Below are 56,668 nucleotides of genomic sequence, written 5' to 3' on the forward strand. Positions count from 1 at the left end.
CCATGACCTTCTCGTTCTCCTCCTCGAACACCCACTTCTCGACCTGCTCGTCGACGAGGAAGCTGGTGTCGCCCACGTCGGTGACGCGCACGCGGCGGAGCATCTGCCGGACGATCACCTCGATGTGCTTGTCGTTGATCTTCACGCCCTGCAGCCGGTAGACCTCCTGCACCTCATCCACCAGGTAGCCCGCGAGCGCCTTCTCGCCGAGCACCTTGAGGATGTCGTGCGGGTTGGCCGAGCCATCCATCAGCGCCTCGCCGGCCTTGACGCGGTCGCCGGCGTGCACGCTGATGTTCTTGCCCTTGGAGATCAGGTACTCCTTGGCCAGGTCGGTGCGCAGCTCGCCGCCCACCTCGGGGGTGAGGATGAGCTTGCGCTTGCCCTTGGTGTCCTTGCCGAAGGAGACCACGCCGTCGATCTCGGCGATGGCCGCGGCGTCCTTGGGCTTGCGCGCCTCGAAGAGCTCGGCCACGCGGGGCAGACCGCCCGTGATGTCCTTGGTCTTCGTGGTCTCGCGAGGCACCTTGGCGATGACCTCACCCGCGTGGATCTCATCGCCGTCGTTGACGGTGATGATGGAGCCCTGCGGGAGGAAGTAGCTCGCCTGGGCCTTGGAGGACACCAGGTCCTTGATGTTGCCCTCCTCGTCGCGGATGGTGATGCGCGGACGGGCCTCGGGGTCCTTGGACTCGACGACCGTCTTGCGGCTGAGGCCGGTCACCTCGTCCAGCGACTCGTTCATCGTGACGCCTTCGATGATGTCCTCGAAGCGCACGACACCGCCCACCTCGGTGAGCAGCGGGATGGCGAACGGATCCCACTCGGCCAGCAGGGTGCCGGCCTCGAGCTTCTGGCCCTCCTTCACGAGGATGCGGGCGCCGTAGATGACCTGGTAGCGCTCGCGCTCACGGCCGCTCTCGTCGACGATGACGATCTCGCCGTTGCGGTTCATGGCCACGAGGCTGCCGTCCTTCTTCTGAACCGTGTTCAGGCCGGCGAACTTCACCACGCCCGCGTTGCGGTTCTCGAGGCTGGACTGCTCGGCGCGCCGCGTCGCCGCACCACCGATGTGGAAGGTGCGCATCGTGAGCTGGGTACCCGGCTCGCCGATGGACTGCGCCGCGATGACGCCGACGGCCTCGCCCACGGACACCTTGCGGCCACGGGCCAGATCACGGCCGTAGCACTCCACGCAGATGCCGCGCTTGGCCTGGCAGGTGAGCACCGAGCGGATCTTCACCTTGTCCAGACCGCTGTTCTCGATGCGCTTGACGCGATCCTCGTCGATCTCCTCGTTGGCGCGCACCAGCACGTCGTTGGTGACCGGATCGAGGATGTCATCCAGGGCCACGCGGCCGAGGATGCGCTCGCCGAGCGCCTCGATGATCTCACCGCCCTCGACCAGGGCGCCGATGAACAGACCGTCCATGGTGCCGCAGTCGTACTCGTTGATGATGGCGTCCTGGGCCACGTCGACGAGACGGCGGGTGAGGTAACCGGAGTTGGCCGTCTTGAGGGCCGTGTCCGCCAGACCCTTACGAGCGCCGTGGGTGGAGATGAAGTACTGGAGCACGGAGAGGCCTTCACGGAAGTTGGCCGTGATGGGCGTCTCGATGATTTCGCCGGAGGGCTTGGCCATCAGGCCGCGCATACCCGCCAGCTGGCGGATCTGCTGGGCGCTGCCGCGGGCTCCGGAGTCGGCCATGATGTAGATGGGGTTGAACGACGGCTGCTTGCGCACCTCGCGCTTGCCGTCCTTCTCGCCCACGGCCTCGTCCTGGGAGATCTGCTGCATCATCTCGGCGGCCACCTTCTCGGTGATCTCCGCCCAGATATCGATGACCTTGTTGTAGCGCTCGCCGTCGGTGATGAGACCCTCGAGGTACTGGTTCTCGATCTCCGCGACCTCCTTGCGCGCGAAGTCCAGGAACTCCTGCTTCTTGGCAGGAATGATCATGTCCTTCAGGGCGATGGAGATACCGGCCTTGGTGGCGTTGGTGTAGCCGAGCGACCGGATGCGATCGGCCAGCAGCACCGTCTCCTTCTCGCCGGTGAGGCGGTAGCAGAGGTCGATGAGGCCACCGAGCGACTTCTTGTCGAGCACCTTGTTGATGGCGTCGAAGCCCACCTTGCGCGGCACGATGTCCCAGAGGAGGACGCGGCCGACAGTGGTCTCCTTGCGCTTGCCGTCGATGCGGCAGACGACCTTGGCCTGCAGGTGCACCTCGCCATGGTCGTAGGCGGCGCGCACCTCGTCCGGGGACGAGAACACGCGACCCTCGCCGTGGGCGAACTCACGGGCGCGCGTCATGTAGTAGATGCCGAGCACCATGTCCTGGGTGGGGACGATGATGGGCTTGCCGTGCGCGGGGCTGAGGATGTTGTTGGTGGACATCATCAGCACGCGGGCCTCCATCTGAGCCTCGATGGAGAGCGGCACGTGGACGGCCATCTGGTCGCCGTCGAAGTCGGCGTTGAAGGCGGCGCACACCAGCGGGTGGAGCTGGATGGCCTTGCCCTCGATGAGCACGGGCTCGAAGGCCTGCATGCCGAGGCGGTGCAGGGTGGGCGCGCGGTTCAGGAGGACCGGGTGCTCACGGATGACGTCCTCGAGGATGTCCCAGACCTCGGGACGCTCCTTCTCCACCATCTTCTTGGCGCTCTTGATGGTGGTGACGTACCCCTTCTCCTCGAGCTTGTTGTAGATGAACGGCTTGAAGAGCTCGAGCGCCATGATCTTCGGCAGGCCGCACTGGTGCAGGCGCAGCTCGGGACCGACCACGATCACGGAACGGCCGGAGTAGTCCACGCGCTTGCCGAGCAGGTTCTGACGGAACCGGCCCTGCTTGCCCTTGAGCATGTCGGACAGGGACTTCAGCGGCCGCTTGTTGGGGCCGGTGATCGTCTTGCCGCGGCGGCCGTTGTCGAACAGCGCGTCGACGGCCTCCTGGAGCATCCGCTTCTCGTTGCGGATGATGATGTCCGGAGCGTTGAGCTCCTGCAGCCGCTTGAGACGGTTGTTGCGGTTGATGACGCGGCGGTACAGGTCGTTGAGGTCGGACGTCGCGAAGCGGCCACCGTCCAGGGGGACGAGCGGACGCAGGTCGGGCGGGATGACCGGGATGACGTCGAGCATCATCCAGTCCGGCTTGTTGCCGGACATGCGGAAGGCCTCGGCGACCTTGAGACGCTTGGCGTACTTCTTCTTCTTGGCCTCCGAGTTGGTCTCGCGCATGTCGCGGCGGAGATCCTCGGACAGCCTCACGACGTCGATGGAGCGCAGCAGCTCGCGGACGGCCTCGCCGCCCATGCCGGCGGAGAAGGAGTCCTCACCGTGCTCCTCGTAGAGCCGGTGGAGCTTCTCCTCGCTGACGAGCTCGCCCTTCTGCAGGGGCGTCGCCTTGGGGTCGATGATGATGTAGCTCTCGCAGTACAGGACCTTCTCGAGCTCCTTGAGCGTGATGTCGAGCAGGTTGCCGATGCGCGAGGGCAGCGACTTGAGGAACCAGATGTGCGCCACGGGCGTGGCGAGCGTGATGTGGCCCAGGCGCTCACGACGCACCTTGGACTGGATGACCTCCACGCCGCACTTCTCGCACACGACGCCACGGTGCTTCATGCGCTTGTACTTGCCGCAGTTGCACTCGTAGTCCTTCACCGGGCCGAAGATGCGGGCGCAGAACAACCCGTCCCGCTCCGGCTTGAAGGTGCGGTAGTTGATCGTCTCGGGCTTCTTCACCTCGCCATGGGACCACTGGCGGATCTTGTCCGGCGACGCCAACGCGATGCGGATGGCGTTGAACGAGAGCGGATCCTTCGGCTTCTCGAAGAAGTTGAAAATGTCCTTCACGTTGCCTCCGAATTTCTTCTGAGCGCCTGAGCGCGAATTCGTTTCGCCTGACCGCCAGCGCCCGCCCGCTCAGGGAGCGGGCGCCGGGGGACAGGCACGCTGGACTAGGCCTCGGTACCGGTCTTCACGCGGTCCTCGCCGTCGCCGCCACCACCGAAGTCACCACCGAACGAGCGCTGGCGCTCGGGCGGGGCGCTCTCCAGCAGCTCGACGTCGAGCGCGAGCGACTGGAGCTCCTTGAGGAGCACGTTGAAGGACTCGGGCAGGCCGGACTCGAGGACGTTGTCGCCCTTGACGATGGCCTCGTACATGCGCGTACGGCCCACCACGTCGTCGGACTTGACGGTGAGGAACTCCTGGAGCGTGTACGCCGCGCCGTAGGCCTCCATCGCCCACACTTCCATCTCTCCCAGACGCTGGCCGCCGAACTGGGCCTTGCCGCCCAGGGGCTGCTGCGTGACGAGCGAGTAGGGTCCGATGGAACGAGCGTGGATCTTCTCGTCCACCAGGTGGTGGAGCTTGAGCATGTACATGACGCCCACGGTGACGTTCTGGTCGAACGGCTCACCGGTGCGGCCGTCGAAGAGCACCATCTGGCCGGTGCGCGGCAGCCGCGCCTCGTCGAAGAGGGTGTGGATCTCCGTCTCGCGCGCGCCGTCGAACACCGGCGTGGCGACATGGATGCCCTTCTTCAGGCGGTAGCAGAGGCTCTTGACCTCGTCGTCGGACAGGCCGTCCACGAAGTCGCCGAAGGCCTTGTCGTCGTAGACGGTCTTCAGCTGCTTCTTGAGGTTCTCGCCGCTGTAGTTCTCGTCGATGTAGCGCTGCAGCTGCTCGCCCACGCCCTTGGCGGCCCAGCCCAGGTGCGTCTCGAGGATCTGCCCGATGTTCATGCGCGAGGGCACGCCCAGCGGGTTGAGCACGATGTCCACGGGACGACCGTCCTCGAGGAACGGCAGGTCCTCCTCGGGGAGGACGCGGGACACGACACCCTTGTTACCGTGGCGGCCGGCCATCTTGTCGCCCACGGCCAGCTTGCGCTTGATGGCGACGTACACCTTCACCATCTTGATGACGCCCGGCGGGAGCTCGTCGCCCTTCTTGATGCGGGCGATCTTCTCGCCGAAGGCCAGCTTCACGGCCTCGGTGGTCTCCTCCAGGTTGCGGAGGATGTCGCGCAGCTTGCCGTCGAGCGGATCGCCAACGGAGATCTCCGTCCAGTACTTGTACGGGACGGTGGCCAGCAGCTCGTCGGAGACGATGTCCCCCTTCTTCAGGAGGATGCGGCCCTTGTCGTCCACGAGCTTGCCCTGGATCTCCTTGCCACGGAGCATGATGCGCAGGCGGCTGTAGGCGCTGTCGCGCAGGACCTTGATCTCGTCGTTCTGGTCCTTGAGGAGCTTGGCCTCCTCCATGGACTCGATCTGCTTGGCGCGCTCGTCCTTCTCGACGCCCTTGCGGCTGAACACCTTGGCGTTGATGACGGTGCCCACCACGCCGGGGGGCACGCGCAGCGAGCTGTCGCGCACGTCGCCGGCCTTCTCACCGAAGATGGCGCGCAGCAGCTTCTCCTCGGGGGAGAGCTGGGTCTCGCCCTTCGGAGTAATCTTGCCCACCAGCACGTCGCCGGGCTTCACCTCGGCGCCGATGCGGATGATGCCGCTCTCGTCGAGGTCCTTGAGGGCCTCCTCACCCACGTTCGGGATGTCGCGGGTGATCTCCTCCTTGCCGAGCTTGGTGTCGCGCGCGATGCACTCGAACTCCTCGATGTGGATGGACGTGAAGACGTCCTCCTTGAGGATGCGCTCGGAGATGAGGATGGAGTCCTCGAAGTTGTAGCCCTGCCACGGCATGAACGCGACGACGACGTTCTGACCCAGCGCGAGCTCGCCGGTCTCGGTCGCGGGACCGTCGGCGATCACGTCACCCTTCCGCACCCGGTCGCCCTTGCGGACGATGGGCTTCTGGTTGAGGCACGTGTTCTGGTTGGAGCGCTGGTACTTCAGGAGGTTGTAGATGTCGACCTCGCTGGAGATGTCGAACGCGCCCGTGGCGGAGTCGGCCTTCACCACGATGCGGCTGGCGTCCACGCTCTCGACGATGCCGTCGCGCCGGGCCACGCAGGTGACGCCGGAGTCGCGGGCGACGATCGCCTCGATACCGGTGCCCACGAGCGGGGCGGCGGTGCGCAGCAGCGGCACGGCCTGGCGCTGCATGTTGGAGCCCATGAGCGCGCGGTTCGCGTCGTCGTTCTCGAGGAACGGGATGAGCGAGGCGGCCACGGACACCAGCTGGTTCGGGGACACGTCCATCAGGTCGATGTCCTCGGCCTTGGCCTGGACGAACTCGCCGCCGCGGCGGGCGGACACGAGCGCGTTGACGAACTTGCCCTTCTTGTCCGTCTCGGCGTTGGCCTGGGCGATCGTGTGCTTCTCCTCCTCGAGGGCGGAGTAGAAGGCCACGTCACCGGTCACCGCGCCGGCCTCCACCTTCTTGTACGGCGTCTCGACGAAGCCGAACTCGTTGACGCGGGCGTAGGTGGACAGCGACGCGATGAGGCCGATGTTCGGACCTTCCGGCGTCTCGATGGGGCAGATGCGGCCGTAGTGCGTCGGGTGCACGTCGCGCACCTCGAAGCCCGCGCGCTCGCGGGTGAGGCCGCCGGGCCCGAGGGCGGACAGACGACGCTTGTGCGTCACCTCGGACAGGGGGTTCGTCTGGTCCATGAACTGCGACAGCTGGCTGGACCCGAAGAACTCCTTGATGACGGCCGTCACGGGCTTGGCGTTGATCAGATCGTGCGGCATGAGCGTCTCGATCTCCTGGAGGCTCATGCGCTCCTTGATCGCCCGCTCCATGCGCACCAGACCGATGCGGTACTGGTTCTCCAGCAGCTCGCCCACCGCGCGCACACGACGGTTGCCGAGGTGATCGATGTCGTCGATCACACCCTTGCCGTTCTTGAGGTCCACCAGGTAGCGGATGACCTCGAGGATGTCGCGCTTGGTGAGGATCTGCCCGTCGAGCGGCTCCTCGAGGCCGAACTTGAAGTTCAGCTTGAGGCGGCCGACCTTGGACAGGTCGTAGCGCTCGGGGTTGAAGAACAGGTTGCTGAAGAGGTTGGTGGCCGTCTCCGGCGTGGGCGGATCACCCGGGCGCAGGCGGCGGTAGATCTCCATGATCGCCTGCTCGGGGGACTCGATCTTGTCCATCATCAACGTCTCACGCAGGTAGGGACCCACGTTGAGGTTGTCGATGAAGAGGACCTTGAACTCCTTGATGTCGCGCTTGAGGAGCTCGTCGACCTTGTCCTGGGAGACCTCCTCGTTGCACTCGAGGATGACCTCGCCGGTGTTCTCGTCCACCACGTCGTAGGCGGACACCTTGGTGAAGAGCTCGTCCGCGTCGATGGGGAGCGTCTTCATCTTGGCCGCCTCGAGCTTCTTGATGGCGGCGCGGGTGAACTTGCGGTTCTTCTTGACGATGACGTCGCCCGTCTTGGTCTTGATGTCGCGCGTGGCGCGCTGACCGGGCAACAGCTCCAGCTCCACCGACTTCTCGAAGTCGGTGTTGCTCTGGAGGTAGATGGTCTCCGTCGCGTAGTAGTAGTTGAGGATCTCCTCGGTGGAGCCGCGGAACTCCAGCGGGTTCTTCTTGGCGGTGTCGGCCACCGCACCCAGGGCGCGGATGAGCACCGTGGCCGGCAGCTTGCGGCGCCGGTCGATGCGCACGTACAGCAGGTCCTTGTGGTCGAACTCGAAGTCGATCCACGAGCCGCGGTACGGGATGATGCGGGCGTTGTAGAGCAGCTTGCCAGACGAGTGGCTCTTGCCCTTGTCGTGGTCGAAGAAGGCACCCGGGCTGCGGTGCAGCTGGCTGACCACCACGCGCTCGGTACCGTTGATGATGAAGGTGCCGTTCTGGGTCATCAACGGGATTTCCCCGAAGTAGACCTCCTGCTCCTTCACGTCGCGGATGGACTGGGCGCCCGTCTCCTCGTCCTTGTCCCACACGACCAGGCGCACGACGACCTTGATGGGAGCCGAGTAGGTCATCCCACGCTGGTGGCACTCGTCGACGTCGTACTTGGGCTTCTCGAGGTGATAGCTGACGAACTCCAGCGAGGACGTCTCGTTGAAGTCACGGATCGGGAATACCGACTTGAAGACCCCCTGAAGCCCAATGTCCTCACGCTTCTCCGGCGGGATGTCGGCCTGGAGGAACTTCTCGTAGGACTGCTTCTGGATGTTGATGAGGTTGGGAATGTCGATGGTCTTCGCGATCTTCGCGAAGGTCTTCCGCACTCGGAAGTTGTTCTGGATCTGCGTCGGCATTCGAACTCCGGGGCGAGCAATCTCGTGGCGGGGCGAGATTGGGTAACGCGCAGCGGCAGCGGGAAATTTAGAGATACGGAAAGGGCAAAGCCGGCGCACCCCTTCCGGGCACGCCGGCCTGCTCATCCGGTCAGGAAGCGTCGGGAATTTCCCGAAACCCGGCGCCTACCTGAAAACAACAAATTACTTGACGTCGACCTTGGCGCCAGCCGCGGTGAGCTGGTCCTTGATCTTCTTGGCGTCGTCCTTGTTGACGCCCTCCTTGACGGTCTTGGGAGCGCCCTCGACCAGGTCCTTGGCCTCCTTCAGGCCCAGGCCGGTGATCGCGCGGATCTCCTTGATGACGTTGATCTTGTTGGCGCCGGCGTCGGCCAGAACCACGGTGAACTCCGTCTTCTCCTCGACCGGGGCGGCGGCGGCGCCACCAGCGGCGGGGCCAGCGGCCACGGCAACGGCGGCGGCGGACACGCCCCACTTGTTCTCGAGCTGCTTCACGAGCTCGGCGGCCTCCATCACCGTCAGGGTGGAGAGCTGGTCAACAATCGCGTTCAGATCAGCAGGCATTTCGATGTCCTTCGTTTTCTAACGGCCCACTTCCATGAAGGAAGCAAGGGGCCAGAGGTTTGCGGTGGGAATGCTTCTCGGTTCGGTTACTTGGGCTGCTTGTCCACGTTCGCCTGGAGCACGCGGGCCAGCTGGGAGCCGGGGGCCGCGATGGTGCGAACGAGCTTGCCGGCAGGCTGGTTGAGCATGCCCAGCAGCTGGGCGCGGAGCTCGGGCAGACCGGGCATCTTCGCCAGGGCCTTGACACCCTCGACGTCGACGCGACGGCCCTGCACGGACGCGCTGCGGACCTTGATGGACTCGAGATCCTTGATGAAGTCCGTGAGGATCTTCGCCGGGGCCACGACATCGTCGTAGCTGATGGCGATGGCCACGGGACCCACGAAGTCCTCGGCGATGACCTCCACCGGGGTACCCTTCGCGGCGCGCTTGGCCAGCGTGTTCTTCAGGACCTTGTAGTCCACCTTGCCGTCGCGGAACTTCTTGCGCAGCTTGGTGACCGTCTCCACGTTCAGCTTGGAGAACTCAGCGACGATCGCGGTCTGAGCCCGCGAAAACTTCTCGTTGAGTTCCTTGATCAGTTCTTCCTTCTCGCTCTTGATCACTTGGTTTCACCTCCCTTACGACACCCACCCGAAGGCGGGCTGGATTACCTGGGCCACGCAAGTGGCAGAGCGAGTAAGGAGCCCCGAGAGGCACCACACCGCACCTCCAGTCTCGGCAGGGCGACCTTTCGAGTCGTTTGAACCCTGGGGAGTGCCCGTGTCTCCGACCGGTTGTCCGGTTGCCAACGGAGGGCACGAGTCCTACCCGGGGTCCCTGCTGTCTGGGACCAGGGATGTTGAAGCGCCCGGTCTCATCGACATGGCGCCTCAATTGCAAAAGCCGGGGCGCTATACCCGCGGCTTCGCGAAAGGTCCAGCGAATTTCGACAACCGGCGTCAAAAAAACGACGGGGCGGGCCTCGTACCGTGAGGCTGCCCGCCCCGTCATGAACCGACGACTCCCCTGCCCTACTCCTGACTACCGGTGGCGGGCGAGGATTTCGGTGGTGTCGATCTTGATGCCCGGGCTCATGGTGGCGGAGATGGCCACGCCCTTGAGGTAGACGCCCTTGGCGGTGGCCGGCTTGAGCTTCATCACCAGGTCCACCAGGGTGTTGAAGTTCTCCTGGAGCTTCTCCGGGGTGAAGGAGGCCTTGCCGAGCTTGGCGTGGATGATGCCGGCCTTCTCGGCGCGGAACTCGACCTTACCGCCCTTGGCATCGCGGACGGCCTTGGCGACGTCCATGGTCACCGTGCCGACCTTCGGGTTGGGCATGAGGCCGCGGGGACCGAGCACCTTACCGAGCCGGCCGACCACGCCCATCATGTCCGGGGTGGCGATGACGGTGTCGAACTCGAGGAAGCCGCCCTCGATGCGCTTGGCCAGCTCGTCGCCGCCGACCACGTCGGCACCGGCGGTCTCGGCCTCGGTGGCGCGCTCGCCCTTGGCGAACACGGCCACGCGCACCGTGGCACCCGTACCGTGGGGAAGAACCACGGCGCCACGGACCATCTGGTCCGCGTGCTTCGGGTCCACGCCCAGGTTGAGCGCGACCTCGACGGTCTGATCGAACTTCGTGGCGCGCAGGCCCGTGGTCTCCTTCAGGAGCTGGAAGCCATCGGCGACGCTGTAACGCTTGTTGCGGTCCACCTTGGCAACGGCGGCGCGGAACTTCTTACCGGTCTGAGGCATGTTGAAAATCCTCTTTTAGAAGGGGTGGGGAGGTGGAGGAATCAGACGACGTCGATGCCCATGGAGCGCGCGGTGCCAGCGATGGTGCGCTTGCAGGCGTCCAGCGATCCGGCCGTCGTGTCCTCGAGCTTCTTCTTGGCGATCTCCTCGAGCTGCTTCTGAGTGATCTGCCCCACCTTCTCCTTGCCCGGCTTCTTGGCGCCCGAGCCCTTCTTCTTCTCGGTGTGCAGGCCCGCCGCCTTCTTGATGAGGACGGCCGCGGGGGGCGTCTTCAGGATGAAGGTGAAGGAGCGATCCTGATACACGGTGATGATCACCGGGATGATCAGACCCTCCTTGGCCTCCGCCTGGGTCTTGGCGTTGAACTGCTTGCAGAACTCCATGATGTTCACGCCCTGCTGACCGAGCGCGGGGCCGATCGGAGGAGCGGGGTTCGCCTTACCGGCGGGAATCTGCAGCTTGACCTGTCCAGTGACCTTCTTCATCGGCTGACGACTGCCTTTCGAGACGGTGGTTCCTACGGGCCACTTGACGGGCGGCCCTCCCACCCTGGGACTCCCCGATCCTCACGGACCGGGGAAGACTGCTAGCCGGTGGTCTTCTCCACCTGCATGAAATCGAGCTCCACCGGAGTGGCGCGGCCGAAGATGCTCACGAGCACCTTCACGCGACCCTTCTCCGCGTTGACCTCCTCGACCGTGCCATTGAAGTTGGCGAACGGCCCGTCGATCACACGGACGGTATCTCCGTCGGAGAACTGCACCTTGGGCTTGGGCTTGAGCGTGCCCTCGGAGATCTGCGAGGTGAGCCGGGCCACCTCCTTGTCCGAGATAGGCGTGGGCTGCTCGTTCTGGGCCGCACCGGGGAAACCGGTGATCTTCGGCGTGTTCTTCACCAGGTGCCAGGAGCGGTCATTGAGCTCCATCTGCACGAAGATGTAGCCCGGAAAGAACTTGCGCCGGGACGTCTTCTTCTCGCCCTTCACCATCTCGACGACCTGTTCCATGGGAATCAGGATTTCGCCGAACAGGTCCTGCAACCCCTCGAGACGGATCCGCTCCTCCAGGCTCTTCTTCGCCTGGTTCTCGAAGTTCGAGTAGGTGTGGACCACGTACCATTTCATCGCCATTACAGCTTCCCCCAGATGGCGGGTATCCACTCAACCATAAGGTTGTAGGCGAGGGTGTCGATGAAGAAGAGGAGAACGGCCGCCACGACCGACGCGACGATGACCGCCATGGTCGACGCCTTGGTCTCCGCCCAGGAGGGCCAGGTGACCTTCATCAGCTCCGAGGCAACCTCGAGCGAGAGGCCATGGGTCTTGGGGTGCAGGTAGGCGCCCACGGCGAGGCCCGCGGCGAGCAGGAAGCCCACCAGCGTGGAGACCTGCCAGTCGACGCCCTCGATGACGGTGGGGTCGCTCCAGCCGGCACGCCCCCAGATGAGGCCACAGACGTGCTCGAGGAAGAGCGCGAAGATGAGACCCGCGATGAGGTAGAAGATGACCACCAGCCGCTTCGGGTCCATGCCCGAACGGTTGGCCTGCTGGCTGGCTTCGGATGCCGCTGCCATGATACCTCGCTGACTGAGTACTAGCTGATCCCGGAAAACACAGGGACCCCCGGTACGTGGGTACCGAGGGTCCCTGCAACTCAACGACTGGCAGGCCAGGAGGGATTCGAACCCCCAACACGCGGATTTGGAGACCGCTGCTCTACCGTTGGAGCTACTGGCCTAGAGAACACCCGACCACAACAACCGAACTAGACCTTACCTTCCTTATGGACGGTATGCTTCCGGTCGCGGGGGCAGAACTTGCTCAGCTCGAGCTTGTCCTGGCTCTTCCGCTTGTTCTTGGTCGTGTAGTAGTTCCGCTCCTTGCACACCGTGCACTCGAGCGAAATGATGCTGCGGTTACCCTTGGGCATGACTTGAACTCGATAGGCACGAGGGGAAAGCTGCTTATCACAGCTCCCCCCTCGGGGTTAACCACCTGATGGGGCAGGCCCGAGGGCCCGCCAGCCAACTAGGCGATGATCTCGGCCACGACGCCGGCGCCCACGGTGCGGCCGCCCTCGCGGACGGCGAAGCGGAGCTCCTTCTCCATGGCCACGGGGGTGATCAGCTCCACCTCGATGGCGATGTTGTCGCCCGGCATCACCATTTCGACGTTCTCGGGCAGCTTCACCGTGCCCGTCACGTCCGTGGTGCGGAAGTAGAACTGCGGCCGGTAGCCCTTGAAGAACGGGGTGTGACGACCACCCTCTTCCTTCGTGAGCACGTAGATCTGCGCCTTGAACTTGGTGTGCGGGGTGATGGAGCCCGGCTTGGCGAGCACCTGACCACGCTCCAGGTCCTCACGCTTCAGACCACGGAGCAGCGCGCCGATGTTGTCGCCCGCCATGCCCTCGTCCAGCAGCTTGCGGAACATCTCCACGCCCGTGACGACCGTCTTCTGCGTGGGGCGGATACCGACGATCTCGATCTCCTCGCCCACCTTCACCCGGCCGCGCTCCACGCGGCCGGTGGCCACCGTTCCACGGCCGGCGATGGAGAACACGTCCTCCACCGGCATCAGGAAGGGCTTGTCCGTGGCGCGCTGCGGGGTCGGGATGTAGGAGTCCACCGCCTCCATCAGCTTCAGGATGGCCTGCTCGCCGATCTCCGAGGTGTCACCCTCGAGCGCCTTGAGAGCGCTGCCGGGGACGATGGGGATGGTGTCGCCGGGGAAGTCGTACTTCTTGAGCAGGTCGCGGACTTCCATCTCCACGAGCTCACGCAGCTCGGGGTCGTCCAGCATGTCGACCTTGTTCAGGAAGACCACGATGTAGGGCACGCCCACCTGGCGGGCGAGCAGGATGTGCTCGCGCGTCTGGGGCATCGGGCCGTCGGCGGCCGAGACCACGAGGATGGCGCCGTCCATCTGCGCCGCGCCCGTGATCATGTTCTTCACGTAGTCGGCGTGGCCCGGACAGTCGACGTGCGCGTAGTGACGGTTCTTCGTCTGGTACTCCACGTGCGCCGTGGAGATGGTGATGCCGCGCTCGCGCTCCTCGGGGGCCTTGTCGATCTGGTCGTACGCGAGGAACGTCGCGCCGCCCGTCTTCGCCAGCACCTTGGTGATGGCCGCCGTCAGAGAGGTCTTGCCGTGGTCAACGTGGCCGATGGTGCCGATGTTGACGTGCGGCTTAGTTCTTTCGAACTTTTCCTTGGACATAACGCTCCTCGAAAAAATGGAGCCCCGAACCAGGATTGAACTGGTGACCTCATCCTTACCAAGGATGCGCTCTGCCAACTGAGCTATCGGGGCTTGTATCTGCGACTACAACAACTGGAGCGGGAAATGGGACTCGAACCCACGACATTCAGCTTGGAAGGCTGACGCTCTACCAACTGAGCTATTCCCGCGATGCCGATGGAGGGGGTTGGATTCGAACCAACGAAGGCGTAGAGCCGGCAGATTTACAGTCTGCTCCCTTTGGCCACTTGGGTACCCCTCCGTGACGCTCACATCAACTACATCAAGACCGCTCTTTCTTCCTACTGCTTTTTTGCCCCGGGCCCTCATCCGCGGCCCCGTGCTTGGCCGGCGGCGGGACTTGAACCCGCGACCTACTGATTACAAATCAGTTGCTCTACCGACTGAGCTACACCGGCGTCCATCACTCCGGCTGCGTCCCCCGACCCGCCCTTCCCACCGCCGGGACCGCCTACCGCCCGTCCCGTCGAGGCGCGCCCTTTTAGAAGTCCCCGCCGTCCAAGTCAAGGAGTTTGATCCGGACGGTTCATCTTCCAGCACCGGGACGCGACGTCCCCCGCTGCCGGGCGGCCTCGTATAGCAGAATCGCCGCCGAAACGGACGCATTCAGGGAACCCACCTGACCGAGCATCGGAATCCTGAGCCGGAAGTCGCAGTGCTCGAGCACCCCCTGGCGCACGCCTGCTCCCTCGGCCCCCACCACCACCGCCAACGGGCCGTCCAGCCGGGCGTTCCACATGGGCTCGTTCGAGTGGGGGTCCGCCGCGGCGATCCACACCCCGGCCTCCTTCAGCTCCTCCAGCGTCCGGGACAGGTTGACCACCCGCGCGATGGGGCAGTGCTCCACCGCTCCCGCCGAGGCCTTGGCCACCACGCCCGTCACCGGCACCGCCCGGTCCTTCGCGATGACCACTCCGTGCGCCCCCAGCGCGTGCGCCGAGCGCACGATGGCCCCGAAGTTGTGCGGATCCTGGATGCCGTCCAGGACCACCAACAGGGCAGGCCGCCCGCTCGCCTCGGCCGCGTCCAGCAGGTCCTGCACATCCGCGTACTCGAAGCCACGCAGCTCGGCCACCACGCCCTGGTGCACTCCACCGTCCGCCAGCACCGCCAGGCGCTCCCGGGGCACCCGATCCACCCGGATGCCCGCGTCCCTCGCGCGGCTGAAGATCTCCGCCGCCGCCTTCGCCGAGAGCTGCCCCTCGGTGATGAGCAGGCGCTCCACCCGCTCCGCGTGCGCCCGCAGTGACTCGAGCACCGGGTTCACCCCGTACACGTAGCGCTGCTCGCCGCGCTCACGGTCTCCCCCGCGCTCACGGTCTCCTCCCCGCTCCCCACGCTCACTGCCCCTGGACGAACGCTGGCGTGCCACGGACTAGAGGACCTCGACAGGAATGGAGAACGTCTTCTGCTGCCGGGCGCAGAGCGACTCCGTGCAGATGAAGAAGGTGAGCTTCGCGTCCACCGTGCCCTTGCCCGCCGCCGATGCCTTGAACGGCACCTCGAACCGCGGATCCACGAACTGCTGCCCCGCGGCCTTCTTCGCCACCGAGTCCGTCAGCGCCAGCTTCTCCTTGGCGGGCGTGAGCTGCGTGCCCTTGAGCTCCAGCTTCAGCGGCGCCTCGTCGGACACATGGGCCCCCTGCTTGCTCTTGATGGACAGCACGAACACGCCCTGCTCTCCGGCCTTCACCTGGGTGGACGTGCCTTCCGTGCTCACCTCATAGAGGGTCGTCGGATCCACCTGCCCCTCGGCATGAGCCTGGGCGCAAGCAAGGGCCACCACCGCGGCGGCCAGCGAGGTGATGCGTCGGACGTGCAGCATGGTTCTTCCTCCTTCGTCGGTCGGGTCCACCCTATAACCGACACCCCGATGCCCGGGGGCTCTTTCTGCTCACGCACCGCCCGACGAGGCCTTGGAGGCACGCTTCCGCCGGGGCGGCACCGTCGGCTCCGGTTCCGCCTCCGGCAGCCCCACCCTCGGGCCCCCGGCGCCCAGTTCCTCGGCGCGCTGGATGATGATGCTGGCCAGGTCCAACCCCGTGGCCTTCTCCATCTCCGGAAGGGCCGGCGAGCTGTTGACCTCGAATACCTTGGGGTGCCCCTCCTCCACGTCGAGCAGGTCCACCGCCGCCACCTCCAGCCCCACCAGCCTAGCCGTCTTCTCCGCCGCCAGCCGGTGGGCCTCCGTGAGCTGGAGGCCCTCCAGCCGCGCTCCCCGGTTCAGCGTGTAGGACAGTCGGCCAATCCTCGGCCGGCGCCGCACCGCCGCCACCGCCCTCCCTCCCACCACCAGCACCCGCACGTCCTTCCCTGTGTTCTCCACGTACTGCTGGACGACCAGGTTGTGCCCCAGTCCGAGAATGGCCTCGAGCGCCGCCTCCAACGACTGGAGGCTCTCGCACACCATCACCCCGTGCTTCTCCTGGCCCTGCAGCAGCTTCACCAGCACCGGCACGCCCCCCACCAGCCCCACCATGGCCTTCAGGTCCCCCGCATCGCGCGCCATCACCGTCGCCGGGATGTGGATGCCATGCGCCGACAACAGCTGCAGCGAGCGCATCTTGTTGCGCGACTCGGCGATCGCCCGCGCCGTGTTCACCAGCGGAATCCCGCACATGGCGAACTGGTTCACCACCGCCAGGCCATAGTTGCTGATCGACTGCGCGATGCGCGGGATGACCACGTCGCACGGCGACAGCTTGCGGCGCCGGTAGTAGAGGTTGGCGCTCTTCCCATCCAGGTGCATCTCCACCCGGACCGGGTTGAGCACTCGCACCTGGTGCCCTCTCGCGCGTCCAGCCTCGACAAGACGTCTGGTGGACGAAATGGAAGCGGAGCGCGAGAGGATGGTGATCTTCATGGGCGGCGGGAGCCGGAGACATAGCCCCGACCCCTCACCGCGTAAAGCCGCCCCTGGGGGCTACCGCTTCCGGACGGCTCGCACTTCGATGTTCGCCGGGTTGGCCGGCGTGGACTCCCCGAGGCGCGCGCACACGGAGCCCGTGAAGCGGATGGTATCGCCCGACATGGTCCAGGTGTCCGGACCCTGATCCACACGCTCGCCGTTCAGGTACACCACCACCAGATCATCGGTGCTCGGAAGCTCCTCGGGATCGAAGGTCAGCAGGCATGGATCCGATCCGATCTTCTTGGTGATCTCCTTCAGCGCATTCACCAGCTCGGTCCTGTTGGCCGCCTGATAGAAGCCGCGGGTGCACACCCCCGCGGCCTTGTCGCACGTGTCGCCCGTGCCACAGTCCAGGTCCACCTTGCACGTGCGCGCGAAGCCACCTGCCCTGGCCATGGCGTTGAGGGTCGCCGCGCCCTGGCGCCCCGACTCATTGCCGGAGTTGAAGTCCGCGCCGAAGCCGATGACGATGGTCTGGATGTTCTTGGCGCGCAGCTTCTCCACCGCCACCACCGAGGCGTCCTTGTCGAGGCAGCCGTCCTCCGGAGCGTACTCGCAGCCACCTTCCAGCGTGCAGAAGCACGCGGAGTTCGGGTACGGCTTCGGGAACTGAGCGTTGCAGTTGGGCAGTCCGTCCGTCAGCACCACCACGAAGTCGGACCGTTCCTCCGTCTGCAGCTCCGGAAGCTTGCCCACGTACTCGAGGCTCAGGCCCGTGGGCGTACCACCCACCGGCACCCGGTCGTTCGACGCCGTCCTATAGGTCTTGATGCTCTGGATCTCCGCCAACACACTCTTGGCATTGGCATCGAGCGTGACATCGTCTTCCTTGTCCGCGGTGGGCAGCGGAATCGCCACCGAGCCCGTGGAGCCGCAGTAGTCATCCGACGGGTAGGTGGTGAGGCCGATGCGGGCAATCGTCCCGCTAGTGCCCAGGAAGTCTCCCATCGCCTTCTGCAGCGCGCTCCAGCGCGTGTCGCAGCCGCTCGAGATGGGGCACTGGAACGTGTCGTCGCCGCAGACCACGTTGTTCCTCTTGCAGGCCGCGAGGCTCGGGTCCGCCGGCGCCGTCATCGAGCCGGACGTGTCCACCAGCAGCATCAGGTTCGGCTTGCGCTCACGCGCCTCTATCCGCCGCGTCTCCGTCGTCTGGGTGATGGCCAGCGGCTCCACCGGTTCGAAGTCATAGGTCTGGCATCCCGTGGCAAGCACTCCACCCAGGGTGCCCAACACCAGGGCGCTCAGAAGATTCAGCTTGGCGCGCATAGATTGAAGTCGCTCCTCGATCATCAGGCGCGGGACATGCCCGCGCTCACAGGGAACCGGCCCCGAAAACGCGCCGAGGATACCCTCTCGTACGCACTCTCGGCCAGCCTCCACCCCAGGCCTACCTAAAGGGCAAGGGTGCGTGCACCCTCCGTCATTCTCCACAACGACGCCAGCCCCATCACATCCACCCCTGGCGGCGCGGGCCTTGGCGGCGCTCCCAATCCCTTCAACCCAACACCACCACGATTCAACAATCCACTCTCAATGAAAGCGACTCGCGGTTCTCAACGAAAGCACCCCGGGTGCATCCCATCCGCCCTGGTCTCCGGCCTATAACCTGGGCCCGTCGAACGTCCGTCCGAGGGAGCTTCTCCATGTCCTCCTCCCCTCCGCCCGCCTCCGATCGCGCCCCCCTGCCCTCCCGCGGGTGGTCCGCCCACCTCGTCCGGGCGAGCGCTCTCGCCTCCCTCCTCCTGATCAGCCCCGCCCCCTTCGGACAGGCCTCCGCCGCCAGGATGCCCCCCTCCTCCCCCAGCACGCCCAAGGCCCCCGCGTCGTTGCACCAGGAGATCCTCCGCCTGCTGGAGAGCCCCGAGTCCCTCCCGCGCGAGGCCGATTGGGCTCCCCTTGGCCCCGAGGCCCTCACCGAGCTCTCCGGGCTCGCCGGCAACCCCGACGCCCCCGAGCCCCAACGCACCCGCGCCGTCGCCGCCATGGCCGTCGTCTCCCACCCCGAGGCCTCCCAGCGGCTTCAGCAGCTCTTGCGCAGTTCCGAGGCTCCCCCCTCCCTTCGCGCCGCCGCTACCGTCGCCCTGGGCCGCCGCGCGGGTCTCGAGGCCGTTCCCCTCCTGATGCCCCTCCTGGAGGATCGGAGTGAGCAGGTGCGCGCCACCGCCGCCCAGGCCCTCGGACGCATGGGCGGCGCCGAGGCTCGCAAGGTTTTGGAGGAACGGTTGCCTGTCGAGGAGAGCCTGGAGGTTCGCGAGGCCATCCAGCGCGGGTTGAGCTACATTGAGCCGTAGGTGGGCTCGCAGCGCGCAACTCGCGGCGCTCGCTACCCTCACCCCCGACCCCTCTCCCGGAGGGAGAGGGAGGAGAGTGAGGCTCGCATCGGGACCGGCCTTCCATTACATGGGGGCCATGCGCCCCACCGTCCTCCTCTTCGATATCGATGGCACCCTCGTCACCACCGGCGGCGCCGGCCGTCGCTCCATGAATCTCGCCTTCCAGAAGCTTCATGGCCGCATCGATGCCTGTGACTCCTTCAGCATGTCCGGCATGACCGACCGCGCCATCGTCCGCAAGGCGCTCGATAACATCGGCGTCCACCCCTCCCCCGACGCCATCTCCGCCGTCATCGACTCCTACCTCCAGTTCCTCGCCCAGGAGGTCCCCCTCGTCGATGACCGCGACTACCGCCTCCACCCCGGCATGCGCGAGGCCGTCGAGACCGCCCTCTCCCGCAAGGGCTTCGCCGTCGGCCTCGGCACCGGCAACGTGCGCGAGGGCGCTCGCATCAAGCTCGAGCGCGTCCGCATCCACGACCGCTTCTCCTTCGGTGGTTTCGGCTGCGACCACGAGGACCGCGTCGAGCTCATCCGCCATGGCGCCCGCAGCGGTGCCTCCCTGCTCGGTGCCCCCCTCGAGGAGTGTCGCGTCGTCGTCATCGGTGACACCCCCAAGGATGTCGCCGCCGCCAAGGGGATTGGCGCCACCTGCATCGGTGTCGGCACCGGCAGCTTCACCCCCGAGGCGTTGATCGCCTCCGGCGCTGAGTACGCCTTCCCTGACTTCACCGCCCGCGAAGCGCTCGCCGCCCTGCTCGACGGGCGTTGAGCCGGGTTCGCTCTTCGGGCTCCCCTCCGCCCCGGGTGTGGTATCTCCCGCCGTCCCGCCCGGGACCCGAGGAGGCCCTCCCCATGTCGCTGTCCACCCTGGAAGCCTACGATCTCGTCCGTTTCGCCGAGGCCTTCGACTCGCGCCTCGCCGCCGCCGACGAGCTGCTCGCGGGCCGCTCGGGCCTGGAGCGCGAGAAGGAGTGGTTGGCCACCGCCATCCAGATCCTCCGCACCGAGCGCGCCCCCGCTGCCTCCATCCTCGAGAAGGTCCGCGATCTGCCCGAGCTCGAGGAGGTCCGCGAGGAGTTCGCCTACACCCTCCAGAACCTCTGGGTCGACTCCCTCGAGAAGCTCCACGCCGGCATCACCTTCTGCGCCAGCAGCCGCGCCCCCGTCATCGAGGCCCTCTTCCCCCACCTCAAGTTCCCCCAGCTCCGCCGAGCCTCCCGCGACGCCATCCAGGAGTTCGTCTCCGGCTACGAGCGCCGCCTCAAGTCCTCCTACGTCTCCCGCATCCTCGCCCGCGACGACTTCTCCTTCGTCCGCCCCGTCCTCGACCAGGTCGCCGCCGCCTTCTCCCAGTGGCAGTCCAGCTTCGTCCCCGTCCAGCTCCCCCACGAGCAGGCCGCTCCCCTCCGCGCCGAGCTCATCGCCCTCGGCAAGCGGTTGGATCTCGCCCTCCGTCAGGCCCGCTGTCTCGCCGAGGCCGCCCTCGCCCCCGTCCCGGATGCCTTCGAGAACTCGGGCCTCGCCGCCAAGCCTCGCAAGCGCGCCGGCCGCGGGCTGCCCTTCCTCGACTCGCCCGAGGTCAGTGACGCCGAGCTCGCCGCCGCCGAGGCCCTCGCCCCCGAGCCAGGGCCCCTTGAGACCGACTCCGTCGAGCCCAGTGCCGCCGAGCTGGCCGAGCTCGCCGCGCTCTCCGGGGCCGCTCCCGCCGACGCGCTGGCTTCCACCGAGCCCATGAGCGAGGCCTCGCTCGCGGCCCCCGAGGCCCAGCCCGCTCCCGAGCAGCCTCCCGCCCCCCCGGCCGCCGAGCCTCCTCCCGCCGAGGCCGCCGCTCCGGAGCCCTCTCCCACCCCCGAGACGAAGTCCGCCCCCAAGGCGGCCGCCAAGCGAGGACGCAAGAAGGGCGATTCCAAGTCCACGTCCTCGGAGTCGGCCTGAAAGCGAGGCCCTCCGGCCTCCGTTAAGAGGATTCGGCCATGGCCGACGTCGCCCTCCCCATCGACCCGCTCCTGCCCGAGATCGTCTCCACCCTGCGTGGCGCGAAGTCGCTCGTGCTGGAAGCCCCTCCCGGCGCCGGCAAAACGACCCGAGTGCCCCGTGCCCTGCTCGAAGCCGGCCTCGGCCAGGGCAAGGAGATCGTCGTCCTCCAGCCCCGCCGCCTCCCCACCCGGCTCGCCGCCCAGCGCGTCTCCGAGGAGATCGGCGAGCGCGTGGGCGAGACCGTCGGCTACCAGGTCCGCTTCGAGGACGTCCGCGGCCCCAAGACCCGCCTCTCCTTCGTTACCGAGGGCGTTCTCGGCCGCCGCCTCCTCTCCGACCCCACCCTGCGCGACGTGGGCGTGGTCGTGCTCGACGAGTTCCACGAGCGCCACCTCTCCGCCGACATCTCGCTCGCCCTCCTGCGCCGCCTCCAGCAGGGACCCCGGCCCGACCTGAAGCTCGTGGTCATGTCCGCCACGCTCGAGGCCGCCCCCATCAGCGCCTACCTCGACGGCTGCCCCACCCTGCGCTCCGAGGGCCGCCGCTTCGACGTCAGCCTCGAGTACCTCCCCACCGCCGATGACCGCTACCTGGATGCCCAGGTGCTCTCCGCCATCAAGCGGCTCCATTCCAACGGCCTCGACGGTGACGTGCTCGTCTTCCTCCCCGGCGCCGGAGAGATCCGCCGCGCCAGGGACACCTGCGCCGAGTTCGCCGAGCGCCATGGCATCGACCTGCTCCCCCTCCACGGCGACCTGCCCCCCGCCGAGCAGGATCGCGCCGTGCGCCGCGGCTCGCGCCGGAAGATCATCCTCTCCACCAACGTCGCGGAGACCTCCGTCACCATCGACGGTGTCGCCGCCGTCATCGACAGCGGCCTCGCCCGCGTGGCCTCGCACTCGCCCTGGTCCGGGCTGCCCATCCTCAAGCTCGCCAAGGTGAGCCGGGCCTCCGCCACCCAGCGCGCCGGCCGCGCTGGCCGCACCCGCTCCGGTCACTGTCTCCGCCTCTACACCCAGCACGACTTCGACGGCCGCCCCGAGCAGGACGCCCCCGAAATCCGCCGCATGGACCTGGCCGAGACCGTGCTCTCCCTGCGCGCCTCCGGCATCAAGGACCTGGTCTCCTTCCCCTTCTTCGAGCCGCCTCCGCCCGCCTCGCTCGAGGCCGCGGAGACCCTGCTGCGCCGCCTGGGCGCCGTGGACTCCCAGGGCTCCGTCACGGACATCGGCCAGCGGCTTCTGCGCTTCCCCCTCCACCCGCGCCAGGCCCGCATCATCGTCGAGGGTGAGCGGCGCGGCGTCGGCGCGGACTCGGCCCTCCTCGCCGCCCTCGTCGGTGAGCGCGACATCCGCCGCGAGGCGCGCACCAACCTCTCCGGCCCCGGCCGGGCCGCCAACGTCGTCGCCGGTCCCTCGGACCTGCTGGAGCTGCTCGAGCGCTTCCGCGAGGCCGAGCGCTCCAACTTCTCCTCCGGCCGCGTGCAGTCGCTCTCCCTGGAACAGGGAGCGGTGCAGGCCGTGGACCGGGTCCAGAAACAGCTCCGGCGCGCCGTGCGCGAACAGGGCAAGCGGCCCTCTCGCCCCGAAGAGGTGGAACAGGCGCTCATGCTCAGCGTGCTCGCCGGCTACCCGGACCGCGTGGCCCGGCGCCGCAAGGCCCGCTCCCCCGAGCTGCTCCTCTTCGGCGGCGGCACCGCCCAGCTCTCCGAGGTCAGCGTCGTCCAGGAGCCCGAGCTCATGGTCGCCGTCGACGTCGAGGAGCGCCCCGGCCGCGGCGTCATCGTCCGCCTCGCCAGCTCCGTCGAGCCCGAGTGGCTCCTCGACCTGTACCCCGATGCCCTCGAGGAGGTGGACACCCTCCAGTGGAACCCCGACGCCAGGCGCGTCGAGCGCATCACCCGCCTGGCCTACGGCAACCTCGTCCTCGAGGAGACCCGCACCCCCGCCCCTCCCTCCGAGGCGGCCGCGCGCGTCCTCGTCGAGCAGGCCCTCGCCGCCGGCCCCGGCCGCTTCGCCGACCCCGAGGCCCTCCTGCAGTGGCGCACCCGCGTCGCGCTGCTCGCCCAGGCCTTCCCCGAGGCCGGGTTTCCCACCGTGGACGATTCGTTCATGCGCGATGCGCTCGCGTCCCTGTGCGCCGGTGCCCGGAGCTTCGCGGACCTCGACGGCGTGTCCCTCCTGGACGCCCTCCAGTCACGGCTCTCCTCCGATCAGGCCCGGCTCCTCGCCAACCACACCCCCGAGAAGGTCTCCCTCCCCGGTGGGCGTACCGCGAAGGTTCATTACGAGCCCGGGAAACCCCCTTGGGTCGAGTCCCGTTTGCAGGACTTCTTTGGTATGGCCCAGGGCCCCAGTGTGTGCGCCGGCAGGGTGCCCCTCGTGCTCCACCTGCTCGCCCCCAACATGCGCGCCGTCCAGGTCACCACCGACCTCGCCGGCTTCTGGGAGCGCCACTACCCGTCCATCCGCAAGGAGCTGTGCCGCAAGTATCCCAAGCACAGCTGGCCCGAGGATCCTCGTCATGCGCAGACCCCCGCCGAGCGTGGACGGCGGATTTAGACGGATGAACGGGAAGGAATGGGTAACCCTCACCCCAGCCCTCTCCCAGAGGGAGAGGGGGCGGACACGGGATCGACCTGGGAGGCGAGGTACCCTCACCCCGTCCCTCTCCCGAAGGGAGAGGGGTTGTTGGGGGACCTCGGGGGCTACAGCTTCTTGCGCATCTCCAGGTGGTCGATGCCCGCTTCCTTGAAGACCTCGCCCAACGGCTCGTAGCCCTGCTTCTTGTAGAACTCAAGCGCGTATAGCTGCGAGTGCAGCATGATGCCGTGCACCCCACGCCTCCGCGCCTCGTCCTCCAGCGCCGTCAGCAGCAGTGAACCCACTCGCGCCTTGCGGTGCGCCTGGAGCACCGCCATGCGCCCAATCTGCGCCCACGTCCCGCGCTCTCCTGGTGGCGGCTCGGGCAGCATCACCAGACGTCCCGTCCCGATGGCGTGCCCTCCCTGGAACGCCATTACATGGTACGCCTTCGCATCCTCGGCATCTCGCTCGATGCCTTCGGGGACGTGCTGCTCCTCGATGAACACCACCTCGCGGATGGCGAGCGCCTGAAACAACTCCGCCTCGCTCTTGATCTGAGCGATGGTCACAGGCTGGGGATTCTCCGGGGTCGACATGGCTCGGGCAAGGTACACAAAAGCTGGCGGGTCAAACAGACCAAAAGGCACCCCCTCGTTTTAAGCGCTCCCCCGACACGATGCCCCCTATCCAAGCCGCCGGACGGCTCCCGATCATCGGCTTCTACGTCCTCTACTTCAGCGTCACCGGCATCGTCCTGCCCTTCCTCCCCGCCTACCTCAAGTCCCTCGCACTCTCCGTCACCCAGGTAGGACTCCTCCTGTGCCTCAGCCCCTTGCTGGCCCTGGGAGCTCCTCACTTCTGGGCCCATCTCGCCGATCGCACCGGCCGCCCCAACCGCGTCCTCACCGTGCTCGCCATCGGCATGTGCGCGGGCTTCAGCCCCCTGCTCTTCGTCGACCGCTTCCCCACCCTCGTCCTCACCTTCGCGGCCTACGCCTTCTTCGCCTCCTCCATCACTCCCCTGGTGGACAGCCTCGCCCTCCAGCACGTCGCCCGCACCGGGGGCTCCTATGCCCACCTGCGCCTCTTCGGCTCCCTCGGGTTCGTGCTCTCCTCCACCCTCTTCGGCCTCCTCGTGGACTCCGTGGGCCGCGCCACCGTCCTCGTTCCCCTCGCACTCCTGGCCACGCTCGCCCTCTGGAGCCTCACCCTCCAAGAGCCGGGAGTCCCCACCCAGAGCACCCTCCACCCCCTCTCCGGTCTCAGGCTCCTGGCCGACCGCGACCTGCGCTGGCTCCTCGCCGCCTCCGCCCTCCATTGGATCGCCTGCGCGCCCTACCACGGCACCTTCTCCATCTTCGTCGGCTCGCTCGGGCTGCGTCCCTCGGTGGTGGGCCTGTCCGCCGGCCTCGGAGTCGCCGCCGAGCTGGGCGTGATGCTCCTCTACCCCCGCGTCGCCGAGCGCATCTCACCCCGCCACCTGCTGGCCCTCGCCTTCGTCGTGAGCGCCCTGCGCTGGGCGGGCCTCTCCCAGGCCACCTCGGCTCCCGTCATCGCCGCCCTCTCCTCCCTCCATGGCATGACCTTCGGCGCCTTCTACGTGTCCGCCATCGCCTTCGTGGCCCGCCGCGTCCCTCCCCACCTGCGCTCCTCCGGCCAGGGCCTCTTCGCCGCCGTCACCTTCGGGGTCGGAGGCCTGGTGGGCTATGCCTCCGCCGGGGCCGGCTACGACTGGCTCGGGGGCCACCGCCTCTTCGCCGTCGCCAGCGTCCTCGAGCTGGCCTCCACCGCGCTCGTTCTCCGCATCACTCCCCAGGAGTCCGTCCGCCCGGCGTGATAGCCTACGGCGCGATGCGATCCGCCCTCCTCGCACTCGTCCTCTGTCTCTTCTCCCTCCCCGCCGCCGCCCAGCCCGAGGTCTTCTTCGGCGCTGGCAACGACGTGCCCAACATCAAGGAGGAGGACTTCGACCGCCGCTTCCTCAAGACGGGCCTGTACAAGGCCCTCGCGCAGGGAACCAACGACCCGGGCTGTGTCCAGCTCCTCGGGGGGTTGCTGACCCTGCTCGGGGAGACGGCCCCCGTGCTCCACAAGCGTGACGAGAACTTCTACCTGGACCCCATGCTCGTCCAGGCGCTCAACACGCAGCTGAGCACTCAGCGCTTCCAGGGCAGCGCCTACATGGTGGCCATGGTCCGGCGCGTGCTGATCGACCACAAGCTGCCACCCGCGTGGATGCAGACCGCGTCCACCCTCGGGCCCGTGGTGGGCACCATCGACGTGGGCAAGCTGCGCTTCCTCTCCGAGGGGCTGCAGCCCATCGACAGCTTCTTCCTCACCCTCCCGGCCCTGCGCGAGCGCTATGAGATCGAGGTCCGCCGCGCCAACGCCACCGCCGCCAGCTCGGCCGAGAAGCAGTTCCGGGAGAACTACCTCGATCGGCAGGTGGCCTTCGGCAACATCGAGCTGCTCGACGTGCGCATCGAGAAGCCGAAGAAGAAGCCCAAGAAGCGCAAGGGCGAGCCCGCCGAGGAGGAGGAGCCGCCCACCGCCGTGGCCCGCATGGTGTGGTACCCGCCGGATCCCAACGCCGGGCAGCTCAACATCTACGGCACGCCCACCAAGCCGCCCATGGTCAACATCACCGCGCGGCTCGCCCAGCAGCAGTACCTGGACCTGAGCCGCATTCCCAAGGGCGCCCGGCTGATGGTGCGCGGGCGCTTCTGGGCCTTCAAGAAGGCGGTGGACGACGTGGAGATCCGCGACGCCCTCATCTTCCAGGACCGCGACTGGTCCCAGGGCGCCGTCCTGGCGGACCCCAACGTCGTGGCCCGGTGTCCCTTCGCCACCAACGATCTCATGGGCTCCTCCCCCGTTCAGCCGGGCGCCTTCGGCCAGCCGAGCCGCTAGATCGCTCCGCTCCGTCTCACCTCGGAGCCGCCCGTCCACCGCCGGAGAGTCCTCGTCCCTGGCTCTCCGGCGTGAGCCTCCTGGCATGGGCCGTGCTCCTCCCCTCGGGTCCCACCCCGCTCCCCGAGGCTCCATGAAGATCGACAATCGTGACAAGGCGGCGCCGACCCGGTCCGCGCCGGACAAGGGGCGTTTCCAGGAAGCACTGAAGAAGGCCCACCCGGAGGCGGCGAAGACGCCACTCCGAGGAGGACAGGTCGCCCGTGCGCCCGTGACACCCGCGCGTGGAGCCACCGGAACCCTGGCCACTACCGGGCTGGCCCGGACACCGCCCCGAGGGGCCTACGCCAGCAGCGAGCACCTCGGACAGGTGCGGCAAGGCATGAGCGCCGAGGCCTACCGGCTCCGGGACGTGCGCGGCGAGGCCCACCAGACACACCAGGAGCGGGCACAGCAGCGCGTGACGGAGCTCCTCGTCCGGGAGCTGGCCCGAGAGCCGCGCGCGGATCCGGTGACGCCCCACTCCGCCCCTGTCTCTCGGGGCCCCGAGAGCGCCTCACCCACGCCCCAGGTGGAGGGGGTCTCCGCCACGGAGGCACGTCTGGGGGGCGCGGGAGGACCTGGCGCGGCGAGCGTGGACGCACCGACTCCCGAGGCCCGTGCCCAGGCGGCCCTGGAGCTCATCGAGAAGATCGAGGTCTTCGTGAAGTCGCGGCGGCCCGCCCTGGCGATGCACCTGGGCGGAGCGCTGAACGCCACGGTGGAGGTGGAGCGCACGGGCGCTCGCGAGGTGGCCCTGCGCATCCAGGGACGGCGTGGCCCCCTGCCCCAAGAGGAGCTGGCCCGGATCCGCGAGGCCCTGGCCGCACGGGGGCTGAAGCTCAGTGCCTTCCTCACCACGTGAGAGAGACTCCGGGCAGGACAAAGGCCCTCACGCCTCTCGGCGGAGGGCCTCGGGCACGACCCTCACCCTGCCCCTCTCCCAGAGGGAGAGGGAATCCAGCGGAGAGTCCAGCTGCTCACTTGCCGGGCTTGGGCTCCAGCATGCTGCGCTTGCCCTTCTTGTCCTTGAACGCCTCGGCGTCGGGCAGCGAGGCCTTCTTCTCCGCGATGTTCGGCCACTGGGTGGCGAACTGCGCGTTCAGCGCCTTGTACTCGGCGTACTCGGAGGGCAGGTCCGACTCGGGGAAGATCGCCTTCGTCGGGCAGACCGGCTCACACGCGCCACAGTCGATGCACTCGTCGGGGTGGATGACCAGGAAGTTGGACCCCTCGTAGAAGCAATTGACCGGGCAGACCTCGACACAGTCGGTGTACTTGCACTTGATGCAAGGCTCGGTGACCACGTACGCCATTGTGAAATTCTCCTCTTGGGCTGAGTCCGTGCGCGCGCACACTAATGGGTTGTAACGGGGGTGGCACTCCCAAATTGAGCACCTACCCCCGCCTACTCACCCCAGGAGCCCTTGGGCACGCATCAGTTCGGCTACCAGGATGGCTCCCTTGGCCGCTCCCATCTTCGTGTTGTGGGAGACGAGCATGTACTTGAAGCCGTTCTCCAGCACGGCGTCCTCGCGCACCCGGCCCACCGTGGTGGCCATGCCCCCGTGGGTGTCCCGATCCAGGCGCGGCTGCGGGCGGAAGGGCTCATCCAGCACCTCGATCCACCGCGGCGGCGCGGACGGCAGATTCCGCGACAGCTCGGCGCCCCGCCACTCGCGCATCGCCGCCACCACCTCCTGCACGGAGGCCTTGCGGGCGAGCGACACGAAGACGGACTCGGTGTGGCCCTCCATCACCGCCACGCGCGTGCAGGTGCAGGACACCCGGACGTCGTGCGGCGAGATGGCGGCGCCCCCGGCATCCAGCACGCCGAGGATCTTCTTCGTCTCCACCTGGACCTTCTCCTCCTCCTTGGGGATGTAGGGGATGACGTTGTCCAGGATGTCCAGGCCGATGACGCCCGGCGAGCGGCCCGCGCCGGACATGGCCTGCATCGAGGTCATCAGCACCGACTTGATGCCGAAGCGCTCGTGCAGCGGGGCCAGCGTGATGGCCAGGCCCGTGGTGGTGCAGTTGGGGATGGGGACGATGAAGCCCTTCCAGCCGCGGCGCTTCTGCTGCTCGCGCACCAGCGGGGAGTGGGCGGCGTTCACCGGAGGGATGAGCAGCGGCACGTCCGCCTCGTAGCGGAAGGCGCTGGCCGCGGAGAACACGGGGATGTCCCGGGCCAGCCGCGGCTCCATGTCCTTGGCCACGTCCGACTCCACCGCCGAGAAGGCGATGTCGTAGTCCTTGGCCTGCACCTCCTCACCGCTCACCACTTTCATCTTCGCGATCGACTCCGGGAGCGCCTCGGGGACGAACCAGGCGGTCATCCCGTTGGCGGTGCGGAGCGCCTCGACGTAGGCTTTGCCTGCGGAGCGCGGCGAGGCCGCCAGCCCGGTGAGCTCGATGTAGGGGTGATCCTTCAGCGCGGCGATGAACTGCTGACCGGCGAGTCCGGTGGCTCCGATGAGGACGGCACGAAGCTTGGCCATGGTGTCTGACTCCCTCTCCTAGGGGTCGCGGGGGGTGTGCTGCGGCGCGTCTTTACACCCTTTGGCGCCGGACTTCACGCACGCAGGAGCGGGAACCCGCCCGCTTCAGCACATGCCCACCGAGGCCCCCACTTCATGGCTCTCGGTTGGCAAGCCGGTGGTGATCCATGCCTGGAGGCCGCCCTCCAGGCAGATGGCGTTGCGCCCTCGTAACTGGAGCAGGCGGCAGGCCCGGCGCGCGTCGGAACCATCCTCGGCGCACCCACACACGACGATGAGCTCGTCATCGGGGAGCACCTCCGCCTCCCGGAGGAGTTCCTCGAAGGGCATCCACAGGGCGCCAGGGATGTGCAGTCCGTAACGGACCCAGTCATCGGGATCACGACAGTCGAGGACGAGCACCTCTTCGTCCCCGAGCCGCACGTAGAGCTCGGTACAGGGCATACGGGGATCCAGCACCCGGGACCTCCTGCTGCGGTGTCTTGAGGGACAACCGGGAGCCCCCAGATGCCCTTCCCGTGAGCCCGCCTGCCCGCCCTGGCGCTGGACAGGGCCCCTCTTAGAGACCGAGCTGCTTGGCGATGATCTCGTTCATGATCTCACTGGTGCCGCCGCCGATGGGGCCCAGGCGCGCGTCGCGCCAATGTCGCTGGATGTCGTACTCCATCATGTAGCCCGCGCCGCCATGGAGCTGGAGGCACGCGTCGGCGACCCGGCACGCGGTCTCGGTGGCCACCTTCTTGGCCATGGACGTCTGGGCGATGGCGAACTCGCCGCCCACGTGCAGGCGCAGCGCGTGGTAGGTGAGCTGGCGCGCCGCCTCGAACTCCGTGGCCAGTTCGGCGATGCGGTGGCGCACCACCTGGAACTCGTTGAGCGAGTGGCCGAAGGCCCGCCGCTCGCGCACGTGGGCCATCACCACCTCGAGCATCTCCTCCATGGCGCCCACGGCCCCCAGGGCGAGCGACAGGCGCTCCCACTGGAAGTTGCCCATGATCTGATAGAAGCCCTGCCCCTCCACCCCACCGAGCAGGTTGGACGCGGGCACCCGACAATCCTCGAGGAAGAGCTCGGCGGTGTCCGAGGCGCGCCAGCCGAGCTTCTTCAGCTTCCGCCCCACCGAGAAGCCGGGGGTGCCCTTCTCCACCACCAACAGGGACAGGCCCTTGTGTCCGGCGTCCGGCTGCGTCTTCACCGCCAGGACGAGGAAGTCCGCCCGGACGCCATTGGTGATGTAGGTCTTCGAGCCGTTGACGACGTAGTGGTCCCCGTCGAGGCGGGCGGTAGTGCGCAGGCCGGCCACGTCGGAGCCCGCGTTGGGCTCGGTGATGCCGAAGGCACCGATCTTCTCCCCCCGGAGGGCGGGGACGAGGAAGCGCCGCTTCTGGTCCTCGGTGCCGTATTTGTGGAGGGGCCCGGTGGCGATGGTGTGCTGGGCCCCGAGGCTCGCGGCGAGGCCGCCCGAGCCGCAGCGTCCCATCTCCTCGAGCAGCACCGCCTCGTAGAGCTCGCCGGCGTTGGAGCCCCCGTACTCCTCGGGGTACTTGAGGCCGAGAAAGCCCAGCTCGGCGAAGCGGGTGAAGAGCTCCCGAGGGAACTCCTCCTTCTCCTCCCACTCCTGGGCGAAGGGCTTCAGCTCCTTGTCGATCACCGCCCGGACCGTGCGGCGGAAGGCCTCGTGCTCCTCCTGGTACAGCCCATATCCATGCAGCATCGTGACGCCCCTCCAGTGGCAGGACCGCTCGCCCCCGATGCTACCGGGCTACCAGACACGGATGTGCTCGCCCCCCCTTCTACTGTCTTGACCGGGCTGTCTCGGGTTCATATAAGGCCGTACACGGTTGTCGCGGCGCCATAGCCAAGTGGTAAGGCAAAGGTCTGCAAAACCTTCATTCCCCGGTTCGAATCCGGGTGGCGCCTCAAACAGGGCCCGATGTGGACTCCGGTTCACATCGGGCCTTCGTGTTTCCGGGCTCCGAGCCGGGACGTGATGCGCCTTGCCGCTCCCGGAAGGCTGGGAGGATGCTCCTCCGCCCCTCCTTCCTGGAGCCGCTGCCTGAGCACCCCCTCCTCGCGTCGACTGGTCTCCTCCCTCCTGTCCCTCACCCTGCTCGGCTCGCCGGCCCTGGCGGAAGCGCCGAAGCCCGCGGCGAAGAGCTCGGACACCTCGCGCGCCGAGGCCTCGCGCCTGACCTCCGCCTTCCTCGGGGACACGCCGCTGCTGAGCGATCTGCAATCCCTCGTGGACGAGGTGGGCGGCCGGGCCACGGGCTCGCCCTCGAACCTGCGCTCCGTGGACTGGGCACTCGCGCGCTTCCGCGAGGCCGGGGTCGAGGCGCGCAAGGAGCCCTTCCAGATGCCGGGCCTGTGGCTGGAGCGCTCGGCGTCCGCCTCCGTGCGCGGGACGGGCGTGGGCTTCTCGCCGCGCATCGCGGCCATGCCCTTCTCCACCGCGACGCCCAAGGGAGGCATGACGGCCCCGCTGCTCGACGCGGGCAAGGGCACTGGGAAGGACTTCCAGTCGCTCGGGGAGAAGGCGAAGGGCGCGTTCCTGCTCGTCGACCAGACGGAGCTGAAGAACGTGGACGACCTGTTCCGCGAGTACGCCGAGTCCGCCGAGATCGAACAGCGGGCCTTCGCCGCCGGCGCGGCGGGCGTGGTGTACGTGGGCTCGCGGCCCAACAATACCCTCTACCGGCACAACGTGTCGGTGGGGATGAGCAACACGCGGCCCATGATGGTGATGGAGCGTGACGGCGCCCTGCGTGCCCAGCGCCTGCTGCGCGCGGGCAAGACGCTGACGCTCACGGCGGACATCGACATCCAGTCGGGCCCGGCCTACGAGAGCTACAACGTCATCGGGGAGCTCCGCGGGAGCACGCGTCCGGACGAGGTGGTGGTGATCGGCGCGCACCTGGACTCGTGGGACCTGGGCACGGGCGCGCTGGACAACGGGGCGAACGTGGCGATGCTCATCGACGTGGCGCGGCAGATGAAGCGGCTGGGCATCAAGCCGGCGCGCACCCTGCGCTTCGCACTGTGGAACGGCGAGGAGCAGGGCATGTACGGCTCGGCGGGCTACGTGAAGACGCACGAGGCCGAGCTGGACAAGCACGTGATGGCGGCCTCGTTCGACATCGGCTGCGGGCGCATCAACGGCTTCTTCACGGGAGGCCGCCCCGAGCTGCCGCCGCTGGTGGACCGGGCGCTCGAGCCGGTGAAGGGACTGGGCCCCTTCACGCAGGTGGACGCGCCGATCGTGGGCACGGACAACTTCGACTTCATGCTGCACGGAGTGGCCAACCTGGTGGCCAACCAGGAACCGGCGCTGTACGGGCCGAACTACCACGCGCGCTCGGATGAGATGGACAAGTGCGATCCGCAGCAGTTGCGGCTCAACGCGGCCATCACGGGGGCACTGACGTACGGCTTCGCGCAGATGGACGCGAAGCTGCCGCGCCAGTCACGCGCCCAGATCGAGGAGCTGATGCGCACCACGGACCTGGGCCAGCAGATGAAGAATTTCAACGTGTGGGAAGATTGGGCCACCGGGAAGCGCGGGCGGAAGGGAGCCGCCACCACGGGCTCCGAGACCCGCTGACGTTCTCCTCGACCGTCCGGTCAGAGGCTGCCTGACCTGACGGACTCGGGATTGCAAGACGTGGGGGGCATGCTGAAATCTGCACTCATGGCCCCTCGCCGTCCCGAAGATTCCGAGTCCGCCGAGCGAAACTCCCCGTCCGTGGAGGCGGCCTTCCAGGCGGCTCCACCGGAGATGGTGGCGGAGATTCTCAACGGCGAGCTGCACCTCAGCCCTCGCCCAGCCCGGCCGCACGCCAACGCGTCGACGGGCCTGGGCGCCCTCCTCACCATGCCCTTCAAGTTCGGCAGGGGAGGTCCGGGAGGGTGGGTCATCCTCGATGAACCGGAACTCCACCTCGGCCGCCGGCCGGACAAGCTCGTGCCGGACATCGCCGGCTGGCGGCGCGAGCGCCTGCCGCAGGCCATCGGCGGAGACGACGCCCCAGCGCACTACGACCTCGCCCCGGACTGGGTCTGCGAGGTCCTCTCCGAGCGCACGCGGCGCATCGACAAGGTCCAGAAGATGCGCATCTACGCTCGGGAGGGCGTACGGAACGTGTGGCACGTGGACCCGGTCGCCCGCACCCTCGACATCTTCCGGATCGAGGGGAGCCACTGGCTGCTCGTCGATTCCTTCGCCGGGGACGAGCGCGTCCGCGCCGAGCCGTTCGATGCAATCGAGCTCGAGCTGGCGCTCGTCTGGTCGGAGTAGGGCTACACCTCAGCCCAACGCGGCGCGGGCGTTGCGGAACATCCGCATCCAGGGACCGTCCTCGCCCCACTCCGGCGGGCACCAGGAGTACTGCACGCTGCGGCTCACGCGCTCCGGGTGCGGCATCATGATGGTGACGCGCCCGTCCCGCGACGTCATGCCCGCGATTCCGTGCGGCGAGCCGTTCGGGTTCGCCGGGTACGTCTCCGTCACCCGCCCGTGGTTGTCCACGAAGCGCACCGGCACCACGCCCAGCCCGTTCACCCGTGCGGCATCCTCGGCGCTGGCGAACTCCGCCCTCCCCTCTCCGTGCGACGACGCGATGAGGATGCGGCTGCCCGCCATGCCCTTGAAGAACAGCGACGGGCTCTCCGCCACCTCCACCTGCACCAGCCGCGCCTCGAACTGCTCCGAGGCGTTGCGCACGAAGTGCGGGAAGTGCTCGGCTCCCGGGATGAGGTCGCGCAGCTGCGACATCATCTGGCAGCCGTTGCAGATGCCCAGGGCGAAGGTGCCCGAGCGCGCGAAGAACGCGGCGAACTCGTCCCGAGCCCGCGCGTTGAACAGAATCGACCGGGCCCAGCCGCCGCCCGCGCCCAGCACGTCGCCGTAGGAGAAGCCTCCGCAGGCCGCGACGCCCGTGAAGTCCTTCAACGACACCCGCCCCGCGAGGATGTCGCTCATGTGCACGTCCACCGCGTTGAAGCCCGCGCGAATGAACGCCCGCGCCATCTCGAGCTGGCTGTTCACCCCCTGCTCCCGCAGGATGACCACCCGGGGCTTCACGCCCTTGGCGATGTACGGCGCCGCCACGTCCTCCGTCGGATCGAATGTGAGCCGGGGCGACAGGCCGGGGTCGCGCGGGTCGCACTTCGCGGCGTACTCCTCGTCGGCGCAGCGCGGGTTGTCGCGCAGCTTCTGCATCTCGTAGCTGACGCGCGACCACACCTTGCGCAGCGCCACCGTGTCCTCCTCCAGGAGGACCGTCCCGCCGTGGCGCACCTGCACCGTCAGCTCCGCCCGGGGCCGGCCGAGCTCCTGGTACGCGGAGCCCAAACCATGCTTCGTCAGCACATCGCGCACGCGCGACAGATTCGTGGACTGCACCTGCAGCACCGCGCCGAGCTCCTCGTTGAAGAGCGCCGCGACGGCATCCGAGCCCAGCGCGGTCACGTCCACCTCGAAGCCGCAGTGGCCCGCGAAGGCCATCTCCACCAGCGAGGTGAGGAGGCCACCGTCCGAGCGGTCATGGTAGGCCAGCAGCAGCCCCTCCTCGTTGAGCACCTGCATCGCGGAGAAGAAGCCCTTGAGCAGCTCGGGGCTCTCCACGTCCGGGCAGCGCGGGCCCACCTGGGACCAGGTCTGCGCCAGCACCGAACCACCCAGCCGCTGCTTGCCGCCCGCGAGGTCCACGAACACCAGCCGCGTGTCCGAGTCCAGCTCGCGCAGCTGCGGCGTGAGCGACCTGCGCACGTCGAGCACCGGCGCGAAGGCCGACACGATGAGCGACAGCGGAGAGACGACCGCCTTCCGGGCCCCCTTCTCCTCCCACACCGTGCGCATGGACATGGAGTCCTTGCCCACCGGGATGGTGAGGCCCAGCGCGGGGCACAGCTCCATGCCCACCGCCTTGACCGCGGCGTACAGGTTGGCGTCCTCGCCCGGGCTGCCGGCGGCGGCCATCCAGTTCGCGGACAGCTTCACGTCCCCCAGCTTCCCGATGCGCGCCGAGGCGATGTTCGTCACGGCCTCGGCCACCGCCATGCGCGCCGAGGCGGCCGAGTCGAGGAGCGCCACCGGCGTGCGCTCGCCCATGGACATGGCCTCGCCCGTGTAGCCCGCGTGCGCCGACAGCGTCACCGCGCAGTCCGCCACCGGTACCTGCCACGGGCCCACCATCTGGTCCCTCGCCGTCAGGCCCGACACCGTCCGGTCACCGATGGTGATCAGGAACCCCTTGTCCGCCACCGTCGGGTGCCCGAGCACCCGCGTCAGCAGCTCCTTCACCGGCGCGTCCAGCTTCAGCTCGGCGTGCGTCAGCGGGCGCGACTTCACGTCCCGGTGCATGCGCGGCGGCTTGCCGAACAGCACGTCCATCGGGATGTCGATGGGCGCGTTGCCGAACCGCTGGTCCGTCAGCTTCAGCACCTGCTCCTCGGTGGCCTCGCCCAGCACCGCGAAGGGCGCACGCTCGCGCTCGCACAGGGCCTGGAAGCGCGGCAGGTCCTCCGGCGCGATGGCCAGCACGTAGCGCTCCTGCGCCTCGTTGCACCAGATCTCCACCGGCGCCATGCCGGGCTCGGCGTTCGGCACCTCGCGCAGCTCGAAGCGCCCACCCAGGTCGTTGTCGTGGATCAGCTCCGGCACCGCGTTGGACAGGCCGCCCGCGCCCACGTCGTGGATGGAGCGGATGGGGTTGGCCTCGCCCTGGGCCCAGCACCGGTCGATGACCTCCTGGCAGCGCCGCTCCATCTCCGGGTTGTCGCGCTGCACCGAGGCGAAATCGAGGTCCGCCGCGCTCGCGCCCTGCGCCATCGAGGACGCCGCGCCACCGCCCAGGCCGATGAGCATCGCCGGGCCACCCAGCACGACGATCTTGTCCCCCGGCTGGAGCTGCCCCTTCTGCACGTGCTGGGCCCGGATGTTGCCCAGGCCACCGGCGATCATGATCGGCTTGTGGTAGCCGCGCACCTCGGGGCCCTCGGGGGTGGGCACCTGCAGCTCGAAGCTGCGGAAGTAGCCGCACAGGTTGGGCCGGCCGAACTCGTTGTTGAAGGCGGCGCCGCCCAGCGGGCCGTCGATCATGATGTCGAGCGCCGACACGATGCGCTCCGGTTTTCCGTAGGGCTGCTCCCAGGGCTGCTCGTAGCCGGGGATGCGCAGGTTCGACACGGAGAACCCGCTCAGGCCCGCCTTGGGCTTGGCACCCCGGCCCGTGGCGCCCTCGTCACGAATCTCTCCGCCCGCCCCCGTCGAGGCGCCCGGGTGCGGCGAGATGGCGGTGGGATGGTTGTGCGTCTCCACCTTCATCAGGATGTGCGCGGGCTCGCGGTGGAAGCGGTACTCGCCGCTGGCCGCGTCCGGGAAGAGGCGCTCCACCTCGAAGCCCTCCATCACCGCGGCGTTGTCCTTGTACGCCGACAGCACGCCCTCCTTGTTGGCCGCGTACGTGTTCTTGATGGACTGGAAGAGCGAGCGCTCCTGCTCCACCCCGTCGATGGTCCACGAAGCGTTGAAGATCTTGTGCCGGCAGTGCTCGCTGTTGGCCTGCGCGAACATCATCAGCTCGACGTCGGTGGGGTTGCGCTTCAGCCCCGTGAAGCGCGTCACCAGGTAGTCGATCTCATCCTCGGCCAGGGCCAGGCCCAGCTCGCGGTTCGCGGTGGCGAGCGCGGCCCGGCCTCCGCCCAGCACATCCACCGTGGTGAGCGGCCGGGGCGTGTGCTCGGCGAAGAGGATGGCGGCGTCCTCCTCGCGCCCCACCACCGCCTGCGTCATCCGGTCGTGCAGCACCGGTTGTACGCGGGCGAGCTGCCCGGGGCTCAGGGCCTTGCCGGCTCCGTCGGCGACCCACCAGGCGATGCCTCGCTCGATGCGCCGCACGCCGCGCAGGCCGCAGTTCTGGAAGATGTCCGTGGCCTTCGAGGACCAGGGCGAGATGGTGCCGGGGCGCGGGATGACGAGCTGCAGGCTGCCGCGCCGCTCGCCCCGGGCCAGCCGGGGGCCGTACTCCAGCAGCCGGTCCATCAAGGTCCGCTCGGACTCCGTGAGGGCCGTCGCGACGTCGACGAAGTGCACGAACTCCGCGTAGACGGAGGCCACGGTCGGCTCCAGCTCACGGCAGCGAGCGAGCAACTTGGCCAGACGGAACTCGGAGAGGGCGGGGGCGCCACGCAGGGTGAGCATGGAATCTCGGGGAGAGGGGTCCGGAAAGGTGCGTGCGTCATATAACCGGAGCCCTCGTCCTGCATCCGAAGAGATCATGTCGGGCCGCCCTCTCATGGATGGAGAGGCCGCGACTCCCGGAAAACCAGAGGGGCCCTCCCCCGCTCCCCCGTGAGCCGGGCGAACGGGAAAAGGCCCCCTGTGCGGCCGCGAAAGGCGCGCTTCTGCTGGCTCAGTGGCGGCGGAAGTTCCCGCTGCCGTTGAGACTCACGTCGCGCACCGAGGCATTGCCCCACAGGTCCACGCCGCCGGAGCCGTCGATGCGCACCGCCACGCTGCCGTCCTGGACGGTGGCGCTCACCCCTCCGGAGCCGGACACGCGCAGCTCCGCGTTCGAGCTGGTGAAGCCCCGGGCATCGACATCCCCACTGGCGCGCGCCTGGGCCACCAGCTGCGGCGCCTGGCCCGTGAGGTGGATGTCGCCGGACCCGTCGCAGATCGCCTCCAGCCGCTTCGCCGAGCCGTCATAGGTGATGGAGCCGGAGCCCCCGAGCTCCAGGCTCACGCCCTCCAGCATCTGGGCCTCGGGAGTGCAGAGCGTCATGTCCCCGGAGCCCGACAGGTTCGCGGTGAGGCTGCTCGCCGGCCCGCAGTAGCGCACCGAGCCCGAGCCATCGAGCACGAAGGTGAGCGCGTTGGCCTGGGTGACGCCCTCGACGAGGAGATCGCCGGAGCCATCGTTCCTCGCGCCCAGGAAGCGCGGCAGCGTCGCCACCACGCGGCCCTCGCCCGAGAAGGACAGGTTCGCCGAATCCTCGATGATGAGCGCCTCCCCTTGGACGCGGGCGGTCACGTAGCGCTGCAGGTTCTCGTCCAGGGTGAGGGAGACGGAGCTGGAATCGGCCTCGCGCACCACCACGTCCAGGGAGGTGTGATTCTCCACCCTGGTGAAAATCGAGGAGACCTCCCGTGATTCGGTGACCTTGCGGCCGTTCCCCTGCTCCATGAACAGCCCGCAGGCGGGCAGGAACATCAGCACGGCCACTCCCACACCCAGGCTCTTCCACATGCTGCGCCTCCACGAAAGGACGCCAGCCCACCAGGCCGCGTCGCGTTACCTGCCCCCTGGAACACCGACCCGGCGTAAAACTGTCACCCTCTGGTTGCGTTTCCGGGGAGCACCCCCCTCCGCGTCCGGATGTGGTTGAATGCCACCGCCTTCAATACCGCCGCCCGTGGTCCCTAGAGGCTCCTGATGAGCAAACCCGCCGTGCCATCCGAGCTGCACTTCCGCACCTGCAACCTCTGCGAGGCCATGTGCGGCATCCAGATCGAGACGTCCCAGGGCCGGATCACCTCCATCCGGGGCGACGAGGAGGATCCGTTCAGCAAGGGCCACATCTGTCCCAAGGCGGTCGCGCTGCAGGATCTCCACGAGGACCCCGACCGGCTGCGTCACCCGGTCCGGCGCACCGCCACCGGTTGGGAGCCCATCTCCTGGGAGGAGGCGCTGGACGAGACCGCGCGGCGCTTCCACGCCATCCAGCGGGAGCACGGCAAGGACGCCCTGGGGGTGTACGTGGGCAACCCCACCGTGCACGACCACGGCGCGATGATGTTCCTGCCGTTCCTCCTGAGGGCGCTGCGCACGAGGAACAAGTTCTCGGCCTCGTCGGTGGACCAGCTGCCCCACCAGCTCGCCGCGTTCCTGATGTTCGGGCACCAGTTCCTCATCCCCATCCCGGACATCGACCACACGCGCTACATGCTCATCCTCGGGGCCAACCCGCTGGCCTCCAACGGAAGCCTGATGAGCGCGCCGGGCGTGCGCGACCGGCTCAAGGCCATCCAGAAGCGCGGGGGCCGGGTGGTGGTGGTGGACCCCCGGAAGACGGAGACCGCCGGCATCGCGGACGAGCACCTCTTCATCCGCCCCGGCACCGACGCCCTGTGGCTCTTCTCCCTGCTGCACGTGCTGTTGGAGGAGGCGGGCCCGAAGCTCGGACGGCTCGCGGAGCTCTCCGACGGACTGGCCTCCATCCGCGAGCTGGCGCGCGACTTCACCCCCGAGCGCGCCGCGCCCCACACCGGCGTGCCGGCGGACACCACCCGGCGGATCGCCCGCGAGCTGTCCGCCTCGGAGTCCGCCGTCTGCTACGGCCGCGTCGGCGTCTCCACGCAGGCCTTCGGCGCGATGTGCCAGTGGCTCATCAACCTCATCAACATCGTGACGGGGAACTTCGACCGCCAGGGAGGCGCCCTCTTCACCCGGCCGGCCTTCGACGTCGTGGGCGGGCCGCGCGCCATGTCCATGAACCGCGGCGGCTTCGCCCGCTTCAGGAGCCGGGTGCGCGCGCTGCCCGAGTTCGCCGGTGAGCTGCCGGTGTCCGCGCTCGGCGAGGAGATCCTCACCGACGGCCCCGGGCGCATCCGCGCGATGCTCACCTCCGCGGGCAACCCGGTGGTGTCCACGCCCAACGGACGGCAGCTCGACAAGGCGCTCGCGTCGCTGGACTTCATGGTGTGCATCGACCCGTACATCAACGAGACGACGCGGCACGCGCACCTCATCCTCCCCCCCACCACGCACCTGGAGCGGAGCCACTACGACATCGCGTTCCACGCGCTGGCGGTGCGCAACACGACGAAGTACTCGCCGCCGCTCTTCACGCCCGGCCCGGACTCGCGCCACGACTGGGAGATCTTCCTGGAGCTGAAGCACCGCCTGGAGACGCTCCGGGGCGCGCCCCGCGTGCGCGGCGAGTTGACGTACCGCGCGCTCAAGGCGCTCGGCCCCGACGGCATCCTGGACCTGGGACTGCGCGCGGGCCCGTACGGCATGAAGCTCCGCCCCTTGCGCAAGGGCCTGAGCCTCGCGAGCCTGAAGGCGAAGCCGCACGGGGTGGACCTGGGGCCCCTGAAGCCGAGCCTGCCCGGGCGGCTGGCCACGAAGGATCGCCGCATCCACCTCGCCCCGGACGTGCTGGTGGCGGACGTGCACCGGCTGCGCCGCACCTTCCTGGAAGCAGAGCGGGCCCCCGAGGAGGGGGAGCTGCTGCTCATCGGGCGGCGCCACCTGCGGGACAACAACTCCTGGCTGCACAACGTGCCCCGTCTCATCAAGGGCAAGCCCCGGTGCACGCTGATGGTGCACCCGGAGGATGCCCGGCGGCTGGGACTGAGCGAGGGCGAGGAGGCTGTGATCACTTCCCGGGTTGGGGAGGTCCAAGCTCCCGTGAACGTGACGGAAGAAGTCATGCCCGGAGTGGTGAGCCTGCCCCACGGCTACGGGCATGGGCGCGAGGGTGTGCGGCTCCGGGTCGCCGGAGAGCACGCGGGCGTGAGCATCAACGATCTCACGGACGATCGCGCCCTCGATGCCATCAGCGGCAATGCCGCATTCAGTGGAGTCCAGGTGCGTGTCCGGCCAGCGGCACGGGCGGCGCGCACGGATGAACAACTCGAGCAGTCTGCGACAGGATGAGACAACAGCGATGATCACCCTCTATCAGACCCCCACCGCCTGGGGTACCCCCAACCTCAGCCCGTTCTGTATCAAGCTGGAGTCCTACCTGCGCATGACGGGCCAGAACTACCAGGTGCAGCCGGCCGACCTGCGCAAGGCGCCCAAGGGCAAGGTGCCCTACGTCGACGTCGACGGACGGCTCATGGGCGACTCCCAGTTCATCATCGAGTACCTCAAGCAGAAGTTTGGGGACACGCTCGACAGCAAGCTGACGGATGAGCAGAAGGCGATCGGCCACACGGTCCGGCGCATGTTGGAGGAGTCCACCTACTGGAACATCGTGTACACGCGCTGGGTGGACGAGGCGGGCTGGCGCGCCTACGTGCCGGTGCTCGAGACGATGCTGCCGGTGGTCCTGGGCAACGTCATGCTGCCGGTGCTGCGCCGCAAGATGTTCAAGACGCTCCATGCCCAGGGCATGGGCCGCCACAACTTCGATGAGGTGCAGAAGCTGGGCAAGGACGACATCACCGCGGTGTCGACGATCATGGGCAGCAGGCCGTTCCTGCTCGGCGAGACGCCCACCTCCTTCGACGCGTCGGTGTACGCGTTCCTGGTGGGCATCATCGCCTTCCCGGTGGACTCGGACTTCAAGCAGCACACCCTGTCCCAGGGCAACCTCGTGGAGTACTGCGCCCGGTTCAAGTCGCGCTTCTTCGCCAACTGGAAGCCGTCCGGCTCCAGGGCCGCCTAGTCCCGCCCCCCTCCCGGCGCCGTGCTCCGGACCGCTTCGGCGATTCCCGGTGCGGCGCCGGTTGCCCCCGCCCCGGCCCCCTCGTACCCTGCGGACGTACCGTGGCGCGCTCTCCTCTCAATCTCGACGAATTCCTGCCGTACCGGCTCTCGCTCGCCTCCAACGCGGTGAGCCAGGTCATCGCCCGAGCATATGAGGAGCACTTCGGCCTCAAGGTGAACGAGTGGCGCGTCATCACCGTGCTGGCGGAGAACGACGAGCTCACTCAACAGGAGATCGTCGGCCGTACGAAGATGGACAAGGTGACGGTGAGCCGCGCCGCGCAGGTGCTCGAACGGCGCAGGCTCCTGCGTCGCGTGACGAACACCGACGATGGCCGCTCCCTCCGGCTCTCGCTCACGGCCGAGGGGCAGAAGCTCTACGCCCGGGTCGTGCCCGCGGTGCTCGAGCTCGAGGCCGAGGTGCTGAAGGGACTCGGTGAGCAGGAGATCGCCGAGCTCAAGGACGTGCTCCGCCGCCTGGAAGCCGCCGCCGAGCGCGTGCTCACCCGCCGCTGACGCATCGCATCAGCCCGGCGACAACAACTCCTTATCAATCCCGTCAGTGCCGCTCGTCTGTCTGACAAGCACTGAACCAGGGGCCTGCTCGTCACCCATTTGACATGCCCTCAGCAATGTCTTGCGTGGTTAGTTTCAGATGTTACTATCTGAAGAGACTACGGAGGCAGCCAGGTCATGAGCAACGTGGCGGAGAATCCCCTCGGGTTGAATGGTTTCGAGTTCGTCGAGTTCACCTCGCCGGAGCCCGGCAAGATGATCGATCTCATCGAGCGGCTGGGCTTCACGGCCTACGCGATGCACCCGACGAAGGACGTCGTCCGCTACAAGCAGGGCGGCATCAACCTGCTGGTGAACCGCGAGCCGACCGGGCAGGCGGCCGAGTTCCGGGCGCTGCACGGCCCGTCGGCCAACGGCATGGCGTTCCGCGTGGACAACGCGAAGAAGGCGTACGAGCTGGCGATCGAGCGCGGTGCGCGCCCGGCGGATCCGCTCGCGGGCACGCTCGGCCCGGACAGCTATGTCCTCCAGGGCATCGGTGGCAGCCTCCTCTATCTCGTCGACCGCTACGGGGCGAAGGGCTCGCTCTATGACGGCTGGCGCCAGATTCCCGGGGCCGCGGAGGCGGAGGCGAAGAACAGCACGGGCCTCGACATCCTCGACCACCTCACGCACAACGTGCGCCGGGGCGAGATGCGCACCTGGTCGAGCTTCTACAACCGGGTGTTCGGGTTCACCGAGCAGAAGTACTTCGACATCAAGGGCCAGGCGACCGGCCTGTTCTCTCAGGCGATGATCGCCCCCGACCGGGCCATCCGCATCCCGCTCAACGAGAGCCAGGACGACAAGTCGCAGATCGAGGAGTTCATCCGCCAGTACAACGGCGAGGGCATCCAGCACCTGGCGCTGACCACCGACGACATCTACGGGACGGTGGAGAAGCTGCGCCAGCGCGGGGTCATCTTCCAGGACACCATCGAGACCTACTACGAGCTGGTGGACAAGCGGGTGCCGGGCCACGGCGAGGATCTGGAGCGGATGAAGAAGAACCGCATCCTCATCGACGGCAGCAAGTCGGAGGGCTTCCTGCTGCAGATCTTCACCGAGAACCTCTTCGGGCCGATCTTCTTCGAGATCATCCAGCGCAAGGGGAACGAGGGGTTCGGCAACGGCAACTTCCAGGCGCTGTTCGAGTCCATCGAGCTCGACCAGATCCGGCGCGGCGTCATCCAGGTGACGACGCGGCGGTAGTCATCCGGTAGCGCGAAACGCACGGAGGGGCACATGGCGATGGACGGATACATGTCGGGATTCGGCAACGAGCTGGCGACCGAGGCCGTCAAGGGCGCGCTTCCGGAGGGGCAGAACTCTCCCCAGCGCGTGCCGTACGGACTGTACGCGGAGCAGCTCTCGGGCACGGCGTTCACCGCGCCCCGGCGGGAGAACCGCCGCAGCTGGCTGTACCGGCTCCGTCCCAGCTCGAGCCATGCGCCCTTCCGCCCGCATCCGGAGGGCCTTCTGAAGAGCGGGCCCTTCACCGAGGCGCCCGTCACGCCCAACCGCCTGCGCTGGAGCCCGCTCCCGCGCCCGACGCAGCCGACCGACTTCATCGAGGGACTGGTCACGTTCGCGGGGAACGGCGCGCCCGCGCACGGCACGGGCGTGGCGGTCCACCAGTACCTCGCCAACCGGTCGATGACGGACACGGTGTTCTTCAACGCGGATGGAGAGCTGCTGCTCGTTCCGCAGTCGGGGCGGCTCCGGCTGGTGACCGAGATGGGCGTGCTCGGGCTCGCGCCGGGTGAGGTGGGCGTGGTGCCGCGCGGCGTGCGCTTCCGCGCCGAGCTGCCCGACGGCGAGGCGACCGGGTACATCTGCGAGAACTACGGCGCGCTGTTCCGGCTCCCCGAGCTGGGGCCGATCGGCTCGAACGGGCTCGCCAACCCGCGCGACTTCCTCACGCCGGTGGCCGCGTTCGAGGACGTGGACCGGCCGACGCGCGTCATCCAGAAGTTCCAGGGCCGCCTCTGGGTGGCCGAGCTCGACCACTCGCCGCTCGACGTGGTGGCCTGGCACGGCAACCTGGCGCCGTACAAGTACGACCTGGCGCGCTTCAACACGATCGGCACGGTGAGCTACGACCACCCGGATCCGTCGATCTTCACGGTGCTCACCTCGCCGAGCGAGAGCCCCGGGGTCGCCAACTGCGACTTCGTCATCTTCCCGCCGCGGTGGATGGTCGCCGAGAACACCTTCCGCCCGCCCTGGTTCCACCGCAACATCATGAGCGAGTTCATGGGACTGGTGCACGGCGCGTACGACGCGAAGGCCGAGGGCTTCCTGCCGGGCGGCGCGTCGCTGCACAACTGCATGAGCGGCCACGGCCCCGACCGTGAGACCTACGAGCGGGCGGTGGAAGCCCGGCTCGCGCCCCACAAGATCGCGGACACGCTCGCGTTCATGTTCGAGTCGCGCTGGGTATTCGCCCCGACGCCCTTCGCGATGGAGACGCCCGCCCTGCAGCGCGACTACGACGCCTGCTGGTCGAACTTCCAGAAGGCCCGGCTGCCCGGGACGGACGCGGAGAAGCCCCGGTGAAGCTCGCATCGCTGAAGTCGGGGCGCGACGGCCGGCTGGTCGTCGTCTCGGATGACCTGTCCTCGTATGCCGACGCCACGGCGATCGCGCCGACGCTGCAGCGCGCGCTGGACGAGTGGGAGCGCTGCGAGGGGCCGCTCCGGGCGCTCGCCGCGGCACTGAATCGGGGCGAGGCGCCGGGCAAACCGTTCTCCGAGGAGGAGTGCGCCGCGCCGCTGCCACGTGCCTACCAGTGGGCGGACGGCTCGGCGTACGTGAACCACGTGGCGCTCGTGCGCAAGGCGCGCAAGGCCGAGATGCCCGAGAGCTTCTGGACCGACCCGCTCATGTACCAGGGCGGCTCGGACGGATTCATCGGACCTCGTGAGCCCATCCCGCTCGCGGACGAGAGCTGGGGCTGCGACCTCGAGGGAGAGGTCGCGGTCATCACCGGCGACGTGAGGCAGGGAGCGACGCGCGAGGAGGCACTGCGGGCGATCCGGCTCGTCCTGCTGGTCAACGACGTGTCGCTGCGGAACCTCATTCCGGCGGAGCTGGCCAAGGGGTTTGGGTTCTTCCAGTCCAAGCCGGCCTCCTCCTTCTCGCCGGTTGCCGTCACGCCCGATGCGCTCGGCCATGCGTGGCGCGAGGGCAAGCTGCACGGGGCGCTGCGCGTCTCGTTGAACGGAGAGCCCTTCGGGCGCGCGGACGCGGGCGTGGACATGACGTTCGACTTCGGCACGCTGGTCGCGCACGCCGCCAGGACGCGCGACCTGTGCGCGGGGTCCATCATCGGCTCGGGCACGGTGTCGAACCGCGATGCGGATGGCGGTCCCGGGAAGCCCATCCGTGACGGAGGGCTCGGCTACTCCTGTATCGCCGAGGTGCGGACGGTCGAGACGCTGCTGACGGGGGCGCCGAAGACGCCCTTCCTCCGCCGGGGCGACCGCGTGCGCATCGAGATGAAGGACGAGGCGGGCCGCTCCATCTTCGGAGCGATCGACCAGGCCGTGACGGAGCCGCGTCGATGACCGGAGGACGCACGCGCGTCTTCGAGACTCCCGCTGGCGTCGCACTCTGCACGCTCGACGCACTCAAGGATCCCGGAGCGCGCAACTTCGTCCTTCAGATCGATGACGCCTTCTTCCACGGCTTCCTGGTGCGCACCGGGGAGGTCGTCCGGGGCTACGTGGACCGCTGCCCGCACCAGGGGCTGCCGCTGGCGCAGAAGCTCGACGACTACCTGACGCCCGATGCCCGGCTGATCGCCTGTTCGTGGCACGGAGCGCTCTTCCAGCTCGACGACGGGGTGTGCGTCGGCGGCCCGTGTGCCGGCCAGAGGCTGACGCCGTGGCCCGTCACGGTCGAGCGGGGCATTATCAGGACCGCCTGAGCTGTCGTGGCTCCCATGGAGCCTGAGGGTGGAACAATGCGCACTGACTCGTCGAGGGCCCGGTGGGCAGGCCTGCTGCTCGCCATGGTCCTACTGTCCACCGGCTGTACGTCGCTGACGCCACCGCCCGGCCAGAGGGTGAACCTGCGCTACATGCCGCGTGAGATCGCGGAGCCTACGTTGGCCAAAAGGCCGACTGTGATGGCGGCGGGCTCTGACAATGCAGCGGGGACCGAGTGGCAGAACGCCCTCGCGGCCCACCTGGCGTTTCGCGGTGCCGTTGGCGACGTGTCCGGCTCCACCCGCCGGCTCTCCGGCGAGCTCTCCAGACTCAAGACCAGCAACCCGGGCATCGCTGGGGGAGGCGGCGGCATCTTCCTCCGCTACGTCGAGCATGGTGAACGCCAGCTTCGGTGGATTGAAGCAGAACTCGTTGCCGCCACCCGACTGGCCAACGCGGCCTCGGAGGTGGATGACCTTGACATGCAGCTCGCCCTGCTGCGCCTCGCGGGCCCGCGACTCGAGGCAGCGATGCTCGGCTCCCTCCTGCTCGCCGGATGGCTCGACTTCCTCAACCTCGTCGATGTCGTACTCAAGCAGGGCTTCAACCGCGTGGAGACGCTGTTCGCGAACATGGACCGCTTGCAGAAGATGCTCGAGCCCTCCATGACGGCACTCTCCTCACTCGATCCAGGACAAATGGAGGCTGCGGCGAAAGACCTCCCCTCGCTGATGGGCCAGCTTTCCGGCGAGTTCAATTCGACTTGTGAGACCGTGCGCGTGGCGATGAAGCGCGGCGAGCAGGTGATGCTGTTGGCGCAGCTCGTCGAGACGGTCGCCATGGTGTCGACGCTGAAGATGCCACTGCCAAGGCTGCCACCGAGCGCTCCCGCCACGCTCGGGGTGAGTCTCATGGTGGGTTCCAACGGCGTGATGACGGGCACGCGGATGGTCGTCTCCGCCGAATGGGTGGAGATGATGCGCCGGCTGGTGCGGGCGAGCGTCATCTCCCTTCCCGTCGTTAGCGCCACTGTCCGGATTCAGGCTGGCCAGGTGATGATGGCGCAGTCTCACGACGAGCTGCCACGGGGCGTGCGCGACGCGCTCGGCGACGGGCCCGAGGTGCAGGGCATGCGGGTGACGAACAGAGCTGGTGCCGGCATGACCGAGCCACCGAGACACCACGTCCTGCCGCGAGAGTTCCGCGAGTGGTTCGAGCAGCGCGGCTTCACCGGCGAAATGAGCATCGACCAGTTCTGCGTCCGAATGGAGCAGGCAAAGCACGAGGCGATCCATGGAGGTGGCAATTGGCGCTTGGGCCGCACATGGCCCGGTGAATGGAACCGGATGCTCATGAAGACCCTGCGCGACGCCGAGGTCGATGCTGGCCGGATGTTGACGCGGAACGAAATCCTGAGGCTCGTCGCGAAGAACATGAGGGACTATAGAATCCCGGTGAACTTCACCCCTTGGATGGGAAGATGAGCGAGGACCGTTCCTGGGAGGGCAACTGGAAGGTCCGCCTGTATGAGCGGGTCCGCGAGCGGGGCTTCGATTCGCTCACCGCTTTCGCCGAGGCGCGTCCCGCCGTCCCGCTCTATCTGCTGGCCGAGGAGCTGGGCGAGGAGGACGTCGCCGCGGTGCAGGTGTTCAGCGCATTGCTCGCCGAGGCGGAGCGGCGCAAGCAAGTCACTCGCCTGGTGCGCGATGTTCTCGTACGTGAGTTCGCCGAAGGACTCCCCGGCGGCTGGCCGGCCATGATGGACGACGCCAACCGCTTCGAGGTCGCCATGGCGCTTGGCCGCTGGTCCGCTTATACCCCAGAGACCCATCAGAAGCGCGTCGAGCAGGCCAGGGCAACGCTCCGCACCACACCGCCTCCGCCCGGTTGGCGCCCTCTTGACCCCGATGACGAACTGCTGCGGACGCTCCTACCCGACGAAGAAGCCTGAACTTCACCCGCCAAGTCCATCGCCACGCCGTCATTTCCCAAGAAATGTCACAAAGAATGACCCGGGTCGTCTTCCGGGGTGCGAACGGCGGAACCCGCTCCACCCACAAGGAAGAGGTTGCAATGGCTGACCTGGTCATGAACGCGTCCGATACCCTCAACACCGTCAACAACGTCGCCTACAAGGTCGAGCTGGCGCTCTACAAGCTCTACAAGGCGGTCACCGGCGCTGGCTACAAGAAGCTGATGGACGGCTTCAAGGACCCCCTCAAGTCCATGCTGACCAAGGTCCAGGACGTCCTGAAGACGGTCCTGACCAAGGTCCAGGAGGTCATCGAGCCGTTCCTGGACAAGGACGTCCTGACGATGTTCAAGGAGGTCCTCGGCGCGGGCAGGGATCTGGTCAACTCGACGCTCGACCTGCTGCCCGCCGCCGTGCAGAACGTCGTCGAGACCAGCCGGCGCTTCCTCAACGTGATCGTCGACTTCGTGAGCATCGGCATCGATCACATCGCGGCCATCGTGGACCTGCTCATGAATGTCGGCCTCGCGCTCGCCGGTCAGCCCCCGACCCTCAAGCCGATCACCCTCGAGATGGTGAAGAAGACGGAGGTCCTGCTGCTGCCGGAGCCGATCACCGTCGACGCCAAGGCCCTCCCCTCGGGCTCCAACACGACCCCGGGCTCCAACACGACCCCGGGTTCCAACACGACCCCGGCCAAGAGCTGATCCCAGCCGGCCGGTCGCGTTCCACATCCATCTGAAACACAGGACCGCGTGCGCCTTCAGGGCGTGCGTGAACCGCCAAGGCGCGCGGTCCGGGGAACCTGCACCCTGAGCAGGGTCATCCACCCCCTCGTCCCCGAGGGTCCGGAGAGCACATGGCCAGTGGCCTCATCATTCCTGGAGTCCAGGTAACCGTCGTCAAGGAAGTCCTTCCCCAGCAACTCGCGCCGTCCGGAGTGCTGGGCCTCATCGGGTTCACGGAGGAGAACCCCGGCAAGGTGGTGCGCGCGAGCAACTGGTCGCGCTTCGTGGGAGTGCTGGGCCGCGCGAGCGCCTACAGCCTGCCCGAGGCGAAGCAGGCGCTCGACAACGGCGTCTCCGAGCTGGTCGTCTCGCCGCTTCCCGCCAGCGCCGGGGCCACCGCGAAGGTGGTCATCCCGGCGGACGCCACCAAGGGCGCGAGCCCGGCGGAACCGGCCAAGGACGCGCCCAAGGACACGCCCAAGGGCAAGGACGCCAAGGCTGGCGCCGGCATCACCCTCCTGGCGCGCGCCCCGGGGCCCTGGGCCAACGGCATCGGCATCAAGATCGAGTACCGCAACAACCTCGACCAGAGCATCTCGTTCGACCTGCAGGTCCTGGGCGAGAGCAACGGCAAGGAAGTCGTCCTCGAGGTGCACCGCAACCTCACCCTGGAGTCGCTGACCGCGACGCTGAAGGCGGGCTCCGCCTACGTGAAGGTGGACGAGTCGAAGGCGATCGGCTGGCCCGCCGCGGAGGTGTACACGCTCGCGGGAGGCAAGGACGCGACCGCCGATGACTATGCCGCCGCGCTCCGCCGCCTCCAGGACGAGCCCGACGTGGACATGGTCCTCGCCGCCATCCAGGACTTCTCGGATCGGGCGAAGGTGACGCGCATCTACGGCGACGTCATCAGCCACTGCAACAACCTGAGCGACGACTGCAAGGGCCGCCTCGGCTTCGGCCAGGTGCCGGACGCGGGCACCATGGAGGAGTACGTGCAGCTCGCCAGCAACCTGGTGAGCGACCGGTTCGTGCTGGTGGCGCCCAACGGCGTGGCGGGCGCGGTGGCCGGCCTCGTGGGCAACCTCCCCTACTTCTACTCGCCCACCTTCAAGCGCATCTCCGGCGCGGGCGAGCTGCCGCCCATCCCGGTGGATGACCAGAAGACCCTGCTCAAGGGCAACGTGGTCCCCGTGGTGCTCGAGCGCGGCCGCGGCACCATCGTGCTGCGCGGGCTCACCACGGATGGCGACCAGATCAACGTGCGCCGCGTGGCCGACCGGGCCGTGCGCACCCTGAAGATGATCGGCAACCTCTTCATCGGCCAGCTCAACACCGCGGACGGGCGCAGCGCGCTCAAGCAGAAGCTGACCGAGGCCATGCTCCAGATGGAGAAGGACGGAGCCATCGTCCCCTCCACGGATGGGAAGGATCCCGCCTTCAAGGTGGAGGTCTATTCCTCTCAGGAGGACTTCGCGCTGGGCATCGTCAGGGTGAACCTGGCCGTGCGGCCCGTGCGAGCCATTGACTACGTCTACGCGACCATCACGGTCCAGGTCTGATGAGGAAACACCCAGATGCCAACGGTATTCTCCGCCAATCGCAGCAGCATCCTCGTCGACGGTGAGGCCGTCGAGGGACTCCAGTCGCTCGTCTTCCGCGTCGTCACCGAGCGCGAGGACATCCGGGCCATCGGCTCCAACGAGCGGGTCGAGGTCATCTTCGGCCTGCGCACCGTGCAGGGCGAGCTGGTGATCCGCTCCGCCAGCGTCAAGCTCGACACGCTGTTGCAGAACCGCGCGAAGTTCCAGCTCGTCGCGAGCCTCAAGCGCACCGAGGGCAACGACGAGACGCGCACGGTGTCGTTCGACGACTGCTTCGTGGAGGGCAAGTCCTTCCGCCTGGACGCGCACGGCAGCGCGGCCACCAGCTACGCGTTCACCGCCACGCGGGTGCGCGAGGAATAGTCCATGGGAGCGGAGCCCGCGCACATGGAGGCCACGGAGGAGGCCGGCACCCCGGCCGCCTCCCGCATCGAGGTGGACGGCAGGTGTTTCTCCGTCCACTTCGAGGGCCCGGACGAACACGTGGTGCGGGTGGATACGGGCTCGGGGGAGCGCGTCCAACTGCGCCGCTGGGGGTTCGACGAGCACCTGCGGGCGCTCGACCGGCATGCCTGGGCCGATGAGCGCGGGCTCCGCTTCGATCACGAAGGTTTCTCGCGCGACGTGCTGCGCGACTCCGGTGTGCCGGAACCGCTCCACGAGGAGCTGGCACCCCTGGCCCTGTGGTGGGCCACCGGTGGAGACCGGGAACCAACCTCTGGCGTGGGACCTGACGGATGGCTGCGCATCGGAGCCATCCGCGCCCGGCTCCGGCCGTGGACATTCTCGGAGCGTTCGAGGGCCATGGGCCAGAGCCTCACCGCGCGTCCCGATGGCTCCCGGGAGCTCGGGCTCGAGCGCTATCTGCGAGCGATGCTCGCCGCGTCCGTCGTGGCGTTCGAGCCGGCGGGGGTGGAGCTGTCGATGCTGGACGGAGCCACCACGGCCGCGCTGCTCGACGCGGTCGTCGCGCTCAACACGGCTGGAGAGCGCGACGAGGACAAGAAGATGAGGGCCTCCGATGCCGGGGGCCAGGCGCTGGCGCGAATGACGCTGCTCCTGTGCCGGACACTCGGGTGGACGCCCTCGCAGGTGTGGGAGGCACCGGCGGCGGAGATCGACCGGCTGCTCTCGATTCTGGCTGTGACGGAGGCATCGGCTCCGTCACCGGCGGCGCCTCGGACCCCGGGGCTCGCTGATTACCCCGATGCGGTGGTGATCCAGGTGGAGGCAGGGTGATGCGCGCGAACACCACGACACTGGGAATCGTCTCATTCCTCTCCCGCCCGGCATTCCGGGTGATGGAAGACATCGCGCGGCAACTGGGAACCCGGCTTCCCGAGGAGCCCTCCGGCACCAGCACCGAAGGCACTCAGGAGTTGCCTGCTTCCGAGCAGCAGGTGAGCGCGCGAACGGAGCCTGGCTCGTCGCCCGCCGCCACCTCGCGTGCCGGGACGGCGGAGGCCACGCAGACCCTGTCCCCATCACATTCCCTTGTCGGCATGGAGACCGTCAGCAGATCCTCATCCGAGCCCGCCACCTCGCGTGCCGAGATCCGGAGCCTCGATCCACTCCCGGCTGGCTCCGAGGCCCCTTCCATCCAGGACGCAATCACGGAAGCTGGAACACGCGCGCCTGTTACCTCGCGTCCCCTGTCCGCTCCTCGTGCGGAGGTCCGGAGCAGCGACCCCATGGCGCGGACAGGCGCCGTCACTCCGGGTGCGCAGGAGCGCGACAAGCGCATCGTTCGGCTCCTGCCTCGTACCGCACCAGGTGCGGAAGCCCCAACTTCGAGCACCTCGCGCCCCTTCGTGCCCCTCGAGGACACGACCCATTCCTCCACCTCGAGCCAGCCCCCCGGCATTCAAGCGAAGGCATCGGTTCCGTCCACCGCGCCCTCCCCTGCCTGGGCCGAAACTTCGTCATCGCCTTCGCCCTCCATCGTCCGTGCCGAAATGCTCCCGGCGTCGCCGGCCATCGCTCGCGCCGAAGCTCCGCCATCGCTTTCGCATTCCGTCGCTCGCGCCGAGACACACCCGGCTTCTCCTTCCGTGGCCCGTGCAGAAGCCCCGTCATCGCTTTCGCCCTCCGTCGCCCGCGCTGAAGTGCCACCGGCATCCGCATCCGTGGCTCGAACTGAAGCGCTGTCCCCTCTCCCGAGCTCGGCTGGAGAGAGCGGGTCTCGGAAGCAGGCTGCTCCGTCGCCCGCACAGCGCGCGGATGTGCGGAGCACGCCAGGCCCGCGCGTCGTCCGTATCCTCCCTCGCGCCGAGTCATCCACCGAGCCCCCCGCCCGCGCTTCTTCGCGGCAGGACGTCGACACCGGGCAGGAACTCCGACCCACCTCCTCCATCGAGCCCACCGCCGCCCGCGCCGCCACGTCTGGCTCCGGGCCGGAGTCGGGCGGAAGCGCGAGCCCCAGGACCCGTCTCACGTTCCTCCCGACTCCCGAGTCCCCCGCATCCCCGGCCCTCGAGTCCCCTGCTTCCCGAGCGCCCGTGACCTCGCCGCTCCCCACCTCCGAAGGCATCAGCGGCCCTCGGCCCGGCGCAGTCCCCGCCGCTCTCGCCGAGCAGGTCACGCGAGGTCTGTCGCCCGTCTGGGAGCAGGCCCACCAGCTCACGCACACCGCGCTCACCGTGGAGCGGGCCTCGACTCCCGCGAGCACCGTGACGGCTCCTCCGAGCGGCGCCGTGCGCAACACGTTCAACGTCAACGTCCACCTGGATCCCTCCGCACCCCAGGAGGGCCTGGACCGGCGCACGTTGGAGGACGCGCTGGTCGACATCCTTCGCGAGACGGCACGCCGTCATGGGTTGGAGGTCTGAGCCATGGCTGGAATCGCCTACGAAGTGACGATCGGCTCCTTCCAGGCCTCGAGCCAGGCCGGCCAGGGCAACGGGTACGTCCGCTCCATCGTCAGCGAGCTGACCATGGATGGTGTCGGTGGACGCTGCTACCTGGAGCTGGTGGCCTCGGACTCGGAGCCACCCGCGCCCGGGGACGAGACAACGGTCTCCCTCGACGACGGAAACGGCGCCGTCACGGTCTTCACCGGCACGGTGCTGGAGACGAAGGCTTCGCCGGACACGACCCTCATCGTGGGCACCGATGCGCTGGCGAAGCTCGCCCGGATCGACGTGAGCGGCTCCTACGAGCAGACGTCGGCCGGCTCCATCGTCAGCGAGCTGGTCCAGCAGGCCGGAGCCACCGCGGGCACCGTCGAGGACGGTCCCACGTTCACAAGCTACGTGCTCCACCGCGGACCGAGGGCGCTCCGCCACATCCACCGTCTGGCCGAGCAGTGCGGCTTCGACGTGTACACGGATGGAGAGGGCAAGGTGCACTTCGCCGCGCCGAAGCAGGGCGGGCCGGACCACACCTTCGTCTATCGGGAGCAGGTCCTGAAGATCGAGCTCCTGCGCACTCCGCTGGCCTACGACGGCGTGGAGGTCTGGGGCGAGGGCGCCGCGAGCACCCAGGGCTCCGAGAAGTCCCACTGGCTCGTCGCCGATCTCTCGTCGGTCAGCGGCAAGGCCGCCGCCGATGCGGACTTCAGCGTGCAATCCGGCAGCGAGGGTGAGCGCTCGCGCGAGGTGCGGGACGGCGCGGTGCGGACCGGCGACGACGCGACCGCCCAGGCCCAGGCGCGGATGACGGCGCTGGCCTCACGCGCCCTGCGTGGCTTCGCCGTGGTGCTCGGCGCCCCGGCCGTGAAGCCGGGGGACCTCGTGAAGTTCGATGACATCCCCGCCACGCACGCGGTGCATGCGCTGGCCTCCGACAAGGTGCTCCGCGTGCGCGCGGTGCGGCACACGCTGAATGCCCGGTCGGGCTTCGTCACCCGGATGGAGTTCTGAGATGCCCGTACGCATTGGAAAGATCGAGCTCATCGGTCTCACCAACATCTACACCGAGGACACCCGCAACCTGGTGCAGCAGCGCGTGCCGGGGCAGTCGGGCAACATCTTCCAGGACCTCGGCCGTGAGCCCGTCACCGTCGTCATGGAGGGCATCCTCCTGGGCGAGGACACGCAGGGTGCCCTCGAGGAGCTGCGCCAGGCGCAGATGAAGGCCACGCCGATGGCGTTCGCCGCGGACGCCATCGCCGGTGCCGATCTGACGGACGTGCTCATCGCCGACTTCCAGGTGAAGCAGCTCGCCGGCCACGAGAGCCGCTACAGCTTCTTCCTGAAGGTGAAGGAGTACGTGGAGCCGCCGGCCTCCGAGGACGCGGGCGCCGCCGCCGTGGACGAGGCCGCCGCCGAGGATGCCGCCGCCTGGGCCCAGGGCTCCACCGACGCCGCCGCCGTGCTGCAGAACCCCGACTCCCTCATGGAGGCCGTCGACAGCAACCCCGAGGTGCTCGCCCACCTGAGCCCGGACGAGCTCGGCTCCGTCGTCACCCAGACCCAGGACAAGCTGAGCGGGGAGAACTTCGGCAACCTCGTCGGCGCGCTCGGCAAGACCAATCCCGGGGCGGTCGGTGGCTTCCTCGACTCGCTGAAGAACTCCGGCAGCCTGGGCGGCTTCATCCAGAAGCTCGCCGCCGAGGGTGTCAACCTCATGCAGAAGCTCAAGGGCATCGACCTGGGCGCGGCGCTCAGCCTCGTCAAGGCGATCGCCGGCGCGGGCGACTTCCTCGCGAAGCTGAAGCGCGTGGTCGACGAGGCCACGGCCCTGGGCGATGCGGTGGGCAACTTCGATCCGCTCGGGCCCTTCAAGGAGCTCGATATGGGGGCCAACCCGTGAGCACCACCACGGCGGACATCATCGACGGCATCGCCCGGCTCATCACCGCGCTCAAGGAGCTGCTCGAGACCGATACGGTCGAGGCGCTGGTGGACCTGGTGAAGAAGCTCGGCATCGGCCAGCCGGTGAAGGTCGGGCTCCAGGCGCTCGCCCGGGTGCTCGACATCCTCGTCGGGTGGATCGAGAAGCTGGAGCAGGTGGCGCGCATCCCAGCGTTCCTCGAAACCCTGGATCCAGCCTTCGAGCAGGTGAAGGAGCTGGCGAGCAGCTCGGGTCAGGAGATGCGGGACATGGGGCTCGGCTCACTGGCGCCCGTGGTCGACGCATCCCGGGCGGCGATCGATCTCGCGGACAAGATCCGGCGCGGTGCCGAGATCATCCTGAAGGGTTACCTGCCCGAGCAGTCCATCGTGCACCTGCGGGAGTCCGTCCAGGGCCTCGCCAACAGGCTTCGGCAGATGCAGCAGAAGCTCGATGCCCCGGCGGCGGCCCCCGCCGCGACCGCGAACAAGTCCCTCCTTCCCGCCGGAGCCATTCCATGAGCGACCTCGTGACCATCATCCGTGCCCTCATCCGCGACGAGCTCGCGAGCCTGCGCCTCGGCGACATCGGCGTGGTGACCAGCTCCTTCCCCCATGCGGACGGGGACGAGAACAACCTCGAGTGCAACGTGAAGCTGCGCGAGAGCGACGTGGAGCTGCGCAAGGTGCCCATCGTCACCCCGCACATCGGGATGGTGAGCGCGCCGCGTACGGGAGAGCTGGTCCTCATCTCCTACGTGGCAGGGGATCCCAACCGCCCCATCGTGGTGGGCCGGCTCTACTCGGACGAGGTCAACCCGCCCGTCCACGAGGCGGACGAGTGGCGCGTCGTGGCGCCTCCGGGGGGCACCACCTCCATCGCCATCGACAAGGACCAGTCCATCGTCTTCACCGCCGGGGAGAACGTGGTGACGATCAAGCAGGACGACGTCATCACCATCCAGGGCAAGGCGGACCTGACCATCCAGGTGGACGGCAACGTCGAGCTCAAGTGCCAGGACTGCAAGATCGACGCGTCCGGCAACATCGACCTGGGCAGCAGTGGCAGTGGCGTCATCACCGAGAAGAGCCACAAGTGCTACTTCACCGGCGAGGCGCTCAAGGGCTCGCAGAGCGTGAAGGCGAAGTGAGCCATGCCCGCACCGAGCGCATCCGAGATCGAGAACCTCGCCAAGGGCGCCATGCAGTCGGCGAGCCTGCGGGGCGAGAACGCCCCGGACCTGGCGGCCGCGCTGGGACAGGCCTGCGGACAGGCCTTCACCCTGTTCGTGTCCCTGGCCATGGTGGCTCCCGGCATCCCCGCGGCGGCGCCCCCTCCGGCCGGCTCCGGCAGCACCGCGGGGCCGGGAACGCTGCTGCCCCCGCCCGCGGGCGGACCCGGCGCGTCGATGATCGAGCCCATCGCCATGGGCATGCTCGCCTCGAACAAGATTCGAGGTGAGAAGCAGAGCGCGCTGGCCAAGGCCATCGCCCAGTCCATCGAGCAGGCGCTCACCCTCTTCACCACGCAGGTGAAGGTCGCGCCGGGGATGGCCATCGCCGGCTTCACCACCACGGCTCCGGGCAACCTCATGGGCGCGGCACCCGCCAAACCCATGCTCCAGCCCATCGTCCTGGGCTTCCTCCAATCGGGAGGCA

Annotated in this window: 49 protein-coding genes and 6 tRNA genes (2 of these 55 running past the window's edge); 29 read left to right on the plus strand and 26 right to left on the minus strand. The window is 68.1% G+C overall.

Annotation, left to right across the window (positions count from 1 at the left end):
* The 19 genes from rpoC to cglB form a co-directional block, all read right to left on the minus strand.
* Nucleotides 1–3,853, minus strand: partial view of a DNA-directed RNA polymerase subunit beta' gene (rpoC, locus tag JRI60_RS32015; protein WP_204219735.1) — the 5' portion only. The gene continues 359 nt to the left of window position 1, outside the view; 3,853 of the gene's 4,212 nt are visible here — the first part of the coding sequence; the start codon lies at nt 3,851–3,853; its stop codon lies beyond the left edge, outside the window.
* A gap of 104 nt (nt 3,854–3,957) precedes the next feature.
* Nucleotides 3,958–8,187, minus strand: coding sequence for a DNA-directed RNA polymerase subunit beta (gene rpoB / locus JRI60_RS32020; RefSeq protein ID WP_204219736.1), 4,230 nt, complete (start codon nt 8,185–8,187; stop codon nt 3,958–3,960).
* Between the two features lie 183 nt (nt 8,188–8,370).
* Complete coding sequence (gene rplL, locus JRI60_RS32025) at nt 8,371–8,751, minus strand: 50S ribosomal protein L7/L12 (protein ID WP_204219737.1); 381 nt, start codon at nt 8,749–8,751, stop codon at nt 8,371–8,373.
* Nucleotides 8,752–8,837: 86 nt separating this feature from the next.
* Nucleotides 8,838–9,356, minus strand: coding sequence for a 50S ribosomal protein L10 (gene rplJ / locus JRI60_RS32030; RefSeq protein ID WP_204219738.1), 519 nt, complete (start codon nt 9,354–9,356; stop codon nt 8,838–8,840).
* A 418-nt stretch (nt 9,357–9,774) separates the two neighbouring features.
* Nucleotides 9,775–10,488, minus strand: coding sequence for a 50S ribosomal protein L1 (gene rplA / locus JRI60_RS32035; RefSeq protein WP_204219739.1), 714 nt, complete (start codon nt 10,486–10,488; stop codon nt 9,775–9,777).
* A 41-nt stretch (nt 10,489–10,529) separates the two neighbouring features.
* Nucleotides 10,530–10,973: a 50S ribosomal protein L11 gene (gene rplK, locus JRI60_RS32040; RefSeq protein ID WP_204219740.1), complete on the minus strand. Its 444-nt coding sequence runs from the start codon at nt 10,971–10,973 to the stop codon at nt 10,530–10,532.
* 101 nt (nt 10,974–11,074) lie between these two features.
* Complete coding sequence (gene nusG, locus JRI60_RS32045; protein ID WP_043392853.1) at nt 11,075–11,617, minus strand: transcription termination/antitermination protein NusG; 543 nt, start codon at nt 11,615–11,617, stop codon at nt 11,075–11,077.
* Nucleotides 11,617–12,060: a preprotein translocase subunit SecE gene (secE, locus tag JRI60_RS32050; protein WP_204219741.1), complete on the minus strand. Its 444-nt coding sequence runs from the start codon at nt 12,058–12,060 to the stop codon at nt 11,617–11,619. Before secE ends, nusG begins: the two co-directional genes overlap by 1 nt.
* A gap of 88 nt (nt 12,061–12,148) precedes the next feature.
* Nucleotides 12,149–12,224: transfer RNA gene (locus tag JRI60_RS32055), tRNA-Trp, on the minus strand.
* A 27-nt stretch (nt 12,225–12,251) separates the two neighbouring features.
* A complete protein-coding gene (rpmG, locus tag JRI60_RS32060) occupies nt 12,252–12,416 on the minus strand; it encodes a 50S ribosomal protein L33 (protein ID WP_108076707.1) in 165 nt (54 codons plus the stop codon).
* Nucleotides 12,417–12,514: 98 nt separating this feature from the next.
* A complete protein-coding gene (gene tuf / locus JRI60_RS32065; RefSeq protein WP_204219742.1) occupies nt 12,515–13,705 on the minus strand; it encodes an elongation factor Tu in 1,191 nt (396 codons plus the stop codon).
* Nucleotides 13,706–13,722: 17 nt separating this feature from the next.
* Nucleotides 13,723–13,798, minus strand: a tRNA-Thr gene (locus JRI60_RS32070).
* A gap of 22 nt (nt 13,799–13,820) precedes the next feature.
* A tRNA-Gly gene (locus JRI60_RS32075) sits at nt 13,821–13,896 on the minus strand.
* Nucleotides 13,897–13,904: 8 nt separating this feature from the next.
* Nucleotides 13,905–13,988, minus strand: a tRNA-Tyr gene (locus JRI60_RS32080).
* Nucleotides 13,989–14,072: 84 nt separating this feature from the next.
* Nucleotides 14,073–14,145: transfer RNA gene (locus tag JRI60_RS32085), tRNA-Thr, on the minus strand.
* Nucleotides 14,146–14,273: 128 nt separating this feature from the next.
* Entirely contained in the window at nt 14,274–15,119 is an 846-nt protein-coding gene (gene rlmB / locus JRI60_RS32090) for a 23S rRNA (guanosine(2251)-2'-O)-methyltransferase RlmB (RefSeq protein ID WP_204219743.1), read from the minus strand.
* A gap of 3 nt (nt 15,120–15,122) precedes the next feature.
* The gene (locus tag JRI60_RS32095) at nt 15,123–15,572 is read right to left on the minus strand and encodes a hypothetical protein (protein WP_204219744.1); all 450 of its coding nucleotides are present in this window, start codon (nt 15,570–15,572) and stop codon (nt 15,123–15,125) included.
* A gap of 69 nt (nt 15,573–15,641) precedes the next feature.
* Nucleotides 15,642–16,610 (minus strand): ATP-grasp domain-containing protein, encoded by a 969-nt coding sequence (locus tag JRI60_RS32100; RefSeq protein ID WP_204219745.1) that lies wholly within the window; start codon nt 16,608–16,610, stop codon nt 15,642–15,644.
* A 60-nt stretch (nt 16,611–16,670) separates the two neighbouring features.
* Nucleotides 16,671–17,924, minus strand: coding sequence for an adventurous gliding motility lipoprotein CglB (gene cglB / locus JRI60_RS32105; protein ID WP_204219746.1), 1,254 nt, complete (start codon nt 17,922–17,924; stop codon nt 16,671–16,673).
* Nucleotides 17,925–18,301: 377 nt separating this feature from the next.
* Here cglB and JRI60_RS32110 point away from each other — a divergent pair, with 377 nt between their 5' ends.
* From JRI60_RS32110 to hrpB, 4 genes are all read left to right on the plus strand, one after another.
* Nucleotides 18,302–18,949 carry a HEAT repeat domain-containing protein gene (locus tag JRI60_RS32110; protein WP_204219747.1) on the plus strand — a complete coding sequence of 216 codons (648 nt, stop codon included), beginning with the start codon at nt 18,302–18,304 and terminating at the stop codon, nt 18,947–18,949.
* Between the two features lie 109 nt (nt 18,950–19,058).
* Complete coding sequence (locus tag JRI60_RS32115; RefSeq protein WP_204229177.1) at nt 19,059–19,763, plus strand: HAD family hydrolase; 705 nt, start codon at nt 19,059–19,061, stop codon at nt 19,761–19,763.
* A gap of 83 nt (nt 19,764–19,846) precedes the next feature.
* Entirely contained in the window at nt 19,847–20,929 is a 1,083-nt protein-coding gene (locus tag JRI60_RS32120) for a hypothetical protein (protein WP_204219748.1), read from the plus strand.
* A gap of 38 nt (nt 20,930–20,967) precedes the next feature.
* Complete coding sequence (hrpB, locus tag JRI60_RS32125; RefSeq protein ID WP_204219749.1) at nt 20,968–23,532, plus strand: ATP-dependent helicase HrpB; 2,565 nt, start codon at nt 20,968–20,970, stop codon at nt 23,530–23,532.
* Nucleotides 23,533–23,678: 146 nt separating this feature from the next.
* Here hrpB and JRI60_RS32130 read toward each other — a convergent pair whose 3' ends face one another.
* Nucleotides 23,679–24,152 carry a GNAT family N-acetyltransferase gene (locus JRI60_RS32130; RefSeq protein ID WP_204219750.1) on the minus strand — a complete coding sequence of 158 codons (474 nt, stop codon included), beginning with the start codon at nt 24,150–24,152 and terminating at the stop codon, nt 23,679–23,681.
* An 80-nt stretch (nt 24,153–24,232) separates the two neighbouring features.
* On the opposite strand from JRI60_RS32130, the gene JRI60_RS32135 reads away from it, so the two are divergent.
* The 3 genes from JRI60_RS32135 to JRI60_RS32145 all read left to right on the plus strand — a co-directional run bounded on the left by JRI60_RS32135 (nt 24,233) and on the right by JRI60_RS32145 (nt 27,370).
* A complete protein-coding gene (locus JRI60_RS32135; RefSeq protein ID WP_204219751.1) occupies nt 24,233–25,393 on the plus strand; it encodes an MFS transporter in 1,161 nt (386 codons plus the stop codon).
* 14 nt (nt 25,394–25,407) lie between these two features.
* A complete protein-coding gene (locus tag JRI60_RS32140) occupies nt 25,408–26,466 on the plus strand; it encodes a hypothetical protein (RefSeq protein WP_204219752.1) in 1,059 nt (352 codons plus the stop codon).
* A 133-nt stretch (nt 26,467–26,599) separates the two neighbouring features.
* Nucleotides 26,600–27,370 (plus strand): hypothetical protein, encoded by a 771-nt coding sequence (locus JRI60_RS32145; RefSeq protein ID WP_204219753.1) that lies wholly within the window; start codon nt 26,600–26,602, stop codon nt 27,368–27,370.
* A gap of 115 nt (nt 27,371–27,485) precedes the next feature.
* Here the strand turns inward: JRI60_RS32145 and fdxA are convergent, their stop codons facing one another.
* The 4 genes from fdxA to JRI60_RS32165 all read right to left on the minus strand — a co-directional run bounded on the left by fdxA (nt 27,486) and on the right by JRI60_RS32165 (nt 30,720).
* Nucleotides 27,486–27,821 (minus strand): ferredoxin FdxA, encoded by a 336-nt coding sequence (gene fdxA / locus JRI60_RS32150; protein WP_204219754.1) that lies wholly within the window; start codon nt 27,819–27,821, stop codon nt 27,486–27,488.
* Nucleotides 27,822–27,917: 96 nt separating this feature from the next.
* Complete coding sequence (asd, locus tag JRI60_RS32155) at nt 27,918–29,006, minus strand: aspartate-semialdehyde dehydrogenase (RefSeq protein WP_204219755.1); 1,089 nt, start codon at nt 29,004–29,006, stop codon at nt 27,918–27,920.
* A gap of 105 nt (nt 29,007–29,111) precedes the next feature.
* Nucleotides 29,112–29,465, minus strand: a complete 354-nt coding sequence (locus tag JRI60_RS32160) for a rhodanese-like domain-containing protein (protein WP_343213347.1) — start codon at nt 29,463–29,465, stop codon at nt 29,112–29,114.
* A gap of 100 nt (nt 29,466–29,565) precedes the next feature.
* Nucleotides 29,566–30,720 carry an acyl-CoA dehydrogenase family protein gene (locus JRI60_RS32165; protein ID WP_204219756.1) on the minus strand — a complete coding sequence of 385 codons (1,155 nt, stop codon included), beginning with the start codon at nt 30,718–30,720 and terminating at the stop codon, nt 29,566–29,568.
* Nucleotides 30,721–30,854: 134 nt separating this feature from the next.
* Between JRI60_RS32165 and JRI60_RS32170 the strand changes: the two genes are divergently transcribed.
* From JRI60_RS32170 to JRI60_RS32180, 3 genes are all read left to right on the plus strand, one after another.
* Nucleotides 30,855–30,926, plus strand: a tRNA-Cys gene (locus JRI60_RS32170).
* Between the two features lie 70 nt (nt 30,927–30,996).
* Nucleotides 30,997–32,607 (plus strand): M20/M25/M40 family metallo-hydrolase, encoded by a 1,611-nt coding sequence (locus JRI60_RS32175; protein WP_239470863.1) that lies wholly within the window; start codon nt 30,997–30,999, stop codon nt 32,605–32,607.
* 87 nt (nt 32,608–32,694) lie between these two features.
* Nucleotides 32,695–33,300: a Uma2 family endonuclease gene (locus tag JRI60_RS32180; RefSeq protein WP_204219757.1), complete on the plus strand. Its 606-nt coding sequence runs from the start codon at nt 32,695–32,697 to the stop codon at nt 33,298–33,300.
* A gap of 9 nt (nt 33,301–33,309) precedes the next feature.
* Here JRI60_RS32180 and purL read toward each other — a convergent pair whose 3' ends face one another.
* Both purL and JRI60_RS32190 read right to left on the minus strand, forming a co-directional pair.
* On the minus strand, nt 33,310–37,206 hold the full coding sequence (gene purL / locus JRI60_RS32185) for a phosphoribosylformylglycinamidine synthase (RefSeq protein ID WP_204219758.1): 3,897 nt from the start codon (nt 37,204–37,206) through the stop codon (nt 33,310–33,312).
* 211 nt (nt 37,207–37,417) lie between these two features.
* Nucleotides 37,418–38,254: a GIN domain-containing protein gene (locus JRI60_RS32190; RefSeq protein ID WP_204219759.1), complete on the minus strand. Its 837-nt coding sequence runs from the start codon at nt 38,252–38,254 to the stop codon at nt 37,418–37,420.
* A gap of 186 nt (nt 38,255–38,440) precedes the next feature.
* Here JRI60_RS32190 and JRI60_RS32195 point away from each other — a divergent pair, with 186 nt between their 5' ends.
* The 19 genes from JRI60_RS32195 to JRI60_RS32285 form a co-directional block, all read left to right on the plus strand.
* Entirely contained in the window at nt 38,441–40,669 is a 2,229-nt protein-coding gene (locus tag JRI60_RS32195) for a molybdopterin oxidoreductase family protein (protein ID WP_204219760.1), read from the plus strand.
* A gap of 10 nt (nt 40,670–40,679) precedes the next feature.
* The gene (locus tag JRI60_RS32200) at nt 40,680–41,405 is read left to right on the plus strand and encodes a glutathione S-transferase family protein (protein ID WP_204219761.1); all 726 of its coding nucleotides are present in this window, start codon (nt 40,680–40,682) and stop codon (nt 41,403–41,405) included.
* 101 nt (nt 41,406–41,506) lie between these two features.
* Nucleotides 41,507–41,962 carry a MarR family winged helix-turn-helix transcriptional regulator gene (locus tag JRI60_RS32205; RefSeq protein ID WP_204219762.1) on the plus strand — a complete coding sequence of 152 codons (456 nt, stop codon included), beginning with the start codon at nt 41,507–41,509 and terminating at the stop codon, nt 41,960–41,962.
* A 177-nt stretch (nt 41,963–42,139) separates the two neighbouring features.
* Entirely contained in the window at nt 42,140–43,213 is a 1,074-nt protein-coding gene (gene hppD / locus JRI60_RS32210) for a 4-hydroxyphenylpyruvate dioxygenase (RefSeq protein ID WP_204219763.1), read from the plus strand.
* Between the two features lie 33 nt (nt 43,214–43,246).
* Nucleotides 43,247–44,560: a homogentisate 1,2-dioxygenase gene (gene hmgA / locus JRI60_RS32215; protein WP_204219764.1), complete on the plus strand. Its 1,314-nt coding sequence runs from the start codon at nt 43,247–43,249 to the stop codon at nt 44,558–44,560.
* On the plus strand, nt 44,557–45,570 hold the full coding sequence (locus tag JRI60_RS32220) for a fumarylacetoacetate hydrolase family protein (RefSeq protein WP_204219765.1): 1,014 nt from the start codon (nt 44,557–44,559) through the stop codon (nt 45,568–45,570). Before hmgA ends, JRI60_RS32220 begins: the two co-directional genes overlap by 4 nt.
* A complete protein-coding gene (locus JRI60_RS32225) occupies nt 45,567–45,932 on the plus strand; it encodes a Rieske (2Fe-2S) protein (protein ID WP_204219766.1) in 366 nt (121 codons plus the stop codon). Before JRI60_RS32220 ends, JRI60_RS32225 begins: the two co-directional genes overlap by 4 nt.
* A gap of 36 nt (nt 45,933–45,968) precedes the next feature.
* Nucleotides 45,969–47,417 (plus strand): DUF2380 domain-containing protein, encoded by a 1,449-nt coding sequence (locus JRI60_RS32230; RefSeq protein WP_204219767.1) that lies wholly within the window; start codon nt 45,969–45,971, stop codon nt 47,415–47,417.
* Nucleotides 47,414–47,884, plus strand: coding sequence for an NUDIX hydrolase (locus JRI60_RS32235; RefSeq protein WP_204219768.1), 471 nt, complete (start codon nt 47,414–47,416; stop codon nt 47,882–47,884). Before JRI60_RS32230 ends, JRI60_RS32235 begins: the two co-directional genes overlap by 4 nt.
* A gap of 122 nt (nt 47,885–48,006) precedes the next feature.
* On the plus strand, nt 48,007–48,612 hold the full coding sequence (locus JRI60_RS32240; RefSeq protein WP_204219769.1) for a hypothetical protein: 606 nt from the start codon (nt 48,007–48,009) through the stop codon (nt 48,610–48,612).
* A 152-nt stretch (nt 48,613–48,764) separates the two neighbouring features.
* Nucleotides 48,765–50,195 (plus strand): phage tail sheath C-terminal domain-containing protein, encoded by a 1,431-nt coding sequence (locus tag JRI60_RS32245; protein WP_204219770.1) that lies wholly within the window; start codon nt 48,765–48,767, stop codon nt 50,193–50,195.
* A gap of 15 nt (nt 50,196–50,210) precedes the next feature.
* Entirely contained in the window at nt 50,211–50,600 is a 390-nt protein-coding gene (locus JRI60_RS32250; RefSeq protein WP_204219771.1) for a hypothetical protein, read from the plus strand.
* A gap of 3 nt (nt 50,601–50,603) precedes the next feature.
* Nucleotides 50,604–51,476 (plus strand): hypothetical protein, encoded by an 873-nt coding sequence (locus JRI60_RS32255; protein ID WP_239469826.1) that lies wholly within the window; start codon nt 50,604–50,606, stop codon nt 51,474–51,476.
* Nucleotides 51,477–52,735: 1,259 nt separating this feature from the next.
* Nucleotides 52,736–53,065 (plus strand): hypothetical protein, encoded by a 330-nt coding sequence (locus JRI60_RS32260; protein ID WP_204219772.1) that lies wholly within the window; start codon nt 52,736–52,738, stop codon nt 53,063–53,065.
* 3 nt (nt 53,066–53,068) lie between these two features.
* Complete coding sequence (locus JRI60_RS32265) at nt 53,069–54,097, plus strand: hypothetical protein (protein ID WP_204219773.1); 1,029 nt, start codon at nt 53,069–53,071, stop codon at nt 54,095–54,097.
* Nucleotide 54,098: 1 nt separating this feature from the next.
* Entirely contained in the window at nt 54,099–54,989 is an 891-nt protein-coding gene (locus JRI60_RS32270) for a hypothetical protein (protein ID WP_204219774.1), read from the plus strand.
* Nucleotides 54,986–55,531: a hypothetical protein gene (locus JRI60_RS32275; RefSeq protein WP_204219775.1), complete on the plus strand. Its 546-nt coding sequence runs from the start codon at nt 54,986–54,988 to the stop codon at nt 55,529–55,531. Before JRI60_RS32270 ends, JRI60_RS32275 begins: the two co-directional genes overlap by 4 nt.
* A complete protein-coding gene (locus tag JRI60_RS32280) occupies nt 55,528–56,160 on the plus strand; it encodes a phage baseplate assembly protein V (RefSeq protein WP_204219776.1) in 633 nt (210 codons plus the stop codon). Before JRI60_RS32275 ends, JRI60_RS32280 begins: the two co-directional genes overlap by 4 nt.
* 3 nt (nt 56,161–56,163) lie before the next feature.
* A protein-coding gene (locus JRI60_RS32285) for a hypothetical protein (RefSeq protein WP_204219777.1) crosses the window boundary here: on the plus strand, nt 56,164–56,668 show its 5' portion. It continues 146 nt past the right edge of the window; the window shows 505 of its 651 coding nt (coding positions 1–505); it begins with the start codon at nt 56,164–56,166; the stop codon falls past the right edge of the window.

The organism is Archangium violaceum (assembly GCF_016887565.1).
GTDB classification, from domain to species: Bacteria; Myxococcota; Myxococcia; order Myxococcales; family Myxococcaceae; genus Archangium; species Archangium violaceum_B.

What these genes read in the sequence shown, in the direction of transcription:
- JRI60_RS32200 (WP_204219761.1), top strand. Translation starts at nt 40,680, where the DNA reads ATGATCACCCTCTATCAGACCCCCACCGCCTGGGGTACCCCCAACCTC.
- JRI60_RS32095 (WP_204219744.1), bottom strand. Translation starts at nt 15,572, where the DNA reads ATGCTGCACGTCCGACGCATCACCTCGCTGGCCGCCGCGGTGGTGGCC.
- hrpB (WP_204219749.1), top strand. Translation starts at nt 20,968, where the DNA reads ATGGCCGACGTCGCCCTCCCCATCGACCCGCTCCTGCCCGAGATCGTC.
- JRI60_RS32190 (WP_204219759.1), bottom strand. Translation starts at nt 38,254, where the DNA reads ATGTGGAAGAGCCTGGGTGTGGGAGTGGCCGTGCTGATGTTCCTGCCC.
- JRI60_RS32195 (WP_204219760.1), top strand. Translation starts at nt 38,441, where the DNA reads ATGAGCAAACCCGCCGTGCCATCCGAGCTGCACTTCCGCACCTGCAAC.
- rplA (WP_204219739.1), bottom strand. Translation starts at nt 10,488, where the DNA reads ATGCCTCAGACCGGTAAGAAGTTCCGCGCCGCCGTTGCCAAGGTGGAC.
- JRI60_RS32265 (WP_204219773.1), top strand. Translation starts at nt 53,069, where the DNA reads ATGGCTGGAATCGCCTACGAAGTGACGATCGGCTCCTTCCAGGCCTCG.
- JRI60_RS32250 (WP_204219771.1), top strand. Translation starts at nt 50,211, where the DNA reads ATGCCAACGGTATTCTCCGCCAATCGCAGCAGCATCCTCGTCGACGGT.
- JRI60_RS32145 (WP_204219753.1), top strand. Translation starts at nt 26,600, where the DNA reads ATGAAGATCGACAATCGTGACAAGGCGGCGCCGACCCGGTCCGCGCCG.
- JRI60_RS32120 (WP_204219748.1), top strand. Translation starts at nt 19,847, where the DNA reads ATGTCGCTGTCCACCCTGGAAGCCTACGATCTCGTCCGTTTCGCCGAG.
- secE (WP_204219741.1), bottom strand. Translation starts at nt 12,060, where the DNA reads ATGGCAGCGGCATCCGAAGCCAGCCAGCAGGCCAACCGTTCGGGCATG.
- JRI60_RS32165 (WP_204219756.1), bottom strand. Translation starts at nt 30,720, where the DNA reads ATGCTGCATGGATATGGGCTGTACCAGGAGGAGCACGAGGCCTTCCGC.
- asd (WP_204219755.1), bottom strand. Translation starts at nt 29,006, where the DNA reads ATGGCCAAGCTTCGTGCCGTCCTCATCGGAGCCACCGGACTCGCCGGT.
- JRI60_RS32225 (WP_204219766.1), top strand. Translation starts at nt 45,567, where the DNA reads ATGACCGGAGGACGCACGCGCGTCTTCGAGACTCCCGCTGGCGTCGCA.
- JRI60_RS32100 (WP_204219745.1), bottom strand. Translation starts at nt 16,610, where the DNA reads ATGAAGATCACCATCCTCTCGCGCTCCGCTTCCATTTCGTCCACCAGA.
- JRI60_RS32135 (WP_204219751.1), top strand. Translation starts at nt 24,233, where the DNA reads ATGCCCCCTATCCAAGCCGCCGGACGGCTCCCGATCATCGGCTTCTAC.
- tuf (WP_204219742.1), bottom strand. Translation starts at nt 13,705, where the DNA reads ATGTCCAAGGAAAAGTTCGAAAGAACTAAGCCGCACGTCAACATCGGC.
- JRI60_RS32245 (WP_204219770.1), top strand. Translation starts at nt 48,765, where the DNA reads ATGGCCAGTGGCCTCATCATTCCTGGAGTCCAGGTAACCGTCGTCAAG.
- fdxA (WP_204219754.1), bottom strand. Translation starts at nt 27,821, where the DNA reads ATGGCGTACGTGGTCACCGAGCCTTGCATCAAGTGCAAGTACACCGAC.
- JRI60_RS32255 (WP_239469826.1), top strand. Translation starts at nt 50,604, where the DNA reads ATGGGAGCGGAGCCCGCGCACATGGAGGCCACGGAGGAGGCCGGCACC.
- JRI60_RS32240 (WP_204219769.1), top strand. Translation starts at nt 48,007, where the DNA reads ATGGCTGACCTGGTCATGAACGCGTCCGATACCCTCAACACCGTCAAC.
- JRI60_RS32110 (WP_204219747.1), top strand. Translation starts at nt 18,302, where the DNA reads ATGTCCTCCTCCCCTCCGCCCGCCTCCGATCGCGCCCCCCTGCCCTCC.
- JRI60_RS32280 (WP_204219776.1), top strand. Translation starts at nt 55,528, where the DNA reads ATGAGCGACCTCGTGACCATCATCCGTGCCCTCATCCGCGACGAGCTC.
- JRI60_RS32270 (WP_204219774.1), top strand. Translation starts at nt 54,099, where the DNA reads ATGCCCGTACGCATTGGAAAGATCGAGCTCATCGGTCTCACCAACATC.
- rpmG (WP_108076707.1), bottom strand. Translation starts at nt 12,416, where the DNA reads ATGCCCAAGGGTAACCGCAGCATCATTTCGCTCGAGTGCACGGTGTGC.
- hmgA (WP_204219764.1), top strand. Translation starts at nt 43,247, where the DNA reads ATGGCGATGGACGGATACATGTCGGGATTCGGCAACGAGCTGGCGACC.
- JRI60_RS32230 (WP_204219767.1), top strand. Translation starts at nt 45,969, where the DNA reads ATGCGCACTGACTCGTCGAGGGCCCGGTGGGCAGGCCTGCTGCTCGCC.
- rpoB (WP_204219736.1), bottom strand. Translation starts at nt 8,187, where the DNA reads ATGCCGACGCAGATCCAGAACAACTTCCGAGTGCGGAAGACCTTCGCG.
- cglB (WP_204219746.1), bottom strand. Translation starts at nt 17,924, where the DNA reads ATGCGCGCCAAGCTGAATCTTCTGAGCGCCCTGGTGTTGGGCACCCTG.
- rplK (WP_204219740.1), bottom strand. Translation starts at nt 10,973, where the DNA reads ATGAAGAAGGTCACTGGACAGGTCAAGCTGCAGATTCCCGCCGGTAAG.
- JRI60_RS32115 (WP_204229177.1), top strand. Translation starts at nt 19,059, where the DNA reads ATGGGGGCCATGCGCCCCACCGTCCTCCTCTTCGATATCGATGGCACC.
- nusG (WP_043392853.1), bottom strand. Translation starts at nt 11,617, where the DNA reads ATGGCGATGAAATGGTACGTGGTCCACACCTACTCGAACTTCGAGAAC.
- JRI60_RS32235 (WP_204219768.1), top strand. Translation starts at nt 47,414, where the DNA reads ATGAGCGAGGACCGTTCCTGGGAGGGCAACTGGAAGGTCCGCCTGTAT.
- JRI60_RS32175 (WP_239470863.1), top strand. Translation starts at nt 30,997, where the DNA reads ATGCGCCTTGCCGCTCCCGGAAGGCTGGGAGGATGCTCCTCCGCCCCT.
- hppD (WP_204219763.1), top strand. Translation starts at nt 42,140, where the DNA reads ATGAGCAACGTGGCGGAGAATCCCCTCGGGTTGAATGGTTTCGAGTTC.
- JRI60_RS32180 (WP_204219757.1), top strand. Translation starts at nt 32,695, where the DNA reads ATGGCCCCTCGCCGTCCCGAAGATTCCGAGTCCGCCGAGCGAAACTCC.
- purL (WP_204219758.1), bottom strand. Translation starts at nt 37,206, where the DNA reads ATGCTCACCCTGCGTGGCGCCCCCGCCCTCTCCGAGTTCCGTCTGGCC.
- rplL (WP_204219737.1), bottom strand. Translation starts at nt 8,751, where the DNA reads ATGCCTGCTGATCTGAACGCGATTGTTGACCAGCTCTCCACCCTGACG.
- JRI60_RS32130 (WP_204219750.1), bottom strand. Translation starts at nt 24,152, where the DNA reads ATGTCGACCCCGGAGAATCCCCAGCCTGTGACCATCGCTCAGATCAAG.
- JRI60_RS32140 (WP_204219752.1), top strand. Translation starts at nt 25,408, where the DNA reads ATGCGATCCGCCCTCCTCGCACTCGTCCTCTGTCTCTTCTCCCTCCCC.